40 protein-coding genes, 2 CRISPR repeat arrays and 2 riboswitches are annotated in these 45,258 nt (G+C 71.9%); of the genes, 21 read left to right on the top strand and 19 right to left on the bottom strand.

Translation table 11 applies throughout. The features are described 5' to 3' along the window. Positions 1–156 precede the first annotated feature (156 nt). The 6 genes from casB to cas2e all read left to right on the top strand — a co-directional run bounded on the left by casB (position 157) and on the right by cas2e (position 4,876). Entirely contained in the window at positions 157–753 is a 597-nt protein-coding gene (gene casB / locus AC07A6_RS10205) for a type I-E CRISPR-associated protein Cse2/CasB (RefSeq protein ID WP_478776788.1), read from the top strand. A gap of 94 nt (positions 754–847) precedes the next feature. After that, positions 848–2,002, top strand: coding sequence for a type I-E CRISPR-associated protein Cas7/Cse4/CasC (gene cas7e, locus AC07A6_RS10210; RefSeq protein ID WP_478776789.1), 1,155 nt, complete (start codon positions 848–850; stop codon positions 2,000–2,002). Continuing rightward, positions 1,999–2,796, top strand: a complete 798-nt coding sequence (cas5e, locus tag AC07A6_RS10215) for a type I-E CRISPR-associated protein Cas5/CasD (RefSeq protein WP_478776790.1) — start codon at positions 1,999–2,001, stop codon at positions 2,794–2,796. The genes cas7e and cas5e overlap by 4 nt, the downstream gene beginning before the upstream one ends. Before the next feature lie 5 nt (positions 2,797–2,801). Further along, entirely contained in the window at positions 2,802–3,557 is a 756-nt protein-coding gene (gene cas6e, locus AC07A6_RS10220; protein ID WP_478776896.1) for a type I-E CRISPR-associated protein Cas6/Cse3/CasE, read from the top strand. A 6-nt stretch (positions 3,558–3,563) separates the two neighbouring features. Next, positions 3,564–4,571 (top strand): type I-E CRISPR-associated endonuclease Cas1e, encoded by a 1,008-nt coding sequence (gene cas1e, locus AC07A6_RS10225; protein ID WP_478776791.1) that lies wholly within the window; start codon positions 3,564–3,566, stop codon positions 4,569–4,571. Next, complete coding sequence (cas2e, locus tag AC07A6_RS10230) at positions 4,568–4,876, top strand: type I-E CRISPR-associated endoribonuclease Cas2e (RefSeq protein ID WP_478776792.1); 309 nt, start codon at positions 4,568–4,570, stop codon at positions 4,874–4,876. Before cas1e ends, cas2e begins: the two co-directional genes overlap by 4 nt. Positions 4,877–4,894: 18 nt before the next feature. Further along, positions 4,895–6,143: direct repeats of the CRISPR family, unit length 28 nt; unit sequence GTCGACCCCGCGCCCGCGGGGATGGTCC. Positions 6,144–6,237: 94 nt separating this feature from the next. Then, positions 6,238–7,424: a CRISPR direct-repeat array (repeat unit 28 nt; unit sequence GTCGACCCCGCGCCCGCGGGGATGGTCC). Between the two features lie 839 nt (positions 7,425–8,263). Here cas2e and AC07A6_RS10235 read toward each other — a convergent pair. The 3 genes from AC07A6_RS10235 to AC07A6_RS10245 form a co-directional block, all read right to left on the bottom strand. After that, complete coding sequence (locus AC07A6_RS10235) at positions 8,264–9,211, bottom strand: HAD family hydrolase (RefSeq protein WP_478776897.1); 948 nt, start codon at positions 9,209–9,211, stop codon at positions 8,264–8,266. 5 nt (positions 9,212–9,216) lie between these two features. Continuing rightward, positions 9,217–9,807, bottom strand: a complete 591-nt coding sequence (locus tag AC07A6_RS10240; RefSeq protein ID WP_478776793.1) for an NUDIX hydrolase — start codon at positions 9,805–9,807, stop codon at positions 9,217–9,219. A gap of 70 nt (positions 9,808–9,877) precedes the next feature. Beyond that, a complete protein-coding gene (locus AC07A6_RS10245) occupies positions 9,878–10,348 on the bottom strand; it encodes a Rossmann-fold NAD(P)-binding domain-containing protein (RefSeq protein ID WP_478776794.1) in 471 nt (156 codons plus the stop codon). Between the two features lie 107 nt (positions 10,349–10,455). Here AC07A6_RS10245 and AC07A6_RS10250 point away from each other — a divergent pair, with 107 nt between their 5' ends. Continuing rightward, the gene (locus AC07A6_RS10250) at positions 10,456–11,208 is read left to right on the top strand and encodes a hypothetical protein (protein WP_478776795.1); all 753 of its coding nucleotides are present in this window, start codon (positions 10,456–10,458) and stop codon (positions 11,206–11,208) included. Positions 11,209–11,433: 225 nt separating this feature from the next. After that, positions 11,434–11,910: a cupin domain-containing protein gene (locus AC07A6_RS10255; protein WP_362465501.1), complete on the top strand. Its 477-nt coding sequence runs from the start codon at positions 11,434–11,436 to the stop codon at positions 11,908–11,910. Positions 11,911–11,997: 87 nt separating this feature from the next. Here the strand turns inward: AC07A6_RS10255 and AC07A6_RS10260 are convergent, their stop codons facing one another. From AC07A6_RS10260 to AC07A6_RS10280, 5 genes are read right to left on the bottom strand one after another with little or no spacing between them, the layout of a single operon-like run. After that, positions 11,998–12,813 carry an ECF transporter S component gene (locus AC07A6_RS10260; RefSeq protein WP_478776796.1) on the bottom strand — a complete coding sequence of 272 codons (816 nt, stop codon included), beginning with the start codon at positions 12,811–12,813 and terminating at the stop codon, positions 11,998–12,000. Next, on the bottom strand, positions 12,810–14,465 hold the full coding sequence (locus AC07A6_RS10265) for an ABC transporter ATP-binding protein (protein WP_478776797.1): 1,656 nt from the start codon (positions 14,463–14,465) through the stop codon (positions 12,810–12,812). The genes AC07A6_RS10260 and AC07A6_RS10265 overlap by 4 nt, the downstream gene beginning before the upstream one ends. Further along, entirely contained in the window at positions 14,462–15,652 is a 1,191-nt protein-coding gene (locus tag AC07A6_RS10270) for an energy-coupling factor transporter transmembrane component T (protein WP_478776798.1), read from the bottom strand. The genes AC07A6_RS10265 and AC07A6_RS10270 overlap by 4 nt, the downstream gene beginning before the upstream one ends. Positions 15,653–15,656: 4 nt before the next feature. Beyond that, positions 15,657–16,601, bottom strand: coding sequence for a hypothetical protein (locus AC07A6_RS10275; RefSeq protein ID WP_478776799.1), 945 nt, complete (start codon positions 16,599–16,601; stop codon positions 15,657–15,659). Further along, the gene (locus AC07A6_RS10280) at positions 16,598–19,411 is read right to left on the bottom strand and encodes a prenyltransferase/squalene oxidase repeat-containing protein (protein ID WP_478776800.1); all 2,814 of its coding nucleotides are present in this window, start codon (positions 19,409–19,411) and stop codon (positions 16,598–16,600) included. The genes AC07A6_RS10275 and AC07A6_RS10280 overlap by 4 nt, the downstream gene beginning before the upstream one ends. 321 nt (positions 19,412–19,732) lie before the next feature. Further along, positions 19,733–19,871: riboswitch (cobalamin riboswitch) on the top strand. Between the two features lie 98 nt (positions 19,872–19,969). Between AC07A6_RS10280 and AC07A6_RS10285 the strand changes: the two genes are divergently transcribed. Next, positions 19,970–21,382: a prenyltransferase/squalene oxidase repeat-containing protein gene (locus tag AC07A6_RS10285; protein WP_478776801.1), complete on the top strand. Its 1,413-nt coding sequence runs from the start codon at positions 19,970–19,972 to the stop codon at positions 21,380–21,382. Here AC07A6_RS10285 and AC07A6_RS10290 read toward each other — a convergent pair whose 3' ends face one another. Next, on the bottom strand, positions 21,383–21,871 hold the full coding sequence (locus AC07A6_RS10290; RefSeq protein ID WP_478776802.1) for a DUF4430 domain-containing protein: 489 nt from the start codon (positions 21,869–21,871) through the stop codon (positions 21,383–21,385). A 392-nt stretch (positions 21,872–22,263) separates the two neighbouring features. Then, positions 22,264–22,434, top strand: a riboswitch (cobalamin riboswitch). A 193-nt stretch (positions 22,435–22,627) separates the two neighbouring features. Here AC07A6_RS10290 and AC07A6_RS10295 point away from each other — a divergent pair. The 8 genes from AC07A6_RS10295 (at position 22,628) to AC07A6_RS10330 (ending at position 31,616) form a co-directional block, all read left to right on the top strand. Then, the gene (locus AC07A6_RS10295; RefSeq protein ID WP_478776803.1) at positions 22,628–24,127 is read left to right on the top strand and encodes a CoA-acylating methylmalonate-semialdehyde dehydrogenase; all 1,500 of its coding nucleotides are present in this window, start codon (positions 22,628–22,630) and stop codon (positions 24,125–24,127) included. Beyond that, positions 24,124–25,278: an acyl-CoA dehydrogenase family protein gene (locus AC07A6_RS10300; protein ID WP_478776804.1), complete on the top strand. Its 1,155-nt coding sequence runs from the start codon at positions 24,124–24,126 to the stop codon at positions 25,276–25,278. The genes AC07A6_RS10295 and AC07A6_RS10300 overlap by 4 nt, the downstream gene beginning before the upstream one ends. Next, entirely contained in the window at positions 25,275–26,369 is a 1,095-nt protein-coding gene (locus AC07A6_RS10305) for an enoyl-CoA hydratase/isomerase family protein (protein WP_478776805.1), read from the top strand. The genes AC07A6_RS10300 and AC07A6_RS10305 overlap by 4 nt, the downstream gene beginning before the upstream one ends. Then, a complete protein-coding gene (mmsB, locus tag AC07A6_RS10310; protein WP_478776806.1) occupies positions 26,366–27,280 on the top strand; it encodes a 3-hydroxyisobutyrate dehydrogenase in 915 nt (304 codons plus the stop codon). The genes AC07A6_RS10305 and mmsB overlap by 4 nt, the downstream gene beginning before the upstream one ends. Next, on the top strand, positions 27,277–28,053 hold the full coding sequence (locus AC07A6_RS10315) for an enoyl-CoA hydratase (protein ID WP_478776807.1): 777 nt from the start codon (positions 27,277–27,279) through the stop codon (positions 28,051–28,053). The genes mmsB and AC07A6_RS10315 overlap by 4 nt, the downstream gene beginning before the upstream one ends. Positions 28,054–28,207: 154 nt before the next feature. Then, a complete protein-coding gene (locus tag AC07A6_RS10320) occupies positions 28,208–29,215 on the top strand; it encodes a permease (RefSeq protein WP_478776808.1) in 1,008 nt (335 codons plus the stop codon). Continuing rightward, positions 29,212–30,003 (top strand): TIGR03943 family putative permease subunit, encoded by a 792-nt coding sequence (locus AC07A6_RS10325; RefSeq protein ID WP_478776809.1) that lies wholly within the window; start codon positions 29,212–29,214, stop codon positions 30,001–30,003. Before AC07A6_RS10320 ends, AC07A6_RS10325 begins: the two co-directional genes overlap by 4 nt. Before the next feature lie 170 nt (positions 30,004–30,173). Further along, complete coding sequence (locus tag AC07A6_RS10330) at positions 30,174–31,616, top strand: methyltransferase domain-containing protein (RefSeq protein WP_478776810.1); 1,443 nt, start codon at positions 30,174–30,176, stop codon at positions 31,614–31,616. Positions 31,617–31,814: 198 nt separating this feature from the next. On the opposite strand, the gene AC07A6_RS10335 is transcribed toward AC07A6_RS10330, so the two are convergent. Together AC07A6_RS10335 and AC07A6_RS10340 are read right to left on the bottom strand one after the other, a co-directional pair. Continuing rightward, entirely contained in the window at positions 31,815–32,399 is a 585-nt protein-coding gene (locus AC07A6_RS10335) for a hypothetical protein (RefSeq protein ID WP_478776811.1), read from the bottom strand. 381 nt (positions 32,400–32,780) lie between these two features. Then, positions 32,781–32,972 carry a hypothetical protein gene (locus tag AC07A6_RS10340; protein WP_478776812.1) on the bottom strand — a complete coding sequence of 64 codons (192 nt, stop codon included), beginning with the start codon at positions 32,970–32,972 and terminating at the stop codon, positions 32,781–32,783. A gap of 204 nt (positions 32,973–33,176) precedes the next feature. On the opposite strand from AC07A6_RS10340, the gene AC07A6_RS10345 reads away from it, so the two are divergent. Next, the gene (locus tag AC07A6_RS10345; RefSeq protein ID WP_362465530.1) at positions 33,177–33,626 is read left to right on the top strand and encodes a spore-associated protein; all 450 of its coding nucleotides are present in this window, start codon (positions 33,177–33,179) and stop codon (positions 33,624–33,626) included. 84 nt (positions 33,627–33,710) lie between these two features. Here AC07A6_RS10345 and AC07A6_RS10350 read toward each other — a convergent pair whose 3' ends face one another. Beyond that, the gene (locus AC07A6_RS10350) at positions 33,711–34,328 is read right to left on the bottom strand and encodes a hypothetical protein (RefSeq protein ID WP_478776813.1); all 618 of its coding nucleotides are present in this window, start codon (positions 34,326–34,328) and stop codon (positions 33,711–33,713) included. 113 nt (positions 34,329–34,441) lie between these two features. Then, a complete protein-coding gene (locus AC07A6_RS10355; protein WP_362465535.1) occupies positions 34,442–35,098 on the bottom strand; it encodes a class I SAM-dependent methyltransferase in 657 nt (218 codons plus the stop codon). Between the two features lie 417 nt (positions 35,099–35,515). Here AC07A6_RS10355 and AC07A6_RS10360 point away from each other — a divergent pair, with 417 nt between their 5' ends. After that, positions 35,516–36,259, top strand: coding sequence for a methyltransferase domain-containing protein (locus AC07A6_RS10360; protein ID WP_478776814.1), 744 nt, complete (start codon positions 35,516–35,518; stop codon positions 36,257–36,259). Between the two features lie 78 nt (positions 36,260–36,337). Here AC07A6_RS10360 and AC07A6_RS10365 read toward each other — a convergent pair whose 3' ends face one another. Next, positions 36,338–36,553, bottom strand: a complete 216-nt coding sequence (locus tag AC07A6_RS10365; protein ID WP_478776815.1) for a DUF6243 family protein — start codon at positions 36,551–36,553, stop codon at positions 36,338–36,340. A 304-nt stretch (positions 36,554–36,857) separates the two neighbouring features. Here AC07A6_RS10365 and AC07A6_RS10370 point away from each other — a divergent pair, with 304 nt between their 5' ends. Continuing rightward, the gene (locus AC07A6_RS10370; RefSeq protein ID WP_478776816.1) at positions 36,858–38,213 is read left to right on the top strand and encodes an NAD(P)/FAD-dependent oxidoreductase; all 1,356 of its coding nucleotides are present in this window, start codon (positions 36,858–36,860) and stop codon (positions 38,211–38,213) included. Here AC07A6_RS10370 and AC07A6_RS10375 read toward each other — a convergent pair. The 3 genes from AC07A6_RS10375 to AC07A6_RS10385 form a co-directional block, all read right to left on the bottom strand. Continuing rightward, positions 38,210–39,700 carry a caspase family protein gene (locus AC07A6_RS10375; RefSeq protein ID WP_478776817.1) on the bottom strand — a complete coding sequence of 497 codons (1,491 nt, stop codon included), beginning with the start codon at positions 39,698–39,700 and terminating at the stop codon, positions 38,210–38,212. The genes AC07A6_RS10370 and AC07A6_RS10375 overlap by 4 nt on opposite strands. After that, on the bottom strand, positions 39,697–40,035 hold the full coding sequence (locus tag AC07A6_RS10380; protein ID WP_386273713.1) for an effector-associated constant component EACC1: 339 nt from the start codon (positions 40,033–40,035) through the stop codon (positions 39,697–39,699). The genes AC07A6_RS10375 and AC07A6_RS10380 overlap by 4 nt, the downstream gene beginning before the upstream one ends. 153 nt (positions 40,036–40,188) lie before the next feature. Further along, on the bottom strand, positions 40,189–42,306 hold the full coding sequence (locus AC07A6_RS10385; protein ID WP_478776818.1) for a calcium-binding protein: 2,118 nt from the start codon (positions 42,304–42,306) through the stop codon (positions 40,189–40,191). Here AC07A6_RS10385 and AC07A6_RS10390 point away from each other — a divergent pair. Then, positions 42,305–42,454, top strand: coding sequence for a hypothetical protein (locus AC07A6_RS10390; RefSeq protein ID WP_386273716.1), 150 nt, complete (start codon positions 42,305–42,307; stop codon positions 42,452–42,454). The genes AC07A6_RS10385 and AC07A6_RS10390 overlap by 2 nt on opposite strands. 19 nt (positions 42,455–42,473) lie before the next feature. Here the strand turns inward: AC07A6_RS10390 and AC07A6_RS10395 are convergent, their stop codons facing one another. Both AC07A6_RS10395 and AC07A6_RS10400 read right to left on the bottom strand, forming a co-directional pair. Then, positions 42,474–44,129: an allantoin permease gene (locus AC07A6_RS10395; protein WP_478776819.1), complete on the bottom strand. Its 1,656-nt coding sequence runs from the start codon at positions 44,127–44,129 to the stop codon at positions 42,474–42,476. A 46-nt stretch (positions 44,130–44,175) separates the two neighbouring features. Beyond that, positions 44,176–45,114, bottom strand: coding sequence for an LLM class flavin-dependent oxidoreductase (locus AC07A6_RS10400; RefSeq protein ID WP_478776898.1), 939 nt, complete (start codon positions 45,112–45,114; stop codon positions 44,176–44,178). Between the last annotated feature and the right edge of the window lie 144 nt (positions 45,115–45,258).

Here is a 45,258-nt window from a genome sequence, read left to right on the forward strand (position 1 = left end):
CCCGCGTGGGGAGGGGTGGAAAAGAAATCCAACGTTTTTTCGGAGCCCCAAAAAGCCCCCCGGCGTGGTGGGGGGGGGCCCCCCCCCCCCCAATGCCCAGGGCATCCCCGCATGCCCTCTTGTGGCACAGAGCCCTCATCACGTCTGGACACGACCATGACCGACGAAGCCCACACGAAGCAGAGAATCTGGCACCGGTACATCGCCGAGGACGGCACCTGGCGCCGGAAGACCGGCAGTGCAGCGGAGAAACGCCCGCCCGGGGAAGACCTCGCAGTGCTGCGCAAGGGGCTGGGCCGCCCCGCCGGGACGGTGCTGGAGATGTTCCCGTTCTACACGTGTCCCGTCGACGACTTCGCCGCACGCCGCGGTGAGGTCTCGGCCGCTCAGGAGGCCGAACACATGGCGCTCGCACTGTACGGGCTGCATCAGCAAAGCCAGGACCGGCCGATGCATCGCGGCGAAGTCGGCCTCGGCCAGGCCATGCTCGAACTCCGACGGCATGACCGCAGCAGCGAGGCGGCAGTTGACGCCCGCTTTCAGCAGACGTTCTCCGCCACATCGACGTCGGCACTCCAACTGCGGCTACGTGGTTTGGTCACCCAGCTCAGGGACATCAAGCAGCCCCTCGACTACAACCGGCTCGCCTCCGACATCCTCCACTGGAACCGGCCCGAGTCCCGAAACCGCGTACGCCGCCGCTGGGGCCTGGACTACTCCGCCTGGAGCCAGACGAGGCCTACCAGCCACTGACCACAGCGAGCCCGGTCTCAGCCTCACGCATCCCGAGCCTTCCCCTCCACACGCGTGCCGGCCGCAGGCCGACCGCCCAACTCGGAGCCACCCCATGAACCGACGCCTCTTCATCGACATCCACGTCATCCAGACCGTCCCGCCCGCCAACCTCAACCGGGACGACCAGGGAAACCCCAAGGAAGCCATCTACGGCGGAGTACGCCGCTCCCGCGTCTCCTCCCAGGCCTGGAAGCGCGCATCCCGCCAGCACTTCGACTCCCATTCCATTGAGGCCGAACGTGCCACGCGAACCAAGCGGATCACCAACGAACTCGTCACCCGGATTTCAGGCAACACCGGCCTGGATTACGACCCGGCCCGACGGATTGCCGCCGCACTGCTCGCCCAGCTCGGCCTCAGCCAGGGCAAGAAGGCCGGCGACACCGCATACCTCCTCTTCTACGGCAACGCTCAGCTCGACGCGGTCGCCGATCTCGTGAAGAGCCGCGCTGCCGATCTGACAGCCCTGGACGAGAAGGCACTCACCGAAGCCGTCAAGGAACTGCCCGTCACAGAGGCTTTCGCAACCGGGCACCCCGTGGGTGTCGCTCTGTTCGGCCGGATGGTCGCCGACATCCCCAAGCTCAACGTGGACGCCGCCGTACAGGTCGCCCACGCGCTCTCCACCCACGAGACGCAGCTCGAGTTCGACTACTTCACTGCCGTCGACGACCAGAACGAGAAGGACGAGACCGGGGCCGGAATGATCGGCACCATCGGCTTCAACTCCGCCACCCTCTACCGCTACGCCACCGTCGGATTCGCCCAGTTGTCCGACAACCTCGGCGGAGACACCCAGGCCGCCCTCGATGCTCTCGACCAGTTCGTCGACAGCTTCGCCCTGTCCGCTCCCACCGGATACCAGAACTCCTTCGCTCACCGAACCCGACCCAGCCTAGTGGCAGTAGTCGTACGTGCCGACCAGCCGGTCAACCTGGTCTCCGCCTTCGAAGAGCCCGTCCCGGCGGAGCCCGGCATCCAGGCGAACTCCGCCCGCCGACTTGCCGAGGAACACATCACCGCCACCCAGGTGTGGGGTGACACACCCCTCTACAACGCCGCCAGCCACACCTTCACCACCAGTGAGCCCCGCACGAAGGACACCGCCGAGACCCTGACCCAGGCCTTCGGTGAGCCCGTCACCTTCGCGGACCTGCGCACGACCCTGCGCGCCCGAATCACCACTGCCCTGGGAGCCCAGGCGTGACCGCCGCCGCACGAAGCTCCGTCCTCCTGCTCCGGCTTGCCGGACCACTTCAGTCATGGGGAGACCGCAGCGCCTTCAACCGGCGCGAGACCCGACCCGAGCCCACCAAATCCGGGATCGTAGGCCTCCTCGCCGCAGCCGCCGGCCGCTCGCGCCACGCGCCGCTGGACGACCTGGCCGAGCTCGCACTGGGTGTCCGCATCGACCAGCCGGGCAGCATCCTGCGCGACTACCACACTGTGAGCGACTACCGCGGTCAGCCACTCCTCTCCGCCGCCGTAACCGCCAAGGGCCAGCAGAAGCCCACCTCACCCGCCAAGCACACACACATCACCCAGCGGTTCTACCTACAGGACGCCGTTTTCCTCGCGGCCGTCGAAGGACCCGAAGGGCTCATCACCACCCTCGAACACGCCGTACATCACCCCGCCTTCCCTCTTGCCCTGGGCCGCCGCTCCTGCGCACCCGCACAACCCCTGTCCCTGGGACAGCGCACCGGATCACTCGAAGACGCGCTGCGCGCGGAGCCCTGGCAAGCCGCCCCCGCTGTACGCAAGCGCTGGGGTCGCCAGAACGGCGACGCAGCCCACATCGACTTGCCCGCCACCCTCGACGACCCGGCAGGAGACGAAGTCCGCGACGACGTCCCCCTGTCCTTCACCCCCAAGGGCCGAGCCTTCACGACCCGCCGCACCCGGCACACCTACCTCCAGGCCCCCACCGGCCTCACACCTGACACCACACGCCCCCGGAACAACGGCGGCCACGACCCCTTCGCCCTCCTGGGCTGGTGACTGACATGCCCTACCTCTCCCGTATTCGCATCAACCCCCTGCGTGCGGAAAGCCGAAATCTCCTCGCCAGCCCGCGTGCCATGCACGCCGCAGTCCAAGGCGGCCTCCCCGGTCTGCCCGAACAGGCGCGGACCCTGTGGAGGCTTGACCCGGACAATCCCCACCGCCCCCACCTCTTCGTCCTCACCACCGACAAGCCGGACTGGACCCATCTCGTGGAACAGGCCGGATGGCCCGGTGCCGACGGCGAGCACTGCGCGGTACGCGACTACACCCCGCTCCTGCAGCAGCTGGCACCGGGACGCAGCTTCGCCTTCCGCCTCACCGCCAACCCCGTCCAGAACACCACCCGGCCCGACAAACCCACCACGTCACAACAGACACGCATCGACGCAGGCGGCCGACGGCGCGGCTTCCGTCTGGGACACCGCACTGCCGCAGCCCAGCTCGACTGGTTCCTCACCCGCACCGCACGGTGGGGCTTCGAGGTCCCCACAGCCCCGCACCTGGACGGAACCCGCAACACCGACGACGAGCCCCCACGCGACATCCGCATCACCACCCGCCAACGCCGCTCCTTCGGCAAAGGACCAGCCAAGACGAAGGAAGCCCAGGTCGTCATGAACGCCGTCACCTTCGAAGGACGCCTGCGCATCACCGACCCCGTCCTGCTCACCGAGTATCTCCTGGCCGGTATCGGCCCCAACAAGGCCTACGGATGCGGACTGCTCACCCTCGCCCCACTACCTGAAGGGCACTGACGACCAGTGACCGACATTTGGTGGAAGGCCGACCCCCAGGACCTGCACCGCCTCGTCGACCGCGTCTCCAGCGTTTACGTGGAGCGCAGCCACCTGGACCGTGACGAAAACGCCGTCGTCATCATCAACAAGTGGCAAACAGTCCGAGTCCCCGCAGCGATGGTGGCCGTCATGCTCCTCGGCCCCGGCACACGCGTCACCCACGGGGCCATCCGCCTGCTCGCCGACTCCGGCACCACCGTGTGCTGGGTAGGCGAGCAGGGCGTCCGCATGTACGCGGCCGGCCTGGGCCCCAGCCGGGGCGCCGGGCTCCTCCACCGCCAGGCCTGGCTCGTCACCCGTCCCAAGGAGCGCCTCGCGGTCGCCCGGACCATGTACGCCATGCGCTTCCCGGGCGAGGACGTCTCCAACCTCACCATGCAGCAACTCCGCGGCCGCGAAGGCACCCGCGTCCGCAAGTTCTACCGCGCCCAGGCAGCCCGCACGGGCGTCACCTGGAACGGCCGTGTCTACAAGGCCGGCGACGCCTTCGCGGCCGGCGACGACCTGAACCGGCTTCTATCGGCAGCCAACGCCGCTCTATACGGCATCTGCCACGCGGTCATCATCGGACTCGGCGCGAGCCCGGGACTCGGCTTCGTCCACACCGGCAAAGCCACATCCTTCGTCCTGGACATCGCAGACCTCTACAAGGCCGAATACACCATCCCGCTAGCCTTCGACCTTGCCGCGCAAGGCCTCACAGAAGAACGCGATGCTCGACTCGGCCTCCGTGACCTCATCGCCCGCGACAGGCTCCTCGGCCGCATCGTCACTGACATCAAGAACCTCCTCACCCCTGACGGGACAGACTTCGAAGATCCTGAAGCAAACCTCCTGTGGGACGAGCGCCTTGGCGCTGTGCCAGGTGGCACCAACTACTCCAGCCACGCCGATCTCTCGGCGCACGGAATGACCGACAACCACATCGCGGTCATCGGACCCGAAATCAACGAGGCCGAGCCGACTCCATGACCGTCATCATCCTCGTCGCCGCCCCAGAAGGCCTCCGCGGACACCTCACGCGCTGGATGGTCGAAACCAGCGCAGGCGTATTCGTCGGCAACCCCAGCCGCCGCATTCGCGACCGCCTTTGGGAACTCCTGGCCACCAGAATCGGCGACGGCCAGGCCATCCTCATCGAACCCGCCGTCAACGAACAGGGCTGGGCCGTCCGGACCGCAGGCCGCGACCGCTGGCAGCCCGTCGACTTCGATGGGCTGATCCTTTCCGCCCGTCCTCAACAGCAACTAAACGAAAACGCCCGCCTGCGCTTATAAACTCCCAGGTGAGAAAGTGTCGACCCCGCGCCCGCGGGGATGGTCCGAGGATTACGCTTCGGATTTCTCGGAGGAATTGGTCGACCCCGCGCCCGCGGGGATGGTCCGAGGGTGGCCCGTCTGGGGGGCGCGGTTCCCGCGTCGACCCCGCGCCCGCGGGGATGGTCCGTCGTTCATGCCGTTGAAGACCTCGTCCGGCGCGTCGACCCCGCGCCCGCGGGGATGGTCCCCGGCGGACAAAACGATCATGGCCATGGACTGGGTCGACCCCGCGCCCGCGGGGATGGTCCGCACCGGCAGGTGATCTATCACGCGGGGTCCGCGTCGACCCCGCGCCCGCGGGGATGGTCCCGGCAGCTGCTCCTTCTCCGGCTCCGTCACTCGGTCGACCCCGCGCCCGCGGGGATGGTCCGGGCGGCGGCGGGAAGGGCGGCGGCGGGAAGGGGTCGACCCCGCGCCCGCGGGGATGGTCCGGCGATCTGGTCGTCCCAGGGTCCGTGGGGGCCGTCGACCCCGCGCCCGCGGGGATGGTCCTCAAGCAGCGATTCCGAAGCGCCGTATCTGGATGTCGACCCCGCGCCCGCGGGGATGGTCCGTCGGTGCGTGAGGTGCTGGTCCCGCATGAGCGGTCGACCCCGCGCCCGCGGGGATGGTCCGCCGTTGCACGCGAACGTCACGGACGGGCTCCTGTCGACCCCGCGCCCGCGGGGATGGTCCCTCCTCAGCCGGGCCTTTGCCGGCTGGCAGCGCGTCGACCCCGCGCCCGCGGGGATGGTCCCGAGGACCCCGTCATCGCGGTACGCGCGCTGCTGTCGACCCCGCGCCCGCGGGGATGGTCCGGAGCGAGAGAGGCCGCCGAGCCCGGACGTCAGGTCGACCCCGCGCCCGCGGGGATGGTCCGTCCACCAGGGCGCGCTCTCCCACAAGGCCGGCGTCGACCCCGCGCCCGCGGGGATGGTCCGGAGCTTCGGCGCCGGACAGGGCCGAAGTGGTGGTCGACCCCGCGCCCGCGGGGATGGTCCGCACGTCGTTGAACCGGCTTTCGGCGCCAGTTCGTCGACCCCGCGCCCGCGGGGATGGTCCGGAAGGCCGCACCGCCCCGTACACGATGATCCCGTCGACCCCGCGCCCGCGGGGATGGTCCCCCGGTTCCGGCGGCTTTCGCAGGCCGTCGGGAGTCGACCCCGCGCCCGCGGGGATGGTCCGCGGGAACACCGCGCGCGGACGCTCCGAGGCCGGTCGACCCCGCGCCCGCGGGGATGGTCCGTCCACGATGCTGATCATGAGATGAGGTGAGCCGTCGACCCCGCGCCCGCCAAGGATGGTCCGTGCCGCGCGATGGAGTCCCGGGGGATCCTGCGGTCGACCCCGCGCCCGCGGGGATGGTCCGGGTGTGCCCCTCGGTCACGATGTGACCGGGCAGTCGACCCCGCGCCCGCGGGGATGGTCCCATCAGGGCGGTCACGGTGAGCCGTAAGAGGGCGTCGACCCCGCGCCCGCGGGGATGGTCCGTGCTTGTCGAGGCCGGCGCCGGGGGCCTTCGCGTCGACCCGGCGCCCGCGGGGATGGTCCGCCGCGCCCGAGCCCGAGCAGAGCCGCACCCCGGTCGACCCCGCGCCCGCGGGGATGGTCCGGCCACCGACATCAGCGCCCTGATGCTCTCCGGGTCGACCCCGCGCCCGCGGGGATGGTCCGAGATGGAGGCCTGGGGCATCCCGGAGGGCTCGGTCGACCCCGCGCCCGCGGGGATGGTCCGTCTCCGGGCATTCCTATGCCTACCAGGGCAAAGTCGACCCCGCGCCCGCGGGGATGGTCCGGCCCGCCACATGACCACCCAGGCCGAGGACGAGTCGACCCCGTGCCCGCGGGGATGGTCCGAGCGCCACGGCGGGTCACGCTCCGGAGGTGATGTCGACCCCGCGCCCGCGGGGATGGTCCGGCACCCTGCGCGACGCCCTGATGGCCGCGTTCGTCGACCCCGCGCCCGCGGGGATGGTCCGCCGATACCGGGCGGTGCGCAGGCAGAGATCGGGTCGACCCCGCGCCCGCGGGGATGGTCCGCCCAGCCACCCGTGTCACACGCCCGTGTGACAGTCGACCCCGCGCCCGCGGGGATGGTCCGGGCATGATGGAGCTCCGTCTCGTGATCGGGATGTCGCCCCCGCGCCCGCGGGGATGGTCCGGTCAAGGGCAAGGTCGACGACTCCGGTCTGCGGTCGACCCCGCGCCTGCGGGGATGGTCCGCGGCGGGACGCCAAGTCCCCGAAGGAAGGCGCGTCGACCCCGCGCCCGCGGGGATGGTCCTCGCGAGGATGCCCCACGTGTCGCCGGCGCCCTGTCGACCCCGCGCCCGCGGGGATGGTCCGGCCTCCTCCCGGGGGTTCTGGGAGGGGCGCGTGTCGACTCCGCGGCTGCGGGGATGGTCCGGGGCTCCGCCCCCTGCACCCCCGGCCACATCCGTCGCCCCCGCGCCTGCGGGAATGGTCCGTTGTGGATCCTGCCCCACAACGTCCGCACGGTGTCGGCCCCGCGCCCGCGGGGATGGCCCGTTCAACTTCGAGTGCCGGGCTGGAATGCCGTGCTCGAGAGGACAGGGATCGTTCGAAGAGCGAAGGCGTCCTGCAGGGCGCGGCACGTGGACCCTGCCTCTGTGGGGAGGGTCGAGGGTGGCCTGTTCGATCGGGCTCTGGGGTAGTCGACCCGGACTTCCCGGTATGGACACACGAGGCTGGCGGAGCGCATCAGCCCCGGGACGGTCGAGAGTTCAGGGTCGGGGGCCGGGGCAGTGCGCTACGCTGAGTGACCTTCTTGCTGCCTGTAGGCGGCCTTCCACCCCGTTCCGGTTCAGCCTGCTGCTCCTGCCTAACCAGCACGGGATGTTCCGGTGCTGGTTCGGTGCTGACTTCCGCGCCTCAGTGAGGGGAAACCTACAGGTCATAGCCTCGACCGGATGAGTTGTCGTACCACTCGATGGTGGTCCGATGAGGCTGGCGGCAACGATCCTGCGTAGGCCGGACGGACTGGTCTGCTCGCTGCGGGGCAGACGATGTGTACCACTTCCAGAAGGTTTGCGGGGACGTCGGCTGTGGCCACAATGTAGAAGTCCCCAGGTGAGGGGCATATGTGGGGCGGGCCATCACAATCGAGTCCCATCATGACCGCCGCCGGCTCATTTCTACCCCCGGAATTAATCCCTCCATGCCGCGCCGGATTTGCAGAATTCCGCCTGTTTTGGAGGGCCGGCGCTGACTCCCTTGCTGGTTAGGTGCTGGTTACGCAGCGTTGAGGGCGACGCCTTTGGTGGAAGGGGCGCGCACATGGGAATCCGGTCCGGAGCCGCAGACTGCTGCCCCTCGGCGACCTCGTCCCAGCGTGGGTCGTGCGACCTTACGCCGGCAGTGCTGTGCGGCTGCCGAGGGGCAGCGGGCGGTGAGACGCTTGAGCGTCGGCGGGCCTTGACCCCGGATTTCGGGTTCTGGCACCAGTCTTGGGGACTCGTCGCGGAGCGTTACCTCGATGTTCGATTGTGGGGTAGCGAAGCGGACCGCTACCTCCGGGACCGCGGCCAGGTTGAGGGCTGTGCACGGCCCTCGACCTGTTGGGCGGCGCGCCCTGTCTCATCAGTCCTGCGGGTGCTCTGCGTAGCACATGCGCGGGCCCGGAAGGGCGAGGTGGCGCAGGACTGGGGGCGTGGGTGAGGTGGTGGAGGAGGAGGTCGGGGGCGTGGTGGGCGAGGGGCGGGCCGGTGTAGCCCCACGCGGCGCCGGCCGCTAGGACTCCAGCGGCCCGGGCGGCCTGGATGTCGGTGGGGGTGTCGCCGATGAAGCAGGCGTTGGAGGCGGGGACGCCGAGGCGTTCGAGGGCCAGGGTGATACCGGCGCCGGACGGCTTGGGCTCGGCGTCGCCCCAGCCGACGACGGTGTCGAACAGCTCGTGGAGTCCGGGCGGCAGCAGCCAGGCCAGCCTGTGCCGTGGCTGGAGGGTCACGACCCCGATGACGGCGCCTGCGGCCTTGATCCGGCGAAGGACGTGCTCGGCGTCAGGGAAGGCGGTGGTGCCGGTGCCCCGTGCCGCGACGGCCAGTGCCGCCTCCCAGGCCGGTCCGAAGACGATGGCGGGGTCCGTGACGCCCAGCCGGCCGAGGAGCCGGTCGTGCGGGAGGTGGTCGCTGTCGGGAGGGAGGTCGTCGTCGGTGATCCTGTGGCCCAGTACGGAGGTGGCCGTACCGAGTACCGCGTGGCGCATGGCGGCGCGGCTGTCGAGGAGTACGCCGTCGAGGTCGAACAGGACGGCCGGGCCGGGGTGGGGCGCGGTGCCGGGCGTACCGGGCGGCATGTCGGTCACGGGCGGGCCTGCGCCGTTCGCATGGCGGGGCGGGCCGGCGCCCGCCGCAGGCGGCTGCCGAACCGGGGGCAGGCGAGCCCGGCGGAAAAATCGGGGACCCAGCGGACGGCGCTCACCTCGTCCGTTTGCAGCCGGGTGACGGGGTCGGGGGTCCGCAGGCGGAAGAGGTAGCGGAAGCCGAAGTGGGGGTGGGCGGGTTCGCCCTTCGCGGGGTTCGGGGGAATGGTGTGGACGTCGATGTCGAGGAGGGCGGTGTCGGCCAGGCCGATGGTGGCGGCGTCGACGCCGGTCTCCTCGCACAGTTCGCGCAGGGCGGCACGCTGGAGATCGTCATCCCCCTGCTCGAGGTGCCCGCCGGGTAGCAGCCAGGTGTCGAGTGCGCGATGGCGGATCTGCAGGACGCGGTCGTCGCGGCCGAGCAGGACGGCCCCCGCGGTCGCGTGCCCGCGGAACTCCGCACGCGAGGCCACGGCGTCGCCCGCTTCGGCCAGAGCCGCGCTGACGGCACTCAGCCGAACCGCGTCCTCGGGGTGGCGGACGAGGAATCCGGACAGCGCACTGCGCATCTGCGCGGCGTGGACAGCCATGGATGCAGCCTTTCTTGCGCACGGGGCGATCGAGGGAGAGGACCGGAAGGGGGAATGACGGCCGGCGCCGTCAGGTGTTGAAGTGCGACAGCCACAGCGCGGCGACGGCCTCGCACTCACGGTGGGAGAGCTCGTGGAGCCCCGGCGAGAGGTCGCCGCGGGAGAGGGCCGCCAGCGCCGCGAGGATCTCCGCCTGGACGAGGAGGATGAACGGGCCCACCGTCGCCCCGTGGAGGAAATTGACGGCGTTGCCGTCGTTGCACAGGTGGAACGAGCGGCCTTCGGGGGACGTGTATCGGGTGACGTGCGCCCCGGACGGCGCAAGGGTGTGCGTGGCGGGAAGGCGGCCGAGGCTGAGCTCGTCCTCGGCGCTGGTGACCGACGATACGTAGGCGCCATCGCGCAGGACCGCGAAGTCCTCGTGGGCCAGCACCCCCGCGCCCGTGGCACACACCACCAAGTCCGCGTAGCGCAGGGCGTCGTGGAGACGCTCGGCAGTCGCGAACCCGTGGCTCAGTGCCTGCGCGAACGGCTTGCCCACCGATCGCGGTGCGCCGATTAGGCACCCCGATGTCGCGGAGGGCAGGATTCCCGCGAAGAATGGCTACATGGCACCGGCCGTACAGATCCGATGAGGCGGCAATCACGATGAGGCTCGACATCGACGGCGGCTGGACCGCGACCGTGACGGGCGAACCCCTGTCCATCGCACCACGTTTCGTGTTCCGGGACTTCCGCGTGCGCATCGCGTCGTACACGGATGTGAATCAGCGCGAGCGGTTCCAGCTCGACACCTTCGGCAGTCAGGACTGGTTGTGGGACACGCCCGATGACTTCCGTTTCGATCCCGCCGGCCGGGAACTGGTCGGTGCCGAGTTCCAGCTCCCCGGTGCGGCCGCGGATGCCGAGGACAGCGCCCGTGTTCCTGCCGCACCCGCCGTCCGTCCGGGCGGTCTCCGCGCGGACGAGGCCCGGGACTTCCGCCTGGAGGTGGCGACGGAGCTGTGCCGTGCTCCGGGGGACACCGTGCTGACCTGCCTGCGCGACCTCGATGTCCTCGACGAGCCGCTGGAGGCCCGGATCGGCATCGCACCCGGCGTCGCGCTCCTCGTCCAGCAGGGCGCCTACGCCGGCTGGAGCCTCACGGATCCCGTGCGCTACCTGACCAGCGGTTTCACCGCCCCGGACCCGGCTCCTCCCGCCGCGGCCACCCGGCTCCTGTTCACCCGGTGCCTGGACCTGGTCACCACGCCGCTGCTCGACGAGGTGAGGGACCGGAACCCCGTCGCCCTGGCCGGACTCCGGGCGCTCGACCAGGCCCTGCGGGAACAGCGCGATGACCGCCACCGGGCCGACGCCCTGCTCGCGCTCATCGCGGAACTGGTCGAGGACTACGGGTGACCGTGAGCTGACGTTCGGCAGCGGCTCGCGTCGCGACCGTCACCGGCAGCGCGGGGGAGCCCGCCGCCTGGAGGGGCTGGAGGGACAGGTGCCCCTGGCCTCCGTAGCGGCCGGCTCGCGTGTCACTGGCGTCCGGTCACAACACCCCCGTGGATCTGGGAGGGTTGGTTCCGGCGCAGAATCTGCGCCCGAACCCGTACCACCTCCATCGACCGGGAGAGAAGCATGACCATCAAGGACATCGGGCCGGAACCCCAGAGCTTCGACCTGGAGAAGGCGACGGTCGAGAACACCGACTACCGCTCGGTCGCCTGGTCCGGGAAGTACCTCCAGCTGACCCTCATGTCGATCCCGGTGGGCGAGGACATCGGCCTGGAGGCACACCCGGAGACCGACCAGTTCCTGCGGCTCGACGCGGGCCGGGGACGCGTCCAGATGGGCAGCGCGGAGGACCGGCTCGACTTCGACCGGGAGGTCGAGGACGGCTGGGCGGTCTTCGTGCCCGCCGGCACCTGGCACAACGTCACCAACATCGGTGACGAGCCCCTGCAGCTCTACGCCGTGTACGCGCCGGTCCACCACGCGCCGGACAAGGTCCATGCGACGTTCGCCGACGCGGAGCGCGACGAAGCCTCGGGCGGCGACGAGCCGCCGAGCTGGTCGGTCCAGCCCGCCCGACAGGCTTCGGACAGGCACGCCTGATCCGGGATCCGGTTCTGACCGCACGCCGCGCGGTGGCTGCACCGACGGGTACGGCCCGCCGTCGAAGTCGGCGGCGGGCCCTGCCGCTCACCGGTCAGCCTGGACCGTGCCGGGCCTGAAGCGGATCGGGGCCTGGAAGCGGGCCTTGCGGGCGGCGCGGCGGAAGACGGTGAGGACGGCGGGGCCGGCCAGGCAGATGCAGACGAAGTTGGTGACGGCCCGCCCCGTGTCCCAGCCGAGGGAGGTGGCCAGGTCGAAGGCGAGGTAGCGGTGGAACTGCTCGGTGAAGGGAAGGCCGGGCAGGTAGGCGATGGAGCTGTTGGGGTCGAGGGAGAAGGGCCAGAAGGAGAGGTTGAGGAGGAAGCCGAAGAGGTAGCCGGAGACGGATCCGTAGACGGCGAGCATCGCGACCTCCTTGCGGCCGGAGGCCTTCGGGAGGAAGCCGGCGAGCATGCCGACGAAGGCGCAGCCGAACATCTGGTACGGCATCCAGGGCCCGACTCCACCCGTGATGAGGGCGGAGGCGAAGAGGGAGGTGCAGCCCAGGGTGAAACCGAAGCCCGGGCCGTAGACCCGGCCGGCCAGCACGAGGATGAAGAAGACGGTCTCGATCCCGGCCGTGCCCGCGCCCAGGGGGCGGATGGCCGCGTTGACGGCCGACAGGACGCCCAGCATGGCCAGGGCCTTGGAGTTGATGCCGCCCTCGGCGATCTCGGAGATCACGACGCACAGGACGATGACGAGCAGGACGCCGAAGATCAGCGGCGGGGCATAGTTCGAGCCGAACTTCCCCGGGGCGACGAGGAAGGGCCAGAAGAAGGCGACGGTGCCGAGGAAGGCCGCCATGGCGATGACCGCTCCGGCCCGCGCGTTGATCCGGACGGCTGGGGCGCGTGTGGTCATGAGGCCGGGTCCGTCCCGTGGTCGGTGAGGGTGGCGGCCGCCTGGGCGACCGTGAGGTAGGGGAGCGGGGCGAGGATCTTCGCGGTCTGGGGGGCGAAGACCGGGGAGGCGACGATGACCTCGGTGGTGGGACCGTCGGCGACGACGTCGCCCTCCGCCATGACGACGACGCGGTCGGCGGCGCGGGCGACGAACTCGACGTCGTGGGTGGAGATCACGACGGCCCGGCCCTCGGCGGCGAGGGCGTCGACGATGTGGATCAGCTCGCTCTTGGCTTGGTAGTCGAGGCCGCGCGTGGGCTCGTCCAGGAGCAGCAGGCGGGGGGCGGCGGTCAGCTGGATCGCGAGGACGAGGGCGAGCTTCTGGCCCTCGGACAGGTCGCGGGGGTGGGTGGAGCCGGGGATGCCGGGTGCGAGCCGGTCCAGGATGGTGCGGGACCGGATCCCGTCGGCGGTGACTCCGGACTCGGTGTCGGCCTGGTCGAGTTCCTGTTCGACGGACTCCAGGTAGAGGAGGTCGGTGGGGGTCTGGGGGACCAGTCCGACCAGCCGCCGGGCGTCGGCGGCCGACAGCTTCCGCGGGTCGAGCGGCTTCGGGTCGTCGGGAGTGACGACGGCCACCGAGCCGGCCCTGCGCGGTCCGGAGCCCTGGAGCGCCCACAGGAGGGAGGACTTGCCGGAGCCGTTTCGGCCCATGAGGGCGGTGATCTCACCGCCGTGCAGGGTCAGGTCGACCTCGCGGACGGCTGGCACGCCGTGGTAGGTCACGGTGATGCCGCGCGCGGCGAGGAGTTCCGGCCGGTCCGCCGCCGGGGCAGGGCGGACCGGCGGGGGAACGGTGCCGGCCAGCCGGGTCCGCAGGGGGGCCGCGGCCCGGCGGGCGTCGCGGATCGAGAGCGGCAGCGGGGTCCAGTGCGCCGCGCGGCCCAGTTCGACGATGGGCGGGGCGATGGAGGAGGTACGGAAGACCTCGGCGGGTGTGCCGGAGACGACGCGGCCGTTGCCGGGCAGGTGGATGACGCGGTCCGCGTACTGGACGACGCGCTCCAGGCGGTGCTCGGCGAGCAGGACGGTGACGCCGAGGTCGTGGACGAGGCGGGTGACGGCGGCCAGGACCTCCTCGGCGGCCGTGGGGTCCAGTGCGGAGGTGGGCTCGTCCAGGACCAGGATCCGGGGGTGGGAGGTGAGGACGGAGCCGATGGCGACGCGCTGCTGCTGGCCGCCGGACAGCTCGTGCAGGGCGCGGTGGCGCAGGTCGGCCAGGCCGAGGAGGTCGAGGGTCTCCTCGACGCGCTTGCGCATGGTGGCCGGGGGGACGGCCAGCTGTTCCATGGCGTAGGCGAGTTCTTCCTCGACGGTGTCGGTGACGAAGCCGTCGAGGGGGTCCTGGCCCACGACCCCGACGACGTCGGCGAGTTCGCGGGGCGGGTGCTGGGCCGTGTCCCGGCCGTCGACGAGGACGCGGCCGAAGAGGGTGCCGCCGGTGAAGTGCGGGACGAGGCCGTTGACGGCGCCGAGGAGAGTGGACTTGCCGGCGCCGGTGTGGCCGACGACCAGGCAGAGTTCGCCCTCCTCGACGGTGAGGTCGACGTCGCGCAGGACCGGTTCGGCCGCGTCCTCGTACTGGACGGTGACCTGGTCGAAGGTGATCACTTGGGTTCCTCGGTGCGCTGGGGCGGGACGGCCGCACGGGCTGACGCGGTCGGCGGCGGGGCCAGGAAGCCGGCGGTCCCCGCGAGGAGGACCGCGGCGGCCGGCACGAGCGGCAGGGTGGGCCAGCTGAGCGGATAGATGGAGGGGTTGAGCTCGGCCGCGTTGAAGCCGACGTTCGCGAAGAGCAGGACGGCGGAGAGCACGCCGCAGCCGGCGACGGCCCATTCGGGGAAGCGCCATGGATCGGGCCGGTAGCTGGTCCGGGTGATCCGGCGGCCGCCCAGGCGCAGCCCGGCGAAGCACAGCACGGCCCCGGCGCCCATGGCCGGGAGCCCGAGCGGCTTCGGCGCGGTCGCGTCGAGCAGTCCGTACGCCCCGGCGCACAGGCCGCACATGCCGAGCAGCATCAGGGCGCCGGTCAGGCGGCGGGAGCGGCGGGTGGCGGTACCGGCCCGGCCGTAGCCGCGGGAGTCCATGGCGGCGGCCAGGCGCAGGGACCGTTCGAGGGCGTCCTCCAGGACGGGAACGATGACGCCGCGCAGGGCGCGCAGGCCCTTCGGGCGTCCTGCCCGGAGCCGCTTGGCGCGGTGGACGCGCTGCACGCTCTGGACGAGCTGCGGGGCGACGCTGAGGGAGACGGTGACGGCCACCCCCAGCTCGTACAGGGCGCCGGGCAGGACACGGAGGGCCCGTTTGGGGTTGGCGAGGGTGTTGGCGGCGCCGATGCAGCACAGCATGCAGGCGAGGCGGAGCCCGTCCGTCGCCGCGGAGAGCAGGGCTTCCAGGGAAACGGGCCCGCCGAGCTGGATGCCCGCGTACCAGTCGGGCGTGGGGATGCGGGGCAGGGAGAAGAGGAAGTGGTCGCGGGGGGTGATGCCCGTGGCGAAGACCGCGCGGAAGGTGACGCGGATCGTGACGACGGTCAGCGCGAGGTACAAGTAGTACTTGAAGCCGCGGGCCCAGGGCGCCTCGGTGCGTCGCATGGTGATGACGTAGCCGAGGACCGCGAGGACGAGGAAGAGCAGCAGCGGGTTGTTGGTGCGGCTCACGGCGGTGGCCAGTGCGAGGGCCCAGATCCACCAGGCGACGGGGTGCAGGGTGCGCGGCAGGCGGCGGCCGCCCGTGTCCGGCGCGGTGCCGGACGGGGAGGCCTTCGCCGCCTGCGTCGAGGTGGTGGTGCGTGGCACGCCGCTACTCCGTACGACGGCGGCGCGCGGCCGCGTACACGGCCGCGGCGCCGATGAGCAGCACCAGCGCACCGGTGGCGACGGCGGGCAGGTACGAGCCGGCATCGTGCTTCGCATCGGCGGCGGGCGCCGCTTCGACCACCTGGGGGCCGGGCGCGGCCACGGCCGGAGCACCGGACGAGGACGGTGGCGCGGAGGGCGCGGGCGGGACGCTGTCCGAAGGGCTCGCCAGGGCCGGGGGACTTTCCGGTGCCGCGGGGCCGGGCGGCGTCGCCGTCGCCGTCGCTGTCGCCTGCGGGCCGGCCGGAGGCGGGTTCTCCGGCCTGGGCCCGGTGTTGACGTCCGGCGGCAGCGGCGCCGCGGTGCGGGTGTCCTGGGGCGCGGGGACCCCGGTGGGCCGGGTGTTCTTGGCGCGGAGCTGATCGGGGGTGACGGTGGGACGGCCCTCCGTGCCTTCGACGTTCGTGCCGCCGAACATCCACAGATCGACGCTGCCCGGCTTCGGCTTGTAGAGCATGGCGCCCAACTGGCTGTACTCCCAGGCGTTCTGGCCCGGATCGGCGTGCCAGTACGACCAGTAGGCGGACGCCGGCGGGGTCAGGACGCAGTCGTCCTGCTGCGGGGTCGGGTACTGCTTGCCGCCCTGGTGTCCGCTGTAGCCGATCCGGCAGATGAAGGCAGGTCCGTCGTGGCCGGTGCCGGTCGTGGCCCAGCCACCCTGGTTGAGGAGCTCGTGGCCCGTCGTGGGGGTGGTGCCGCAGGAGCGGTAGACGGGGCCGCCCCAGTGGCTGAAGTCCACGGCGAGGACGACCCCCGAAGAGGTGGTGCACTGAGCCATCGGCTGCGGCGCGGCGCCGGCCGGGGCAGCGGTGGCGGCGAAGGCCGCCACCGTCAGCCCCAGCGCGGCGGCGGCCCGGGCGAAGGCGCGCACGGCGCGGTCGCGGCTCATGCTCCCGCTCCCGGCCGGCGGTGGCGCTTCGCGGCACGGGTGACGCCCCAGCCGCCGAGGGTCAGGACCAGCGCGGCCGCGGCGAGCGTGCCGACCCGGGCTCCGGTGGACGCGAGGGGACCGCCACCAGCCCCGGAGCCACCCGCGGAGCCCGTGCCGCCGCCGTTCTCGCCCGGCGTCACGATGACGGGCGAGCCGTTGCCGCCCGAGGTACCACCGGACGTTCCTCCGGAGATGCCGGGCACGGGCTGGGGGGTGGTGCCGGTCAGGTCGCGGGTCAGCGTGCCGAAGGAGATGCCGGTGGCGCCGCCGACGGCCTGGGCGGAGGCGCGGAGGTCGGAGCCGGTCTGGCCGCCCTTGGCCACGTTGAAGCCGCCGTCGCCGTTCTGCTGGCTCGCCAGGAACGCGCGGGCCTTGGCGATCTGGGCGCCGTACTTGGGCGCGTCCAGCGACAGCCCCTGGACGGCCAGGGCCGCGGAGTTGACGGAGTTCCCGGCGGCGCCCGGGAAGCCGCCGTCCTCCTTCTGCTGGGTGGCCAGCCAGGCGAGTGCCTTGTCCACCGCCGCCTGGGAGCCGGCGTCGGGCAGCAGGTCCACGGTCATGGCGGCCATGGCGGTCGAGTCCACTTCGGGGCCGCTGGGTTCGCCGATCAGGCTGACCCAGGCGCCGGACGGGGTCTGGAGGCTCTTGAGGTAGGCGGCCGGATCGGCCGCGGCGGCCTTCTCGCCGGCGCGGAGCTGGGCCATGACACCGAGGGACTGCTTGAAGACGGAAGTGGCGTAGGCGTAGTTGCCCTTGGCCGCGCACTGCTGGACGGTCGAGGTCTTCGCCTGGCAGGTGATCTTCGCGAGGGCGGCGATCAGGTCCTGGCCGCCGAAGTTCCGCGGATCGCGGCCCACGGCCTGGGCGAGCACCGCCGCCTTGCCGATGGAGCCGCCGTTCTCGTACTTGGTGCCCACGAGGGTCCAGTCGTGGATGCCCCGCTTCTGGCCGTCCTTGCCGCCCTTGTCCATGAAGTCGACGATGTTGCGCAGGGCGGCGTTGTCCCCGCCTGTGGCGGCGAGCGCGTACGCGCCGTCGATGGTCAGGCCGTAGTCGGCGAATCCGGATTCGGGCCGGCTCTCGTAGAAGCGGCCTTGGACCAGGCGGGAGGGGGCCGTCAGGTACGCGGCGCCCTTCTGCAGGTCGGGCCCTTCACCGGCCGGCGGTGTGCTCGGGGTAGGTGGCGTGGTCGGGGTGGGTGGAGTGGTGGGGGTAGGCGGCGTGGTCGGGGTCGGCGGTTCGGCCGGCTTGGCGGTCAACGAGACGAGGTCACCGCCGGCGCCCGCGAGGGCAGCCGCCGCGGTGGGGTGGAGCCTCGGCTCGGTGTCGTCCTCGGCGAAGCCGAATCCGCCCGCCGGGAGCTGGTGCCCGGAGAGCCAGGAGACGCCGGCGTCCGCGAACGCCTCGTCGCCGAGGGCGCGCAGCGCCTGGGCGGCCCAGGCGGTGGCGGCCGGGTTGCCGGTCGTCTCGTAGGAGACCGCGGGCCAGGCGCCGGTCGCCAGCTGGGACCGCTTCAGGTGGTTCCGGGCCTTCTGGAGCACCGCCTCGTGGCCGCCGGCCCGCTCCAGGGCCAGGGTGATCAGGCCGGTGGCGCCGGCCTCGCTCTCGCACCCGGGACTGCCGGGCCGGATGAGGACGCTGGTGAATCCGCCGTCCTCGCACTGCAGGGCGGTCAGCCGGGCCACGGAGCCGGGGGGCGGGGTCATACCCGCGTTGACCAGCGCGATCATGGCCATGGCCTGGGCGTCGGCCTGCCCGGTCGTACGGAAGTCGCCCTTGGTGAAGCAGCCTTCGACCGTCTCGCCGTCGCCGATGTCGCGGGGGCAGGCGTACGTGACCAGGTCGCCGAGCAGGTCGTGCCCGCCGAACGCGCGCGGGTCCTTGCCGGTGGCCTCGGCGACCAGCGCGAGCCGGGCCGCGGCGGTGGCGTCCGGGATGCCGTCCCTGCCGGCCGGGTAGGCGTACGCGTCCGTCTGCGCGGGCGTCGCGAGGAAATCGGCGGTCTTCTTCGCCGCCGGGCTCTTGCGGTCGGCCGCCGCGAGGGCGAAGACGGCCTCCGTGGAGAGGAAGTGGTTGGGGGCCGTGGAGCCCTCGTCGACGACGCGCTCCCCGTCCGTCAGCGTCCCGGTGACCCAGCGGGCGGCCGCGGGTACGTCGATGCGTCCGGCCGGCACCCGGGGCGGGGCCATCGGGACGGTGGGGTCGGGGGTGGAGTAGCCGCGGACGTCGTCCGGGGAGAAGGACGGCCTGCCCTTGGTGCCGGCGATGTCCGTGCCGCCGTACACCCAGGCCTCCACGTCGCCCGGCTTCGGGTTCCGGGCCATGGCCCCTTGCTGGCTGTAGGACCACTTGCGCTGCCCGGGCGAGGCCGTCCAGTACGACCAGTAGGCGGTGGCCTGGGGCGTGAGGACGCAGGGTTCCTTGTCGGGGGTCGGGTACTGGGTGCCGGTGCCCTTGCCGATGCGGCAGAGGAAGGCGGGCCCGTCGTGGACGGTGCCCGTCATGGTGAACCCGGCGGTCTGCAGCAGCTCGTAGCCGGTGGTGGGGGTGGTGTCGCAGCCCTTCTCCACCTTGCCGCCGAACGGGCCGAAGTCCACGGCGACGATCGCCCCGGTGGTGGCCGTGCACCGCTCGATCGGGTCGGCCGAGGCAGGTGCCGCTGCGCCGGCGAAGGCCGCGCTCGCGGCGAAGGCCAGCAGCGCCGCCGATACGAGCGACAGCAGCCCCTTGCTTCCCGGGTGTCGCTCTGCTTGCTGTGCGGTCCCCACCACGGCCCCTCGTGTCAGCCGGGCGGACCAGTGCGTGGCAAAGGGCTCCACAGCCCGTGGGGCCACGGGGGAGCCGTTTCGAACCACGCCGTAGTCCGCGACGGCGTTTCTCGCTGCAGAATCCGGCTCCAGGCATTCCGACTCGCCCGGCGGTGCCGGGCCTACGGTTGCGGGTCAGCGCCGGATTTCGACCGGCTTCCCCTGGAGCTGAGTGCTTATCGGTCGGAGTGGACCACGCGGATTGACACACCGTCAAGGTGGTCTGCGTCTCACGCGGCAAGGCACGAGAACCCTCTGACGGATCCACCGCGCATCGGCTGGCAGACCCTTGATCACTCGGGTAGCGTCCTGGGCTGCCACATGGGGGAACCCGGTGCGAATCCGGGGCTGACGCGCAGCGGTGTGGGACGGCAGGGGGCCGTCACCGAGCCCGAATGCCCATCTGGCGAGGCACATCTCAAGCCGTACCACGCGTTCGGACGGCCGCCACCGAGCTCCGGGCTGCCCGCCTGCGAGAGCTGCGGTCGGGTCGGCGTCCCTCATTTCCAGGAGCAGGCCATGTCCCGTATCCGTACCCCGCGCCGCCTCGTGTTCGTGGCGCCCGCCGCGCTCGGCGCGCTCGTCCTGACCACGCTGCCCGCCTCCGCGACCTCCTCGCCCGCGCAGATCGCCACGTCCAGGACGAACGGTGTGAGCTATCTCAAGTCCCTTCAGGCTGCCGATGGTTCGTACGCGGGCAGTGGCCTGTCCAACGAGTGGGCGTTCGGTGCGTTCGCGGCAGCCGGCACGGCCGTCGCCGACGTCTACCCCGGCGGCGACACCACGAAGAACGCGCGCACCGTCTACCGCAACCTGCTGTCGACGGCGGGCTGGCCGCAGGCCTCCCCGGTGGTCACCGACTACGAGCGCGGCACGCTCAACGCCTACGCCGCCGGTATCGACCCGGCGCGCGTCTCGGCCTCCCGCAATCTGATAGCCGACATCTACTCGTACTGGCAGACGGCCGAGGCCGGTTACTTCGGCCCGTCCGGGAACTTCAACGGCACCGTCTTCGCGGCCCTTTCGCTGGGCGGAGCCAAGACCCAGGCCGGAGGTGCCCGGGTACCGCAGGCGCTGACCGACTCGATGGTCACCCGCATCCGTGCCAACCAGCACGTGGACGGCGGCTGGACCTTCAACAAGGCCGAGGGCAACCCGACCGTCCTGAACTCCGCGAGCGACGTCGACATGACCGGTGCGGCCATGGCCGCCCTGTGCGTGTCCGGTGTCCCGAACACCGACGCCGACGTCGTCCAGGCGAAGAACTTCCTCAAGAGCAGGCTCGTCTCCGGTAGCGGCGCGTTCAACTCCCTCTACGGGGTCAACACCAGCTCCAACGGCTGGGGCGTCGCCGGACTGAACGCCTGCGGGTTCAACCCGCAGACGGGTGCTTTCCTCACCGGCAGCGGCAAGACCCCGATCGATTTTCTGATCGCCAATCAGTACAACCCGGCGGGCGGCTTCAAGTACAAGCCCTCCGACACCGCGCCCTCGGCCTACTCCTCCATCGACGCGCTGCGTGCCGTGGCCGGCGGAGGCTTCACCACGGCCCCGCCCGTCCCGGTCACCCCCGGCGCCCCGCAGTGGGTGTCCCAGTCCGCCTTCACGGCCGGTACGGCGACGAAGCTCGCGCTGACGGTCGACGACGGGGCCGGCAGCCTCAAGGTCTGCTCGGTGGCGTTCACGCCGACCGGTACGACCACCACGCTCGGCGACGTCCTCGACGCGGCGGTGACCGCCGCCGCTCCGTCCGGTTGCGTCACCGGCGTCACGCCCTCGTCCGGCACCGGCACCGTCACCGACGTCAACGGCAAGGCCAACAGCGGCTCCGGCACGTGGAAGGTGAGCGTGGACGGGTCCTCGTTCGCCGGCGCCGTCCGCGACAAGGTCGTCAACCTGGGCGACACCATCGCCCTGCGGTGGGGTTCCTGACTAGAAGGACGTCCAGGTGAAGGACACCTGATCGCCGGCATTGAGCTTGAACTGGCAGCCGCCCACCGGCGTGGGGGTGCCGTTGACGGCGATGCTCCAGTAGGCGGAGCCGCCGCCGCTGACGTCCTTTATGGTGTCGACGGAGAAGTCGTCGAAGGACGTGTACCAAGTACCGTCCCACGCGAAGTAGTTCAGGCGGGCCGCGTCGTCGAGCGCTGCGGTCGGGGTGGGGACCTTGGACGGGTTGGCGCCGCCGTTGGTGCCGTCGCACTTGTGGGTGCCGCCCGTGGCCGTCGTGACGTCGTGGCCCTTGGTCTTGATCTTGCCCTTGAACAGCAGCCCGTCGGGGCCCTGAACGGTCAGGCCGACCTTGACGGCCGCGTTCGTGTTCGGCTGGGGGGCGGCCTCGGCCACGGCCGGAGCGCCGGCGAGAGCGAGCCCGAGGGCGACCGCGGTGATCACGGAGCGGCGGGCGGGGAACTGGCGCATGACGCCTTCTTCCTGAGAGGGACGAGGGTCTGAGCCGAGGTCCCTCCGCCGCACGTGCCCGTCCCCCTGCCCGTCTCCGTGAGGAAACGGGCAGGGGTCGCCGACCCGGGGTGGGGGCTTCGCGCTGCAGACCATGACAGTGGGAAGCAGTACGCATCGCACCCCGGGTACTCCGACTCGCGGTGCCCTCCGGGCCCCGCACACGGTTGCAGGTCAGCGCCGGATTCCCACCGGCTTCCCCCAGTTGTGCATGCATTCGGTTGTGAGCTCCCGCCGCGCGGGCCGGAGCAGAACGCATCGTACGACCTGGTGGGCGTGGGCTGGAAGCGGGTTCTGTGAGATGGCCCGTCCGTGCGTCGGCCCTGGACTTACTAGGACGTCCAACTATATGTTCGTGGCACAAGGTCCGCGGTGCAGGGAAGCCGGTGTGAGTCCGGCACGGTCCCGCCACTGTGACCGGGGAGTGTGCTGCCATCCACACGCCACTGACGAGGTCTGTCGGGAAGGCGGGCGGCACGCGGGGATCCGGGAGTCAGGATACCGGCCGCGGATTGTTCCGTGTTGTCCACGAGGATGGAGCAGACACGCATGGCACCGGTTTGTACCCACGACCCTGGTGATCCGGCGGAGCGCGCACACACCGATTCGGCGCGCTCGTAGTTCTCACGGCAGTCCGCAGCGGCGCACCCCCACCCGAGTGCGGTCCGTCGGCCTGCCGTGCCATCCCCGGATCCAACCTGACGAGAGCAGGCATCCATGGTCCGTGAACTCACCCATTTCATCGGCGGAAAGCACACCACCGGCACCTCCGGGCTCTTCGCCGACGTGTACGACCCCAACACCGGCTCCGTCCAGGCCCGCGTACCGCTGGCCGGGCGCGCCGACACCGAAGAGGCGATCGCCAACGCCGAAGACGCACAGGCGGAATGGGGGAAGTGGAACCCGCAGCGCCGGGCCCGCGTCCTGCTGCGGTTCCTCCAGCTCGTCGAGGGCGAGCGGGACAGCCTCGCGCGGCTGCTGTCCGCCGAGCACGGCAAGACCGTCGCCGATGCTCACGGGGACCTGCAACGCGGTCTGGAAGTCGTGGAATTCGCCGCCGGCGTCCCCCACCTCCTCAAGGGGGAGTTCACCGACAACGCCGGCACCGGCATCGACGTGCACTCCCTGCGCAGCCCCCTCGGGGTCGTCGCCGGAATCACCCCCTTCAACTTCCCCGCCATGATCCCGCTGTGGCAGGCCGCACCCGCCCTGGCCTGCGGCAACGCGTTCATCCTCAAGCCGTCCGAACGCGATCCGTCCGTGCCCCTGCGACTGGCGGAGCTGTTCCTCGAAGCCGGTCTGCCGCCGGGCGTCCTCAACGTGGTCAACGGCGGCAAGGAAGCGGTCGACACCCTCCTCGAAGACCCGCGCGTACAGGCCCTGGGCTTCGTCGGCTCCACGCCGATCGCCGCGCACATCTACGCCACGGCCGCCGCGCACGGCAAGCGCGCCCAGTGCTTCGGCGGCGCGAAGAACCACATGATCGTGATGCCCGACGCCGACCTGGACCAGGCCGTCGACGCCCTGATCGGGGCCGGCTACGGTTCTGCGGGCGAGCGCTGCATGGCCGTCTCCGTCGCCGTGCCCGTCGGGGAGGAGACCGCCGACCGGCTGGTCGCCGCCCTCAAGGACCGCATCGGCACCCTGCGGATCGGCCGGTCCGACGACCCCGACGCGGACTTCGGTCCCCTGGTGAGCCGCGACGCCCTCGACCGCGTGCGCCGCTACGTGGACATCGGCGTCGGCGAGGGCGCCGAACTCGTCGTGGACGGACGCGGGTTCACCCTGGACGGCCACGAGAACGGCTTCTTCGCGGGAGCGACGCTCTTCGACCGCGTCTCCCCGCAGATGCGCGTCTACCGCGAGGAGATCTTCGGCCCCGTCCTGTGCGTCGTACGGGCCGCCGACTTCGAGGAGGCGCTGCGCCTGCCCAGTGAGCACCCCTTCGGGAACGGCGTGGCGATCTTCACCCGGGACGGGGACACCGCCCGCGAGTTCACCCGCCGCGTCAACACCGGCATGGTCGGCGTCAACGTACCCATCCCGGTGCCCGTCGCCTACCACACCTTCGGCGGCTGGAAGAAGTCCGGATTCGGCGACCTGAACCAGCACGGGCCCGACTCGATCCGCTTCTACACCCGTACCAAGACCGTCACCTCGCGCTGGCCCTCCGGGGTCAAGGAGGGCGCGAGCTTCACCATCCCGACGATGGGGTGAACGCCGTGACCACCACCCTCACCGAGGACCAGCTCGCCCTCGCCGAGGTCACCCTCGACTTCGCCCGGGAACAGCTCGCCCCGCACGCCGTCGCCTGGGACCAGGACAAGCACTTCCCCGTCGACGTCATCCGGCGCGCCGCCTCCCTCGGCCTCGCCGGCGTGTACGTACGCGAGGAACACGGCGGCTCCGGCCTCAGCCGCAGCGACGGAGTGCTCGTCTTCGAGACCCTGGCGACGGGCTGCCCGTCGATCGCCGGCTACCTCTCCATCCACAACATGGTCGCCTGGATGATCGACCGGTACGGCGACGACGTCCAGCGCGCCCGCCGGCTGCCCGGTCTCTGCTCCGCGGCGACCCTGGGCAGCTACTGCCTGACCGAACCGGGTGCCGGTTCCGACGCCGCCGCGTTGCGCACCCGCGCCGAGCGGCGTGGCGACCACTACGTACTGACCGGCGTCAAGCAGTTCATCTCCGGCGCCGGCGCCTCGGACCTCTACGTGGTCATGGCACGGACGGGCGAGCCCGGCCCCGGCGGGATTTCGGCCTTCGTCGTCGAGCGCGACGACCCCGGAGTCTCCTTCGGCCCCAACGAACGCAAGATGGGCTGGAACGCCCAGCCGACCCGCCAGGTGGTCCTCGACGGCGTCCGGATCCCCGCCGGTCGGCGGCTCGGCGCGGAAGGCGACGGTTTCCGCATCGCCATGAACGGCCTGAACGGCGGCCGCCTGGGCATCGCCGCCTGCTCGCTCGGCGGCGCGCAGAGCGCCCTCGACCGGAGCCTGTCCTACCTGGCCGACAGGGAGGCGTTCGGCAGCCGTCTTCTGGACGCGCAGGCGCTCCAGTTCCGCCTGGCCGACATGGCCACCGAGCTCGCCGCCGCCCGGGCCCTGGTCCGGCAGGCCGCCGAAGCCCTGGACAGCGGCGACCCACTGGCCCCGCGCCTGTGCGCGATGGCCAAGCGTTTCGCCACCGATACCGGGTACGCGGTGGCTGACGCGGCCCTCCAGCTGCACGGCGGCTACGGCTACCTCAGTGAATACGGCATCGAGAAGATCGTCCGCGACCTGCGGGTCCACCAGATCCTGGAAGGCACCAACGAGGTCATGCGCGTCATCGTCGCGCGCGGACTCACGGAGACACTGCGATGACCAACGACAAGCCCGTGGACCACCACGACGACGAGGACGTCCTCGTGCGCGCCGAAGGCCGCGCCGGGTACGTCACCCTCAACCGGCCGAAGGCCCTCAACGCCCTCAGCCACCCCATGGTGCTCCGCATCGAGGAGGCGCTCACGGCCTGGGCGGACGACCCCGCGGTCGACCTGGTCGTCATCGAGGGCGCCGGAGACCGGGGCCTGTGCGCCGGGGGAGACATCCGTGCGATCCACGAGGACGCCCGCACCGGCGGAACCGCCTCGGCGGACTTCTGGCGCGACGAGTACCGGCTCAACGCCCTGATCGCCTGCTACCCCAAACCGTACGTCGCCCTCATGGACGGCATCGTCATGGGCGGCGGGGTCGGCGTCTCCGCCCACGGCAGCGTCCGCATCGTCACCGAACGCTCCAAGGTCGCCATGCCCGAGACCGGCATCGGCTTCGTCCCCGACGTCGGCGGCACCTACCTCCTCGCCCTCGCCCCCGGAGAACTCGGCACCCACCTCGCCCTCACAGGAGCCCCCGTCGGAGCGGCCGACGCGCTCCTGTGCGGACTCGCCGACCACTTCGTGCCCTCGGCCGCGCTGCCGGCACTGGCCCGGGAGCTGGGAGCGGACTCCGTCCGCGCCGTACTGGAGCGGCACGTGCAGGAGCCCCCGGCAGGGAGCCTCGCCGCCGCCCGGGAGTGGATCGACCGCTGCTACGCCGCCGACACCGCGGAGGAGATCGTGGCACGGCTGCTGGCCTCGGGCGTTCCTGCCGCGAAGGCCGCGGCGGACACCCTGGCCGCCAAGTCCCCGACCGCCGTGAAGGTCACCCTGGCCGCGCTCCGCCGGGCACGGCGGCTCGGCCCGCTGGAGCGCGTACTGGAGCAGGAGTACCGCGTCTCCTGCGCGGCACTGTCCTCGCCCGACCTGGTCGAGGGCATCCGGGCCCAGGTCATCGACAAGGACCGGAACCCCCGCTGGTCCCCTGCCGCGCTGGAGGACGTCACCCCGGCGGACGTGGACCGGTACTTCTCCCCGCCCGACGCGCACGAGCTGCGGCTCGTCGCGACCGCTTCGTCGCAGGAGGTCGTCTGGTGAGCAGCACCGTCGCATTCATCGGGCTCGGACACATGGGCGGACCCATGGCGGCCAACCTGGTCAGGGCCGGACACCGGGTCCTGGGCTTCGACCTCGTCCCCGAGCTGACGGCCGCCGCCGGCACGGCCGGAGTCGAGCCCGCCGGTTCCGCCGCCGAGGCCGCCGCCACGGCCGACGTGGTGATCACCATGCTCCCGGCCGGCCGCCACGTCCTCGCCCTCTACCGTGACCAGGAGCTGCTGGCCGCCGCCCGCCCCGGGACACTGTTCGTCGACTGCTCCACCATCGACGTGTCCGACGCCCGCGCCGCGCACGAGGCCGTCGTCGCGGCCGGACACCGGGCGCTCGACGCCCCGGTGTCCGGGGGAGTGGTGGGCGCGGAAGCCGCCACGCTCACCTTCATGGTGGGCGGAGGGGAGGCGGAGTTCGCCGCCGCCGAGCCGCTCCTCGACGCCATGGGCAAGAAGGCCGTGCACTGCGGCGCGGCGGGCGCCGGGCAGGCCGCGAAGATCTGCAACAACATGATCCTCGCCGTCTCCATGATCGGCGTCAGCGAGGCCTTCGTCCTCGCCGAGAGCCTCGGCCTGGACCACCAGGCCCTCTACGACGTCGCTTCCACCGCCTCCGGCCAGTGCTGGGCCCTCACCGTCAACTGCCCTGTCCCCGGGCCCGTCCCGACGAGCCCCGCCAACCGCGACTACCGGCCGGGTTTCGCCGCCCCGCTGATGGCCAAGGACCTGGGCCTCGCCGCGAACGCCCTGCGGGCCGGCGGGGTGGACGCGCCGCTGGGCCTCAAGGCCGCGGAACTGTACGCCGCGTTCGCCGGAGGCGAGGGCGCGGGCCTGGACTTCTCGGCGATCGTCCGCACCCTCCGCCCCGGCGGAACGAACCAGAACGGAACTCCCGCATGACCGCCTACGAGACCATCCTGCTCGAACGCAAGGGCCGTGTCGCAGTCCTCACCCTCAACCGGCCCGAGGCACTCAACGCCCTCGACCTCCAGGTCATGACGGAGGTCGTGGCCGCCGCGGAGCAACTCGACCGGGACCCCGAGGTCGGTTGCATCGTCCTCACCGGCTCCGCGAAGGCGTTCGCGGCCGGCGCCGACATCAAGGAGATGCGCCCGCAGAGCTACATGGACATGTACCTCTCGGACTGGTTCACCGCCTGGGACCGTCTTGGTCAGGTCCGCACCCCCACCCTCGCGGCGGTCTCCGGCTACGCCCTGGGCGGCGGCTGCGAGCTCGCCATGATGTGCGACATCCTGCTCGCCGCGGACACGGCGAAGTTCGGGCAGCCCGAGATCAAGCTCGGGGTGATCCCGGGAATCGGCGGATCCCAGCGGCTCACCCGGGCCGTCGGCAAGGCCAAGGCCATGGAGCTCTGCCTGACCGGCCGCACCATGGACGCCATCGAGGCCGAGCGCGCCGGCCTGGTCTCCCGCATCGTTCCCGCCGACGAGCTGCTCGCCGAGGCCCTCGCCGTGGCCACGACCGTCGCCGGCATGTCCAAGCCGGTGGCGATGATGGCCAAGGAAGCCGTGAACCGGGCCTTCGAGACCACCCTCACCGAGGGCATCCGCTTCGAACGCCGCCTGTTCCACGCGGTGTTCGCCACAGCCGACCAGAAGGAGGGCATGTCCGCCTTCGTGGACAAGCGCCCGCCGCACTTCACGCACGGCTGATTACGACCGGCACCCTCAACGGTGATCGTCCTGCCGGGTCCCTCCGCTCAGGCTGCCGAGCGGTAGATGAATATGATTGTCGTCGGCTAGTGTGTGCCCGCTCGCGCCGCGATACCTCCGGTCGGGCCGGGCGTGTTCCGCCGCGCCCCGACGGATGAAGAGCAAGGGGTGCAGCGTGGCTGACGGCTCGGGGCGACGGCGCCGGGCGGGGACGGGGGCGGTCGGCTCGGCCCTGGTAGGGGCCGTGGTGGTCGCGGTGCTCGCCGGACCGTGGGCGGAGCGGCTGTCCGGGCTCGCGGCGCTGGGAGCATGGCGCACCCTCCTGGTGGCCATCGTCGTACAGGGCGTGCCGTTCCTGCTCCTGGGCACCGTCGTCTCGGCGGCCATCGGCGCCTTCGTCCCCGCCCGGGCCTTCTCCAAGATCCTGCCCCGCAACCCGGTCCTCGCCGTGCCGGTGGCCGGGGCCGCCGGAGTGGTGCTGCCGGGGTGCGAGTGCGCCTCGGTGCCCGTCGCGGGCAGTCTGATGCGCCGGGGCGTGGCTCCCGCGGCGGCCCTGACGTTCCTGCTCGCCGCACCCGCCGTGAACCCGGTGGTGCTCGTCTCGACGGTGATCGCGTTCCCCGGGAAACCGGAGATGGCGGCGGCACGGTTCGGCGCCTCGCTCGTCACCTCGGTCGTCATGGGCTGGCTGTGGATCCGGTGGGGGCGTGAGGAGTGGCTGCGGCTGCCGGTGAGGCACGCGCGGCACGCACCCGGCGCGAGCGGGCTGGAGGCCTTCCGGCGCGGCCTGCAGCACGACTTCCTGCAGGCGGGCGGCTTCCTGGTGATCGGCGCCATGGCCGCCGCCACCTTCAACGTCCTCGTGCCGCCGTCCGTCCTGGAAGCCTTCTCCGGGTCTCCGTGGCTGGGTGTCCTCGTGGCGGCGGTGCTAGCCGTCCTGCTCTCGGTGTGCTCGGAGGCGGACGCGTTCGTGGCGGCCTCGTTCACCGGCTTCTCGCCCACCGCCCGCCTCGCCTTCATGGTGGTGGGCCCGATGGTCGACATGAAACTGATCGCCCTGCAGTCGGGGGCCTTCGGGAGGGCGTTCGCGGTGCGGTTCTGCGCCGCCACGTTCGTCGTGGCGATCCTGTGCTGCGCACTCGTCGGAGGTGTCCTCCTGTGACCGCACGACCACCCGCCGAAGCGGAACAAGAGCCCCTGCTGAGCGGACTCGGTTCGCCCCTGCTGCTGGTGCTGGCCGGCGCGGGCCTGCTCCACATCACGGTGCCCAACGAGGTGTACCTCCGGTACGTGAAGGAAGGGATGTGGCCGTACCTCGTCGCGTGCGGGGTCTTGCTGACCGTCCTGGGCTTCGCGGGACTGGCGGTCGAGCTGGCGAGCCGCTGGCGGGAGACGGCGGACGACGGCACGGAAGGGAGCGATGCCCACGGACACGGGCACGGGCACGGAGGTGCCAAGCAGGTGGCCTGGCTCCTTGCCGCACCCGCCCTCACGCTGATGTTCGTCGCCCCGCCGGCCCTCGGCTCGTACACCGCCTCGCGGGAAGGGGCCGCGTCCAGCGTCGAGCAGACCGGCTACGAGGATCTGGCGGACGCGCAGGTCACCCCCATGGCCCTGGAGGAGTTCATCGGACGCGCCGTACACGCGCCGAAGACCCTGGGCGGCCGCGAGGTCCGGCTACTGGGGTTCGTATCCCCCGGCAAGAGCCCGGACACCTGGTACCTCAACCGCCTGAAGCTCAGCTGCTGCGCGGCCGACGCGCGCACCCTCCGCGTCGAGGTGCACGGAGTGAAGGCACCCGCCAACGACACCTGGGCCGAGGTCACGGGCGTCGTCACCGCCGAGCCCGTCCCCGTCGAGAACCCCGTCCCGACCATGGAGGCCGGTGTCCTGAAAGCCGTCGCCCAGCCGCGCAACCCCTACCACGACGCGCCGCCCACGGACGGCTGAGCCCTTCATATCCTCGGCTCCGCCGCCGCACGGAGCACCCCGGCACGAACCACCGGCACATCCAGCCGGTCGGACCAAAGCCGGGCGGCGCGGTGTGCCGCCCGGGACGTGACGACGGTTGGTGGTATCTGCTGGTTCATCACGACTGGGGTACCGCATAGGAGCACACGGTGGAAGATCGCATCGCGGCGTCGGCGGCGGAAGTCTTCGACGAGCTGGGCGGCGAGTACGAGCGGGCCTTCGCGGGGCTGCCCGGTCAGCGCGAGGCGCTGAGGTGGCTCATGGAGCGGCTGCCGGCCGGGGCGAGCGTGCTGGACGTCGGCTCCGGCACCGGGCGGCCGGTCGCCGGGACGCTCGCCGACTCGGGGTTCCGGGTGACCGGCATCGACGTCTCCGCCACCATGGTCGAGCTGGCCCGCTCCCGGGTGCCCGGCGGCGATTTCCGGCTCGCCGACGTGCGTACGTTCGAGCCGGCGGAGCCCTTCGACGCCGTCTGCGCGTTCTTCCCGCTGCTGCTCATGCCGCAGCGGGACGTGGTGACATCGCTGGAGCGCATCGCGTCCTGGGTCGCCCCCGGCGGATACCTGCTGTTCGCGACCGTCCCCGGCGACCTGGACGAGACCACCCTCACGTGGATGGGCCGCCGCATGAACGTCAGCAGCCTGCCCGCCGGGGAATTCGCCGCCCGCCTGGAGGAGCTCGGGCTGACCGTGCTGCACCGCCACACCGCCACGTTCCAGCCCGACAGCAGCATCGCCGGACCCGAGGAGCACCTGTTCCTGCACGCCCGGCGCACCGGCCGGGTGGCCCCGCCCGCCCACGCGCTCCTCGGCCCCTACCCGCACCCCGCCCGTTACCGGGGCCCGCACGCCCTGAGCACCGCCGCGTGGGCCGCGTTCGAACCCCACTTCCGGCGCCACGACGTCGACTCGGTCGTCGACGCCCTCACCGGCTGCCGCCGCATCCTCGACGTCGGCGGCGGCACCGGCGCCGGTGTACGGGCCATCGCCGCCCGCCACGGTTCCTGCACCACCGTCGAGCCCAACCGGGACCGCGAAGCCGCGATCCAGCACCTGCCCGAGCACGGCGTCACCGTGCACCCGGGCCGCGGCGAACGCCTCCCGTTCCCCGACGGGGCCTTCGACGCGGTGACCGCGAGCTGGGTGCTCCACTACACCGACGACCCGGAGGCGGCGGTCCGCGAGATGCTCCGCGTCCTCGACCGGGACGACCCGCACGCACGGGTCGTACTCGTCCAGGGCACTCCCGACAACCACATGGTCGAACTCCTCAACCGGCACTGCGTGGTCCCGGCCGGGGAACAGGTCGACCACCAGGGCCACCTGCTCCACCTCGCGGCCCGGCAGTGCGTCGAAGCAGGACTGACCGACATCTCGTACCGGCGCGCGGACGCGGCCCTCGTCCCCGACCCCGGTGCCCCCGACCGGCAGGCCGCCCAGACGGCCCGGATCCTCGCCGACTTCTGGCACGCCCACCACCCGGACAACCCGGCGATGCGGGCGTCCCTGGAGCAGGACCTGCTGGCCCACTACGGTGCCGGCCACCAGGCCGTCGACGACGGCGCCGTCCTCCTCACGGCCCGACGGCCCTGACACGTCCGGGCCCCACGACCGGGCCGGCACCGTGGGGCGGACCCGCCTGGAGGTGTGTGCACAGCGGGACCGCGGCCCGCTGACCGCCCGGGAGATCGCGGCGGAAGCCCGTCCTCATCCCGGAGATGTGGCAGCGGACGCCGCAGAACCAGCGCGGCTCCGTCGTCGCCCACGCGGTGCGCCGCGACACCGATGCCGTCATCTGCCGCCTCCGCCTCCGCCTTCGCTTCCGCATCGGGGCGGAGCCCCGTCCAGACCGGACACCTTGAAGACGGTACGGGCGGTCTCGCCGTCGATGCGCTTCGCCAGCCGGCGCATGGCGGTGGCCCCGCACAGCAGGGTGCCGCGCCGGATGGAGGTCTGGGCGTCGGCGTCGAGGTGGCGCCACATGGCGGGGTTGCGCACGAGGACCCTCGGGTCGATCTCGACCCTGTTCCCCTCCGTGTCCCGGAGGATCATCCGCTGGGACACCCCGTCCGACCAGCGGACCGAGACGAGCGAGTCGGTGCGGACGGTGTGCTCCACGAACAGCCCGCGGGCGCCGAGCAGACCCGGCCGGGTCGAGACCCGCAGGGGCAGCAGGATCACGAAGACGAGGACGGCCAGGCCCGTCCACAGGATGCCGCGGGTCACGTCGAGCCGGCCGGCACCCGCGTCCAGCCCTAAGAGGGCGGTGAAGAACAGGACGGCCACGCCGGCCGCCGACCGCCGTTCCCCGGCCCACTGCGCGTCCTGTGCGGGCGCTCCAGTGCCGGTCGAGGGCTGAGTGATACGTCGTCCCATGCGATCGACAGTAGGACCGGCCGGACCCCCCGGCCGAGACCCCTGACGCACCCCTGACGCACAGCTGACGCCGCACCGACGGCATCCTGACGGGTGCGCTCCACCACCGCTCCGAAGCCGCCGTGCGGGCGGCGTCCCCGTCAGCCGGTGGAGTCTCGCACGAGGGCGGCCACGCGGGTGGGGTGTTCTTCGACCACGAGGTGTCCGGCGCCGGGAACGACGTGGAGTTCGGGCCGAGGGTCGCGTGCACGGCCGGCCGGAGCCGTCGCGGCGGCAGGAAGGTGTCGTGGGCCCCCGTGGCGACCAGCCGGGGAACCATCCGTGCGGGCAGTTCGGCCGCGCCGGGCGCACCGCTGGAACGGGAGTGGCGGGCGACGAGGGTCATCCACTCCACCAGTTCGGGGCGGGGCAGATGGCCGGGCGCGAGCATGGCCCGCAGCAGACCATGTGGGTCCGGGCGCCGTTGGCGGTCGTCTCCGTCCGCTCGTGCGGTACCGGCCACGCGTCCAGCCGGTCGGTGCACCAGCGGCGGATGTGCTCCCTGCCCCGGGTACTGCGGTAGGTGGAGTCCATCGGCAGAGTATCGGCGCTCGTCCTGCCGCCGGCGTGTCCCTTCAGGCGGTGCGGCCGACGAGGAGGAGACGTTGACGACGCGCCCGCCCCCCCGTGCCCAGCGGCGCGAGGCCGCATCTTTTGCGAACGATGCGCAACCGTTCCGCCGTCCTGCATGTCACACCATGCAGGAGCGACCAACTCCAATGACCAGCAGGGGGAAACATGAGGTTCACCCGTCCCGTCCTCACCACCACCGCGTTCGCCGCCATGGCCCTGGGGGCCACGACCGCGCTGGCGGCGCCCGCCTCCGCCGCGCCCAACACCACACCGCAGAAGGTCTGCGGGAGCGCCTACAAGACCGTGAACTCGGCCGCCATCGGCTCGCTGGGCACCGTCTACCTGACGTACAACGCCTCGAACGGCAAGAACTGCGTCGCGACCATCCGCAACAACCCGGGTGCGGCCGTGGACATGGCCCTCTGGATCGAGGTTCCCGAGACCTGGGAGCGGGGCGAGGACTTCGGCCGGTACACGTCGTACGCGGGCCCGGCCTACGTGTACGGCAAGGGCCACTGCGTCGACTGGGGCGGGGGCATCAGCAACGTGCACGTGCAGGTGTACAACTCCAACTGCGGCGCGCGCAAGGAGCACCGGGTCACCGAGGTCCGCTGACCCGAACTCCTCCTGACCGCGGCGTTCCGTGCGGTCGTGCGGTCGTCGGGTGCGGAACGCACGGCCCGACGACCGCACGGGAACTCAGATGCGGGCGAAGACGTTGATCACTATCCCGATGTAGAGAACGACGAGCAGGGTCCAGAAGGTGTAGACGGTGCCGGGGTATCGGATGTGGAGAGGTATCCGGATCGTCGGGTAACGCCTGCGCAGTTCTCGTGGAGTCGGCAGCCCCCCGGGCTGCTGCTGAAGAGCCGCACTGCGCCACACGCGGTCGAGTTCGGCTTCCCGCCACTGCCGGGGGTTGAGCATGACGGCGGCACGGTCATCACCCACGATGAGCACCTCGCCGGAGGTGCCGTTGGAGTCGATGGGGGTCCGGACGAGGAAGCCGGGGCCTTCGATGGCGGTCACCCGGCGCGCCCAGTTGCGCACCAGGACGGCGTCGTCCACGAGCGCCACGTACGAGTTCACCGTGTGCAGGACGGCGTAGGTCACGTACCACAGGAAGGGGAGCGCGACGAGGACGACGGCCGCCGGTACGGCCGCCGGCCCGAGTCCCTCACTGGTGCCTTCCCCGCCGGCGAGCATGAGCGTCAAACTGATGCCCGGCAGGATGGCAGCCGGTACGATCGCCCAGGCCACCCGGCCGAACCGGCTCCTGTCCGGGGACACGACCAGCTCTGTCCGACGGTCACTCACGACTGCTCCCCCTTCACCGGATCCCGGTGAGGTACCCACGCTCGAAGGGCCGCAACCGCCTGCCGTTCGCCGGCGCTCACGGTGCGGCCCCGGCGACGGCAGAACGGGCGCGGTCAGACCCGCGCGACGAGGGCGTAGCGTTCGTCGGTCACCGGCCCGCCCCACAGGTCGGCGTTGGCGCTGAGGGGTTCGATGCGCAGGTCCCTGACGAGCGGGCGCACCACCTCCGCCAGGTCGGCGGCGGTGACTCCCAGGTGCCACGGCAGCGTTTCGGCGCCGGCGACGTACGGCACGTCGCTCTGTCCGGCCTCCCGCCATCGGCCCTCGACGAGGACGAGGAGGCCGCCGGGGCGGATGCGGCCGGCCCACTCGCGCAGGGCGGCGTGGGGGTCGGGCAGGGTCCAGACGAGGTGACGCGAGAGCACGACATCGAACCTCTCCTCCCCGGTCGGCGGCATGGCGGCGTCGCCGACCAGGAACCGGCCCTCAAGGCCGGCGGCCGACAGCTTGGCCCGGGCCTGCTCGGCCATGCGCGGCGCCAGGTCCACCCCGGTCACGCGGTGCCCCGCCTCGGCGATCAGCTCGGAGAGGGATCCCGTGCCGCAGCCGATGTCCAGCACGTCCGAGGGGTGCGGCGGGAGCCAGGCGGTCAGGAGTCCCGCCCACGCGGCGCGGGTGTTCGCGGCCCGCAGGCCGTGGTCGGGCTCGTCGTCGAAGTCCGGGGCGGCAGCGTTCCAGTAGGCGGCAATGGCAGCAGCAGGGCTTGTCATTCCGGGATTCTTTCAGCCGCCACTGACAACGCCGGCGGATGACGAGCACGCCATCCGCCCGGACCGGAGGCGGGGTATTGCGGAGTACCGAATTCAGCCTCGGGACAGGACCGGGACCGGTCATGATGGCCGGGCCATGCCGAAGTTCCGTGCGTTTGACCGTCATCACTCGGTTCAGCGTCCTCCCGCAGGTGCCGCTGTCGTATGGTCGGTCGTTCTCGCCCTTGCCGCCGCGCAAGCGGTCCTGCCCGGCCGGCCGTCACGCCGCCGCGGCCGAATGTCCACGCGGCCCTCCTGCACCGCGTACAGCCCTGCGCCCCGTCACTCCCCGGCAGCACTCCACCGCGCCATGTCCTCGCGCACGAGTCCTGGGAGGTCATGCCGAATGAACACAGCAGAGAAGAGAAGGGAACGGCAGTGCTGAAGGCGGGTCTCAAGCGGCTCCTGGGGCGCACCGGGTTCGACATCGTGCGCAGCATCAACAACCGCGGTGGTGTGGACGACTTCCTCCCGTTCGAGGCGACCATGCGGGCCGCACGGTCGGCCGGCCTGTCGGTCGGCGACTACCTCGACGAGGTCGTGAACGGCACGCCCGGAGCGACGCAGTCGACCGTCGACCGACTGCGCACCCTCGGAGTGTTCGCCGCGAATCCCCGGACGGTGCTGGAGATCGGCCCGGGGTCCGGCCGCTACCTGGAGAAGACCTTGCAGGAGTGCTCCCCGGGCCAGTACGAGATCTACGAGACGGCGGCCCCCTGGGCCGAGTACCTGGTGGACACGTTCCAGGTGGTGGCGCAGCCGACCGCCGGATGCAGCCTCGCCCCCACGCCCGACGGGAGCGTCGATCTCGTCCAGGCCCACAAGGTCTTCAACACCGTGACCTTCCTCAGTGCCTCCCGCTACTTCTTCGAGATGGCACGCGTCACGCGACCCGGCGGCCGGATCGTCTTCGACGTCATGACGGAGACCTGCCTGGACCCGGCCACGATGCGCGCCTGGGCGACCCGGGGCGGGGCGGGACACGACTCGTATCCGGCCGCCATGCCCCGCCAGGTGTGCGTGGACCTCTTCGCGACCCTCGGGTGCCGTCTGGAGGCCGGCTTCCCGGCGCCCATGGGCTTCGCGGCCACCGAGGTCCTCGTCTTCGGAAAGGAGCCGTGACGCACGGATCGCCCGGCCGCGGATGCCCGGCGGTGGCGGGCCGGATGACGGGGACATCGCCCCGCCCCGCGCGGTGCGTCAGCTCTGCGCGGTGTCGTCGCCCGCCTGCTTGGCGCTCTCGGCCGCGCGTGCCTTCTCGCGCATCTTGCGCACCAGCTCCGCCTTGCGGTCGGCGGCACCCTGGCGGTCGAGGTTGCGGTGCGGACCGTTGTTCTGCCGTTCGGCGCGGGACAGCTTCTTGCGCTGGCCGCCGCCCTGGCCCACGGGGTTGTTGATGTTCTTGCTGTCGGGCACGGGTTCTCCCGGTGGTGCTGTGAAGTGGTCTGCGGATTCGTCGGTGGGGGACGCTCTCACTCGGACATCGGTCTCTGTAAGAACATGACAAAGACGGTACCTGGTCCCGCCGGCCCCGCGGACCAACCCCTTCGCCGCCCGGCCCCCACCCCCACGGGCGAGGGGATTCGCGCAACTTGAGGCAATTCCGGTTCGGCTACGGAACGTATTCGATCACTTACGGAGATCGGTATATCCGTTGGCCGCACGGGGCAGGGAAGGCCCTGGGAACAGCGGGGTTCGGCCCGCAGGTGAAGGGAGCGGCATGCCCAGGGACACGGACGTCCGGCACGCGGTGGTGATCGGGGCGGGCACGGCGGGTCTTGCCGCTGCCCGGGTCCTGGCCGACCGCTTCGAGGCCGTCACGGTCATCGAACGCGACACGCTTCCGAGCGCGTCCGCCCCCAGGCCCGGAGTGCCGCAAGGGCATCATGTCCACGGCCTCCTGGCCCTCGGCGCGGAAGTGTTCGAAGGCTACTTCCCCGGACTGCGGGCCGAGCTGGAACGGGCCGGGGCGCCGGTGTGGGACTGGGGCGAGGGGCTGTGCGCCGTGCTTCCCAACGGCACCCCGCCGCCCACCCCGATGGGCATGCCGATCCAGACCTTCTCCCGTCCGCTCCTGGAGCACGTCCTGCGCCAACGGGTGACGGCGCTGGAGCCCGTCACCCTGCGGGACGGGCTGACCGTCACCGGCCTGCGCACCACCACCTCCGGCAAGGTCACCGGGGTGCGCGTCAAGGAAGGTGACGCCGAGGACGAGATCTCCGCGGACCTCGTGGTGGACGCCTCGGGCCGCTCCTCCCACCTGCCGCAATGGCTGGCCGCGCTCGGGCTGCCCAGTCCCCGTACGACGACCGTCGATGCCCAGGTCGGCTACGCCTCACGCACCTACGCCTACCCGGAAGGGCAGGCCCCGCTCCCGTGGATGGGCGTCCTGCAACCCCTGCGGGCCCCCGACTTCCACAAGGGCTGCTACGCCATCCAGATCGAGGACAACACGATCCACGTCACCCTGCACGGAGCCGGGGGAACCCAACTGCCCCGCGAAGACGACTTCCTCGCCTTCGCGAAATCCCTGCGCGGCCCCGTCGCCGACACCATCGCCTCCCTCACCCCCACCTCCGGCGTGCGCCGCTACGCCCGGACGGTCAACCGGAAGATCGCCTACCACCGTGTTGCCCGCTGGCCCGACGGACTGATCGCCCTGGGGGACTCGGTGTGCACCTTCAACCCCGCCTACGGCCAGGGCATGACCGTCGCCGCACTCGAAGCCCGTCTCCTGGAGCAGATGCTCGGCAACGGGCGCGCCCGCACTCCCCTGGACGGTGCGGCCTTCCAGAAGCGGCTGGCCCGCGTCACCGCCTTCCCGTGGCTGATGGCGACCATCCCCGATCGGGCCTGGGAGCAACGGCGGTCCGCCTGGCCCGTCGGGGCCGGCAACTGGTTCATGAACCGCCTGATCGACACCGTCCCCCATGACCCGCAGCTCTACACCGCCTTCTCCGGCCTCTTCCACATGACCGCGGGACCTCTGACGCTGGCCGACCCACGCCTGCTGGGCCGCGTCCTCATCGGCCCCCGCCGAGGAGGAGGCCCCCGGGCGACCACCCGGAGGACCTAGGGGCCGAGGTCCTCGAACCATTCGGGGTGGCGGCGGCGGACGTCCGCCATCGCCGTGCGGAAGCGGCGCAGCGCGGACTCGAAGACGCGCTCGCCGCCCTCGCTGATCTCCAGCCGGCGGTCCCCGAAGACGAGGCGGACGGTCACGACGACCACGTCCTCGCTGGTCCCCCCGAGATCGGTGACGGTCACCACGCGCTCCGTACGGGACGAGGAGTTCACGCCGAGCCGTCCGAGCTGGGAGTACGGGACACGCAGGAGCCCCTGGTGGCCCAGCACGCACAGGTGCGTGTCGGTGAACCCGAGGGAAGGGGCCTTGGCGCCGGCCGAACGGCCGACCAGCCTCTCCCCGTCGGCCATGCCGTACCGGTTCCTCGTCAGGGCCTTCAGCCACCCCGCACGTCCGGTGTCCCGTACGAGGGTGAAGCGCTCCAGCATCAGCACCAGGCGCAGGGCGTCGACGAACGTGGTGGGCCGGTAGCGGTGCAGCGCGATGTGGGCGTCCACCTCCTCGGCCTTGAGCCCGTGCTCGCTGCGGCCCGACACGGTGCGGAAGTACGGCGGCGCCGCCCGCGACCACCGGTCGGGGTCGCGCACGGTGTTGATGACCTCCCTCAGGTGTGTCTCGACGTCTCCGATCCGGTACCCGGCGCCCTTGACGGTGGAGAAGGAGAGCCCCTCGGAGGTGGTGACCCGGGGAGCGGGCACGGCTGCGGGGAGCGGCTCGGGCGCCGGCGGGGGAGGCAGCCGGTTGCGTACGAAGGGGAAGGCTCCCGCGCCCGTCTTGCCGCACTCCTCCGGCAGGGCGAGGCCCTCGGCACGCATGCGGCGGCGGACCACCTGGTAGACCTCGCTCAGGCTCACCAGCGGCCCGGCGCCCGGGACCCCCTCCCGTACGGTCTCCAGCAGGAACCCGGTGAAGGCGCTGTACCTGGCCCCCGGGGGAGCCTTGGAAGTCCGGTTCTCCGGAGCCGAGGTGAGGGAGTAGATGCCGTCGTAGACGGACAATTGGCCCTTCACCAGCCGGGGCCCGGCGGACATGAGGTCGGCGTGCGCCCGGCCGCTGTAGCAGGCGTCCAGGATCACGATCCTGACGGTCGCGTCGGACTCCTTGACGACGCCCGCCAGGTAGGAGAACGCCAGGCTGGTCCAGTCCAGACCGGGCTCGCTCTCCGTGAGGCTGAGGTGGAGGTCGCCGGCGCCCGTCAGCAGCCCGTGGCCGCTGTAGTAGACGAGCAGGACGTCCTCCGCCTGCTCGGCGGCCGCCGCCACGGGCCCCATGATGTCCTGCGCCTTGCCGGGATCGTCGACCAGCCGCACGTCCCGCGCCGTGAAACCGCCCAGCGCCCGGTCGGTGAGCACGTCCGCGAGGCCCCGGACGTTGTGCTTCGAGTGGGGGATCGCCTTGAGGTCCCGCGACGCGTACGTCGCGGTGCCGATCAGTACGGCGCGGGACGAGCCGTAGGACGGGAGGGAGGCGCTGCTCACCGACCGTCCAGCACGCGGACGATGCGGATGGCGACCTCGTCGGGGTCCTGGAGCCGGGAGGCGTCGATCTCCACCTCCTTGTCCCCGCTGCGCACGCGGATCCGCACCGCCCGCCGCCGGACGCCGGCCCAGGTGCCCAGGGAGGCCGCCACGGCCGTCAGCACCACCCGTGGTTCCACCAGCAGGTGCAGGGCCTCCGCCACCGGGCCCATGTCCCCTTCCCCGGCCGGCGCGGCCTGGGCGGTGATGGTGACCCGCCCGAGTTCCCGGTCCTGCCGCAGCCACTGTTCCAGCCGGCGCAGCTCGTCGCCCGCCTCGTCGCCGATCAAGCCCACCCGCACGATCATGGAGCACCCCCGGGGATTCGCAACTCGCAGGCCCGCATCCTAGTGAGGCGTGGCGGCCGCCGCCCCGGTTTCGTCCGCCGTTCCCCACTCCGGGTACGACCCCGGAGAGCGGCGCCCCCGTGCGGAGTTCCCGGGCGGTGCTCAGGGGCAGCTGATGCGGGTGTCGCCCGGGTCGGTGGTGCAGGTGTCGGTGTTGAAGCCGCCGTTGGCGCTGTCGTTGCCCGGGACCCCGTCGACCGTGTCGAGGCGGTCTTCTCCGTAGTAGCCGGTCAGGGTGTCGTTGCCGGGACCGCCGAGGAGGGTGTCGTTGCCGAAGCCGCCGTCGACGTTGTCGTTGCCGGGGCCGGCGTGGACCGTGTCGTTGCCGTAGCTCGCCCGGACGGTGTCGTTGCCGCTCAGGGCGCAGATGACGTCGTTGCCGTAGCCGCCGTTGAGGGTGTCGGTGCCGCTGGTGCCGATGATCGTGCAGCCCCGGGCGTTGTTGACGGTGGTGGCGGCCGTCGCCGTGTTGTTGGCGGTCGCCGGGTCCGTCTGGGCGGCGGACGCGGTGGCCCGGTCCGAGAGGGTGCCGGTCGCGCGGGGTTCGGCGACGAACCTGACCGTGGTCTGCGCACCGGGGGCGAGGGTGCCGAGCGCGCAGTTGGCGGTGGCGGCGGAGAGGGTGCAGGTGCCCTGGGCGGGGGTGGCGGACAGGAGGGCCGCGGGGCCGGTGAGGGTGTCGGCCAGGGTGACTCCGGTGGCCGTGGTGGTGGTGCTCGTATTGGTCACCGTCACGGTGTACGCGGCCTGGTCGCCGATGCTGACGGAGACCGGGCCGGTCTTGGTGACGGCCAGGTCCACTCCGGGCGGGGGCGGCGGGGTGGTGACCTGGTAGCGGACGAGGCCCCGGTCGTCGCCCGTGTTGCCGGAGACGACGATCTTCCCGTCGGACTGCAGGGCCACCGCGTTGGCGGTGTCGAAGTAGCCGGAGGAGACGTCGGTGTGGACCTTCCCGCCCGTGCCGAAGCCGCTGTCCAGGGACCCGTCGGCGTGGTAGCGGGCCACGCCGAAGTCGGCCAGGCTGATGCCCGCTGCGACGATCTTGCCGTCGGGCTGGAGGGCCAGGTCGGCGGCCCCGTCCAGGGTGTTGGTTCCGAAGTCGGTGGTGACCTTGCCGTCGCCGTCGAAGCTGCTGTCGAGCCTGCCGTCGGCCGGGTTGTAGCGGGCGAGGGCGAAGTCGAAGCCGCTGTTCCCCGCAGTGACGATCTTCCCGTCGGGCTGGACCTCGACCCCGTTGGCCACGTCGGCACCGGCGAAGGGGGTGGTGACCCGGCCGGCGTCGCCGAAGGTGGTGTCCAGGCTGCCGTTCGGGTGGTAGCGGGCGAGCGCGAAGTCGGATTCGTTGGAGGGGTAGTTGTATCCCGAGCGGCCCGCGATCACGATCTTGTCGTCGGACTGGAGCGTCACGTCGAACGCGGTCGCGGATCCTCCGGCGAAGCCGGTGGTCACCTTGCCGCCGTCGCCGAAGGTGGTGTCGAGGCTGCCGTTGACGGCGTTGTACCGGGCCAGGGCGACGTCGGTGCCGCTCCCGCCCGCCGCCACGATGGCGCCGCCGGGCTGGACCACGACCGCGTGGGCCTCCTGCGGGCCACCGGTGCCGAAGTCGGTGGTCGTGAAACCGCTGCCGTCGAAGCTGCTGTCGAGGCTGCCGTCCGGGTTGAAGCGGGCGACGGTGAACGCCCCGCCGCCGTCGGGGTCCGCGCTGTAGCCGGCGACGACGAGCTTCCCGTCCGGCTGCACCGCCACCGCGTCGGCCGTGTCGTCGCCGCCGCGCAGGTCGGCCGTGATCCTGCCGTCGGTGTCGCCGTCACCGTTGAAGGTCGGGTCGAGGCTGCCGTCGGGGTTGTAGCGGGCCAGCGCGAAGTCGGAGTAGCCGCCCGCCGCGGGGACGGTCAGGCCGACGGTGACGATCTTGCCGTCCGCCTGGATCACCATGCCGCGGCTCTCGTCGTAGCCGCCGCCGCCGAAGTCGGTGGCGACCCTGCCGTCGCCGTCGAAGGCCGGATCGGGGTCGCCCGGTGCGCCGAGCGCGGGCGAGGGCAGGGCCAGGACGAGCGCCAGTCCGGCGGCGACGGCCGCGGCCGCGCCCCGGCGCGGCGGGATTCTCCTGCGGCCGGAGGCCGGGGCCGGGGCCGGGGCGGATGTGGACGCGGCCGCGTGCGCGGACGGGTCGACGGGACCGGAGTTTGCGGACGGCGACGTGGACAGTGACGTGGACATGGAGACCCTTCGTCTGCTCACCGCCGCCATGCAGCGGGCCGGCGGCTCCCACTGGACAGGCCACAGCCTGTTGGGGCCGCCGCGGCCCGGCACGTACGGCGGGCCGCGCTGGGCTCACTGGAGCACCGCGATCCACCCCATCGGGTGAGCCGCCCCGCCCGCCGCGGCTACGCGGTGGCCGGCAGGACGTGCTCGCCGGTCCTGTCGGTGCTCAGGCACAGCGAGCAGACGGCCGCGTCGTGGGCGAGGCAGGCCGTGAGGTCCGGGCGCTCGTACGGCTGTTGGCAGACGTGGCAGTCGAGGACGGCCGCGCTCGGGTTGCCGTCGGGGTCCAGGATCGGCTCGGCGAGGCCGTCGTCGGCGCGGCGCAGGTAGTAGCGGCCCCGGGTGACCACGGCCATCAGCGGGGTGAGGGCGAAGGCGATGACGGCCGCCGCCACGGGCGAGTACGGCTGGAGGCTGTCGCCGAAGAGGCCGAAGTACAGGGCGATCGACAGGCCGGAGGAGGCGACGAAGGCGACGACGCCCACGGGGTTCACCGGGTGGAGCATGCCCCGGCGGAACTCCGGCCGGAGCGGGGACAGTTTCAGCACGTACTTGTTGATGCCGATGTCGGTGGCCACGGTGACCACCCAGGCGATCGCGCAGTTCGAGTAGAAGCCCAGGACGCCGCCCAGGAAGCTGAACATGTCGGCCTCCATCAGCGCGAGGGCGAACGCCAGGTTGACCAGGACGAAGACCATGCGGCCCGGGTAGCGCCCGGTGACGCGGGTGAAGGCGTTCGTCCAGGCCAGCGATCCGGAGTACGCGTTCGTCACGTTGATCTTGATCTGGCTGATCACGACGAGGACCACGGCCAGCGGGATGACCGTCCAGGACGGCATCATCGCCTCGAACGCGCCGCGGAACTGCCGGATGGGCTCGGGCGCGGCGGCCGGTCCGACCTCGGCGATGACGCGGACGGCCAGGAAGACGCCGATGGCCTGCTTGAGCGCGCCGAGCACGACCCATCCCGGGCCGGCCATCACCACCGCGGTCCACCACGCGCGCTTGTTCGCCTCCGTCTTGGGCGGCATGAAGCGCAGGTAGTCGATCTGCTCGCCGATCTGCGCGATCAAGGACAGGCACACCCCCGCACCGAGCATGACGGAAGCGGTGCTGACGGCACCGTCCCCGTCCGTGCCGGTGTAGGCGAGGAAGCGGCCGACCGTGCCGGGGTCCTCGGCGATCAGGTACACCAGCGGACCGACCATGAGCAGCAGCCAGAGCGGGGTCGTCCACACCTGGAGCGTGCTGAGCGCCTTCATGCCGTAGACGACCAGCGGGATCACCATGAGGGTGGAGACGGCGTAGCCCAGCCAGAGTGGCAGTCCGAGGCCGAGTCTGAGGCCCTGGGCCATGATCGCGCCTTCGAGGGCGAAGAAGATGAAGGTGAAGCTGGCGAAGATGACGCCGGTGAGGACCGAGCCGTAGTAGCCGAAGCCGGAGCCGCGGGTGATGAGGTCGAGGTCGATGTTGTAGCGCGCGCCGTAGTAGGCGAGGGGGAAGCCGGTGACGAAGATGACGACCGCGGCGACGGCGATGGCCAGCAGGGCGTTGCCGGTGCCGTGGGCCAGGCCGATGCCGGCGCCGATGGAGAAGTCGGCCATGTAGGCGATCCCGCCGAGTGCCGTGGTGGCCACGACCATGGGGGTCCAGCGGCGGTAGCTGCGCGGAGCGAACCGGAGGGTGTAGTCCTCCAGCGTCTCCTCGACCGCCTGGCCGCCGGCAGCGACGCCCTCCGTCGTGCCGGCGGTGGCCCGTGGTGACTCGGTGGTGCTCATGCGACGCCTCCCGGTGGGGCTGGGTGCAGGTCCGTCCCTCGACCGGTCACGCTAGGAACGGGTTGTTACCCCACGTGCACGCTGTGGTGAACACCATGTTGCCGCAGGCGGGGGCGGTCACGCCGACGGGAAGGCGGGGTCGGAAGAGCTCCAGGGACGCGCGGTGCTCGGACCCGGTGAGCCCGCCCGGCTCGGCCTGGAGGTGCAGCACGGTGTGGCCGAACTCCGCGTGGTAGCGGTGGACCTTCTCTATCACCTGCTGGGGGCTGCCGATCAGCGCCGAGCTGCGCTCGACGAAGTCCTCCAGCGTCGGGAACACCGGCTCCAGGCCCTGCCGCGCGTGCGCGTCGAGGTACCGGGCGAAGGCCGGCCGGTACGCCAGTGCGGCCTGCTGCGAGGTGGGGGCCGTGTGGAAGCCGGCCGTGCCCGCGCCGACGACCGCGTGCGCGGGATCGTGCCCGTTGTGCTCCCAGCGCTCCCGGTAGTGCCGGACCAGCTCGGCGTAGGGGCCGATGGGGTGGGTGACGTTCGCGGAGAAGAGCGGGTCCCCGTGGCGCGCGGCGAGATCGACGGACTCCCGGCTCGTGGCGCTGCCGTGCCAGATCCGGACGGCCCGCTGGTACGGCCTCGGGAGCACCTCCGCCCCGGTCAGGGCGGGGCGGAAGCGGGGTTCGGCGGTCACCTTGTCCTCGCGCCAGATCCGCCGGAACAGCTCGTAGCCCTCGGTGTTGCGCTCCCACTGGTCCTCGGGGGTGACGTCGAAGAGGTCCCGCTGCGCCGTGCCGTTGCCCTTGCCGATCATCAGCTCCAGCCGGCCGTCGCAGAGGTGGTCGAGCGTCGCGTAGTCCTCGTACGCCCGTACCGGATCGAGCAGGCTCAGCGTGGTCACGGCGGTGAACAGCCGGATCCGGCTGGTCAGCGCGGCGATGTGGGAGAGGAACCAGTAGGCGAACCGGTCCCATTGGTAGAAGGGGTTGGTGATCAGCCCGTGTGCGGCCTGGGAGACCAGCACCAGTACGACGGCGGTGGTCACCCAGCGGCCCGGGGGGGGGGGGGGGGGGGGGGGGGGGGGGGGGGGGGGCGGGGGGGGGGGGGGGGGGAGGGGGGGGAGGGGGGGGGGGGGGGAGGG

It is taken from the genome of Streptomyces sp. NPDC044002 (assembly GCF_056434525.1).

Excerpts from the sequence above, each read along its gene's own strand:
- casB (WP_478776788.1), top strand. The coding sequence starts at position 157 with ATGACCGACGAAGCCCACACGAAGCAGAGAATCTGGCACCGGTACATC.
- cas7e (WP_478776789.1), top strand. The coding sequence starts at position 848 with ATGAACCGACGCCTCTTCATCGACATCCACGTCATCCAGACCGTCCCG.
- cas6e (WP_478776896.1), top strand. The coding sequence starts at position 2,802 with ATGCCCTACCTCTCCCGTATTCGCATCAACCCCCTGCGTGCGGAAAGC.
- cas2e (WP_478776792.1), top strand. The coding sequence starts at position 4,568 with ATGACCGTCATCATCCTCGTCGCCGCCCCAGAAGGCCTCCGCGGACAC.
- AC07A6_RS10235 (WP_478776897.1), bottom strand. The coding sequence starts at position 9,211 with ATGCCGCCCGGTACGCCCGGCACCGCGCCCCACCCCGGCCCGGCCGTC.
- AC07A6_RS10240 (WP_478776793.1), bottom strand. The coding sequence starts at position 9,807 with ATGGCTGTCCACGCCGCGCAGATGCGCAGTGCGCTGTCCGGATTCCTC.
- AC07A6_RS10250 (WP_478776795.1), top strand. The coding sequence starts at position 10,456 with ATGAGGCTCGACATCGACGGCGGCTGGACCGCGACCGTGACGGGCGAA.
- AC07A6_RS10255 (WP_362465501.1), top strand. The coding sequence starts at position 11,434 with ATGACCATCAAGGACATCGGGCCGGAACCCCAGAGCTTCGACCTGGAG.
- AC07A6_RS10260 (WP_478776796.1), bottom strand. The coding sequence starts at position 12,813 with ATGACCACACGCGCCCCAGCCGTCCGGATCAACGCGCGGGCCGGAGCG.
- AC07A6_RS10275 (WP_478776799.1), bottom strand. The coding sequence starts at position 16,601 with ATGAGCCGCGACCGCGCCGTGCGCGCCTTCGCCCGGGCCGCCGCCGCG.
- AC07A6_RS10285 (WP_478776801.1), top strand. The coding sequence starts at position 19,970 with ATGTCCCGTATCCGTACCCCGCGCCGCCTCGTGTTCGTGGCGCCCGCC.
- AC07A6_RS10290 (WP_478776802.1), bottom strand. The coding sequence starts at position 21,871 with ATGCGCCAGTTCCCCGCCCGCCGCTCCGTGATCACCGCGGTCGCCCTC.
- AC07A6_RS10295 (WP_478776803.1), top strand. The coding sequence starts at position 22,628 with ATGGTCCGTGAACTCACCCATTTCATCGGCGGAAAGCACACCACCGGC.
- AC07A6_RS10305 (WP_478776805.1), top strand. The coding sequence starts at position 25,275 with ATGACCAACGACAAGCCCGTGGACCACCACGACGACGAGGACGTCCTC.
- AC07A6_RS10315 (WP_478776807.1), top strand. The coding sequence starts at position 27,277 with ATGACCGCCTACGAGACCATCCTGCTCGAACGCAAGGGCCGTGTCGCA.
- AC07A6_RS10320 (WP_478776808.1), top strand. The coding sequence starts at position 28,208 with ATGAAGAGCAAGGGGTGCAGCGTGGCTGACGGCTCGGGGCGACGGCGC.
- AC07A6_RS10335 (WP_478776811.1), bottom strand. The coding sequence starts at position 32,399 with ATGGGACGACGTATCACTCAGCCCTCGACCGGCACTGGAGCGCCCGCA.
- AC07A6_RS10340 (WP_478776812.1), bottom strand. The coding sequence starts at position 32,972 with ATGGACTCCACCTACCGCAGTACCCGGGGCAGGGAGCACATCCGCCGC.
- AC07A6_RS10345 (WP_362465530.1), top strand. The coding sequence starts at position 33,177 with ATGAGGTTCACCCGTCCCGTCCTCACCACCACCGCGTTCGCCGCCATG.
- AC07A6_RS10355 (WP_362465535.1), bottom strand. The coding sequence starts at position 35,098 with ATGACAAGCCCTGCTGCTGCCATTGCCGCCTACTGGAACGCTGCCGCC.
- AC07A6_RS10370 (WP_478776816.1), top strand. The coding sequence starts at position 36,858 with ATGCCCAGGGACACGGACGTCCGGCACGCGGTGGTGATCGGGGCGGGC.
- AC07A6_RS10390 (WP_386273716.1), top strand. The coding sequence starts at position 42,305 with ATGGAGACCCTTCGTCTGCTCACCGCCGCCATGCAGCGGGCCGGCGGC.
- AC07A6_RS10385 (WP_478776818.1), bottom strand. The coding sequence starts at position 42,306 with ATGTCCACGTCACTGTCCACGTCGCCGTCCGCAAACTCCGGTCCCGTC.
- AC07A6_RS10395 (WP_478776819.1), bottom strand. The coding sequence starts at position 44,129 with ATGAGCACCACCGAGTCACCACGGGCCACCGCCGGCACGACGGAGGGC.